Annotated in this window: 45 protein-coding genes; 14 read left to right on the plus strand and 31 right to left on the minus strand. The window is 71.0% G+C overall.

The window, feature by feature from the left end; translation table 11 throughout:
• Positions 1 to 202: LacI family DNA-binding transcriptional regulator (locus AB0H87_RS03590; RefSeq protein ID WP_360138953.1), on the minus strand; the 202-nt coding region annotated here is incomplete at its 3' end.
• Positions 203 to 374: 172 nt separating this feature from the next.
• Here AB0H87_RS03590 and AB0H87_RS03595 point away from each other — a divergent pair.
• From AB0H87_RS03595 to AB0H87_RS03605, 3 genes are read left to right on the plus strand one after another with little or no spacing between them, the layout of a single operon-like run.
• On the plus strand, positions 375 to 1,688 hold the full coding sequence (locus tag AB0H87_RS03595) for an ABC transporter substrate-binding protein (RefSeq protein WP_360138956.1): 1,314 nt from the start codon (positions 375 to 377) through the stop codon (positions 1,686 to 1,688).
• A complete protein-coding gene (locus AB0H87_RS03600) occupies positions 1,685 to 2,596 on the plus strand; it encodes a sugar ABC transporter permease (RefSeq protein ID WP_360138959.1) in 912 nt (303 codons plus the stop codon). Before AB0H87_RS03595 ends, AB0H87_RS03600 begins: the two co-directional genes overlap by 4 nt.
• Positions 2,593 to 3,558: a carbohydrate ABC transporter permease gene (locus tag AB0H87_RS03605; RefSeq protein WP_360138962.1), complete on the plus strand. Its 966-nt coding sequence runs from the start codon at positions 2,593 to 2,595 to the stop codon at positions 3,556 to 3,558. The genes AB0H87_RS03600 and AB0H87_RS03605 overlap by 4 nt, the downstream gene beginning before the upstream one ends.
• Here the strand turns inward: AB0H87_RS03605 and AB0H87_RS03610 are convergent.
• Both AB0H87_RS03610 and AB0H87_RS03615 read right to left on the minus strand, forming a co-directional pair.
• A complete protein-coding gene (locus AB0H87_RS03610) occupies positions 3,555 to 5,198 on the minus strand; it encodes an acyltransferase family protein (protein ID WP_360138965.1) in 1,644 nt (547 codons plus the stop codon). The two genes, AB0H87_RS03605 and AB0H87_RS03610, sit on opposite strands and share 4 nt — an antisense overlap.
• A gap of 32 nt (positions 5,199 to 5,230) precedes the next feature.
• Positions 5,231 to 5,986, minus strand: a complete 756-nt coding sequence (locus AB0H87_RS03615; RefSeq protein ID WP_360138968.1) for an NAD(P)H-binding protein — start codon at positions 5,984 to 5,986, stop codon at positions 5,231 to 5,233.
• A gap of 65 nt (positions 5,987 to 6,051) precedes the next feature.
• Between AB0H87_RS03615 and uppS the strand changes: the two genes are divergently transcribed.
• Together uppS and ligA are read left to right on the plus strand one after the other, a co-directional pair.
• On the plus strand, positions 6,052 to 6,813 hold the full coding sequence (gene uppS / locus AB0H87_RS03620) for a polyprenyl diphosphate synthase (RefSeq protein ID WP_360138971.1): 762 nt from the start codon (positions 6,052 to 6,054) through the stop codon (positions 6,811 to 6,813).
• Between the two features lie 120 nt (positions 6,814 to 6,933).
• A complete protein-coding gene (gene ligA / locus AB0H87_RS03625) occupies positions 6,934 to 9,054 on the plus strand; it encodes an NAD-dependent DNA ligase LigA (protein ID WP_360138974.1) in 2,121 nt (706 codons plus the stop codon).
• Positions 9,055 to 9,650: 596 nt separating this feature from the next.
• Here ligA and AB0H87_RS03630 read toward each other — a convergent pair.
• Complete coding sequence (locus AB0H87_RS03630; protein WP_360138977.1) at positions 9,651 to 10,259, minus strand: short chain dehydrogenase; 609 nt, start codon at positions 10,257 to 10,259, stop codon at positions 9,651 to 9,653.
• A gap of 109 nt (positions 10,260 to 10,368) precedes the next feature.
• On the opposite strand from AB0H87_RS03630, the gene AB0H87_RS03635 reads away from it, so the two are divergent.
• Both AB0H87_RS03635 and AB0H87_RS03640 read left to right on the plus strand, forming a co-directional pair.
• Positions 10,369 to 10,962, plus strand: a complete 594-nt coding sequence (locus AB0H87_RS03635; protein ID WP_360138980.1) for a hypothetical protein — start codon at positions 10,369 to 10,371, stop codon at positions 10,960 to 10,962.
• 329 nt (positions 10,963 to 11,291) lie between these two features.
• On the plus strand, positions 11,292 to 14,099 hold the full coding sequence (locus tag AB0H87_RS03640) for an EAL domain-containing protein (RefSeq protein ID WP_360138983.1): 2,808 nt from the start codon (positions 11,292 to 11,294) through the stop codon (positions 14,097 to 14,099).
• 1,117 nt (positions 14,100 to 15,216) lie between these two features.
• On the opposite strand, the gene AB0H87_RS03645 is transcribed toward AB0H87_RS03640, so the two are convergent.
• From AB0H87_RS03645 to AB0H87_RS03705, 13 genes are all read right to left on the minus strand, one after another.
• Positions 15,217 to 15,762 carry a hypothetical protein gene (locus AB0H87_RS03645; protein ID WP_360138987.1) on the minus strand — a complete coding sequence of 182 codons (546 nt, stop codon included), beginning with the start codon at positions 15,760 to 15,762 and terminating at the stop codon, positions 15,217 to 15,219.
• A gap of 83 nt (positions 15,763 to 15,845) precedes the next feature.
• Positions 15,846 to 17,432 (minus strand): multicopper oxidase family protein, encoded by a 1,587-nt coding sequence (locus tag AB0H87_RS03650; protein ID WP_360138990.1) that lies wholly within the window; start codon positions 17,430 to 17,432, stop codon positions 15,846 to 15,848.
• On the minus strand, positions 17,429 to 17,878 hold the full coding sequence (locus tag AB0H87_RS03655) for a hypothetical protein (protein ID WP_360138993.1): 450 nt from the start codon (positions 17,876 to 17,878) through the stop codon (positions 17,429 to 17,431). The genes AB0H87_RS03650 and AB0H87_RS03655 overlap by 4 nt, the downstream gene beginning before the upstream one ends.
• 120 nt (positions 17,879 to 17,998) lie before the next feature.
• Positions 17,999 to 18,670: a FadR/GntR family transcriptional regulator gene (locus tag AB0H87_RS03660; RefSeq protein WP_360138996.1), complete on the minus strand. Its 672-nt coding sequence runs from the start codon at positions 18,668 to 18,670 to the stop codon at positions 17,999 to 18,001.
• A 12-nt stretch (positions 18,671 to 18,682) separates the two neighbouring features.
• The gene (locus tag AB0H87_RS03665; protein WP_360138999.1) at positions 18,683 to 19,705 is read right to left on the minus strand and encodes an ABC transporter permease; all 1,023 of its coding nucleotides are present in this window, start codon (positions 19,703 to 19,705) and stop codon (positions 18,683 to 18,685) included.
• Positions 19,702 to 21,537, minus strand: a complete 1,836-nt coding sequence (locus AB0H87_RS03670) for a sugar ABC transporter ATP-binding protein (RefSeq protein WP_360139002.1) — start codon at positions 21,535 to 21,537, stop codon at positions 19,702 to 19,704. The genes AB0H87_RS03665 and AB0H87_RS03670 overlap by 4 nt, the downstream gene beginning before the upstream one ends.
• Complete coding sequence (locus AB0H87_RS03675) at positions 21,537 to 22,604, minus strand: sugar ABC transporter substrate-binding protein (RefSeq protein ID WP_360139005.1); 1,068 nt, start codon at positions 22,602 to 22,604, stop codon at positions 21,537 to 21,539. The genes AB0H87_RS03670 and AB0H87_RS03675 overlap by 1 nt, the downstream gene beginning before the upstream one ends.
• Before the next feature lie 50 nt (positions 22,605 to 22,654).
• Positions 22,655 to 23,962: an L-fuconate dehydratase gene (locus AB0H87_RS03680; protein ID WP_360139008.1), complete on the minus strand. Its 1,308-nt coding sequence runs from the start codon at positions 23,960 to 23,962 to the stop codon at positions 22,655 to 22,657.
• A 181-nt stretch (positions 23,963 to 24,143) separates the two neighbouring features.
• Complete coding sequence (locus tag AB0H87_RS03685; RefSeq protein WP_360139011.1) at positions 24,144 to 26,975, minus strand: PQQ-dependent sugar dehydrogenase; 2,832 nt, start codon at positions 26,973 to 26,975, stop codon at positions 24,144 to 24,146.
• A 62-nt stretch (positions 26,976 to 27,037) separates the two neighbouring features.
• Positions 27,038 to 29,143, minus strand: coding sequence for a ThuA domain-containing protein (locus tag AB0H87_RS03690; protein ID WP_360139014.1), 2,106 nt, complete (start codon positions 29,141 to 29,143; stop codon positions 27,038 to 27,040).
• 80 nt (positions 29,144 to 29,223) lie between these two features.
• On the minus strand, positions 29,224 to 32,097 hold the full coding sequence (locus AB0H87_RS03695) for a ricin-type beta-trefoil lectin domain protein (protein WP_360139017.1): 2,874 nt from the start codon (positions 32,095 to 32,097) through the stop codon (positions 29,224 to 29,226).
• A gap of 100 nt (positions 32,098 to 32,197) precedes the next feature.
• The gene (locus tag AB0H87_RS03700; RefSeq protein WP_360139020.1) at positions 32,198 to 33,352 is read right to left on the minus strand and encodes a ThuA domain-containing protein; all 1,155 of its coding nucleotides are present in this window, start codon (positions 33,350 to 33,352) and stop codon (positions 32,198 to 32,200) included.
• Positions 33,353 to 33,436: 84 nt separating this feature from the next.
• Positions 33,437 to 36,577, minus strand: coding sequence for a carbohydrate-binding protein (locus tag AB0H87_RS03705; RefSeq protein ID WP_360139023.1), 3,141 nt, complete (start codon positions 36,575 to 36,577; stop codon positions 33,437 to 33,439).
• Positions 36,578 to 36,810: 233 nt separating this feature from the next.
• Here AB0H87_RS03705 and AB0H87_RS03710 point away from each other — a divergent pair, with 233 nt between their 5' ends.
• Positions 36,811 to 38,124, plus strand: coding sequence for an NAD(P)/FAD-dependent oxidoreductase (locus AB0H87_RS03710; protein WP_360139026.1), 1,314 nt, complete (start codon positions 36,811 to 36,813; stop codon positions 38,122 to 38,124).
• Between the two features lie 19 nt (positions 38,125 to 38,143).
• On the opposite strand, the gene AB0H87_RS03715 is transcribed toward AB0H87_RS03710, so the two are convergent.
• Positions 38,144 to 40,015, minus strand: a complete 1,872-nt coding sequence (locus AB0H87_RS03715) for a propionyl-CoA synthetase (RefSeq protein ID WP_360139029.1) — start codon at positions 40,013 to 40,015, stop codon at positions 38,144 to 38,146.
• Between the two features lie 118 nt (positions 40,016 to 40,133).
• Here AB0H87_RS03715 and AB0H87_RS03720 point away from each other — a divergent pair, with 118 nt between their 5' ends.
• Positions 40,134 to 41,057, plus strand: coding sequence for a sulfite exporter TauE/SafE family protein (locus AB0H87_RS03720; protein WP_360139032.1), 924 nt, complete (start codon positions 40,134 to 40,136; stop codon positions 41,055 to 41,057).
• Between the two features lie 39 nt (positions 41,058 to 41,096).
• Here the strand turns inward: AB0H87_RS03720 and AB0H87_RS03725 are convergent, their stop codons facing one another.
• From AB0H87_RS03725 to AB0H87_RS03740, 4 genes are all read right to left on the minus strand, one after another.
• The gene (locus AB0H87_RS03725; protein WP_360139035.1) at positions 41,097 to 42,287 is read right to left on the minus strand and encodes an endonuclease/exonuclease/phosphatase family protein; all 1,191 of its coding nucleotides are present in this window, start codon (positions 42,285 to 42,287) and stop codon (positions 41,097 to 41,099) included.
• 67 nt (positions 42,288 to 42,354) lie between these two features.
• On the minus strand, positions 42,355 to 42,867 hold the full coding sequence (locus AB0H87_RS03730; RefSeq protein WP_360139038.1) for a DinB family protein: 513 nt from the start codon (positions 42,865 to 42,867) through the stop codon (positions 42,355 to 42,357).
• 16 nt (positions 42,868 to 42,883) lie between these two features.
• Positions 42,884 to 43,609: an isocitrate lyase/phosphoenolpyruvate mutase family protein gene (locus tag AB0H87_RS03735; protein ID WP_360139041.1), complete on the minus strand. Its 726-nt coding sequence runs from the start codon at positions 43,607 to 43,609 to the stop codon at positions 42,884 to 42,886.
• Positions 43,606 to 44,055: a carboxymuconolactone decarboxylase family protein gene (locus tag AB0H87_RS03740; protein WP_360139044.1), complete on the minus strand. Its 450-nt coding sequence runs from the start codon at positions 44,053 to 44,055 to the stop codon at positions 43,606 to 43,608. The genes AB0H87_RS03735 and AB0H87_RS03740 overlap by 4 nt, the downstream gene beginning before the upstream one ends.
• 47 nt (positions 44,056 to 44,102) lie before the next feature.
• On the opposite strand from AB0H87_RS03740, the gene AB0H87_RS03745 reads away from it, so the two are divergent.
• Positions 44,103 to 45,467 (plus strand): PLP-dependent aminotransferase family protein, encoded by a 1,365-nt coding sequence (locus AB0H87_RS03745; RefSeq protein ID WP_360139047.1) that lies wholly within the window; start codon positions 44,103 to 44,105, stop codon positions 45,465 to 45,467.
• Here AB0H87_RS03745 and AB0H87_RS03750 read toward each other — a convergent pair.
• The 3 genes from AB0H87_RS03750 to AB0H87_RS03760 all read right to left on the minus strand — a co-directional run bounded on the left by AB0H87_RS03750 (position 45,464) and on the right by AB0H87_RS03760 (position 47,392).
• A complete protein-coding gene (locus AB0H87_RS03750) occupies positions 45,464 to 46,252 on the minus strand; it encodes an SMP-30/gluconolactonase/LRE family protein (RefSeq protein WP_360139050.1) in 789 nt (262 codons plus the stop codon). The genes AB0H87_RS03745 and AB0H87_RS03750 overlap by 4 nt on opposite strands.
• Positions 46,253 to 46,361: 109 nt before the next feature.
• Entirely contained in the window at positions 46,362 to 46,889 is a 528-nt protein-coding gene (locus AB0H87_RS03755) for a GNAT family N-acetyltransferase (protein ID WP_360139053.1), read from the minus strand.
• Positions 46,886 to 47,392, minus strand: coding sequence for a helix-turn-helix domain-containing protein (locus AB0H87_RS03760; protein ID WP_360139056.1), 507 nt, complete (start codon positions 47,390 to 47,392; stop codon positions 46,886 to 46,888). Before AB0H87_RS03760 ends, AB0H87_RS03755 begins: the two co-directional genes overlap by 4 nt.
• A gap of 57 nt (positions 47,393 to 47,449) precedes the next feature.
• Between AB0H87_RS03760 and def the strand changes: the two genes are divergently transcribed.
• Complete coding sequence (gene def, locus AB0H87_RS03765; RefSeq protein ID WP_360139059.1) at positions 47,450 to 47,998, plus strand: peptide deformylase; 549 nt, start codon at positions 47,450 to 47,452, stop codon at positions 47,996 to 47,998.
• Here def and AB0H87_RS03770 read toward each other — a convergent pair.
• Positions 47,964 to 48,719 carry a 2-phosphosulfolactate phosphatase gene (locus AB0H87_RS03770; protein WP_360139063.1) on the minus strand — a complete coding sequence of 252 codons (756 nt, stop codon included), beginning with the start codon at positions 48,717 to 48,719 and terminating at the stop codon, positions 47,964 to 47,966. The two genes, def and AB0H87_RS03770, sit on opposite strands and share 35 nt — an antisense overlap.
• Positions 48,720 to 48,767: 48 nt before the next feature.
• Here AB0H87_RS03770 and AB0H87_RS03775 point away from each other — a divergent pair, with 48 nt between their 5' ends.
• Positions 48,768 to 49,301 carry a GNAT family protein gene (locus AB0H87_RS03775; RefSeq protein WP_360139066.1) on the plus strand — a complete coding sequence of 178 codons (534 nt, stop codon included), beginning with the start codon at positions 48,768 to 48,770 and terminating at the stop codon, positions 49,299 to 49,301.
• Positions 49,302 to 49,332: 31 nt separating this feature from the next.
• On the plus strand, positions 49,333 to 49,878 hold the full coding sequence (locus AB0H87_RS03780) for a dihydrofolate reductase family protein (RefSeq protein WP_360139069.1): 546 nt from the start codon (positions 49,333 to 49,335) through the stop codon (positions 49,876 to 49,878).
• A gap of 7 nt (positions 49,879 to 49,885) precedes the next feature.
• Here AB0H87_RS03780 and AB0H87_RS03785 read toward each other — a convergent pair whose 3' ends face one another.
• On the minus strand, positions 49,886 to 50,854 hold the full coding sequence (locus AB0H87_RS03785) for a 2-dehydropantoate 2-reductase (RefSeq protein ID WP_360139072.1): 969 nt from the start codon (positions 50,852 to 50,854) through the stop codon (positions 49,886 to 49,888).
• Positions 50,855 to 50,901: 47 nt separating this feature from the next.
• On the opposite strand from AB0H87_RS03785, the gene AB0H87_RS03790 reads away from it, so the two are divergent.
• Positions 50,902 to 51,252: a DoxX family protein gene (locus AB0H87_RS03790; RefSeq protein WP_360139075.1), complete on the plus strand. Its 351-nt coding sequence runs from the start codon at positions 50,902 to 50,904 to the stop codon at positions 51,250 to 51,252.
• Here AB0H87_RS03790 and AB0H87_RS03795 read toward each other — a convergent pair.
• From AB0H87_RS03795 to AB0H87_RS03810, 4 genes are all read right to left on the minus strand, one after another.
• Positions 51,243 to 51,575, minus strand: coding sequence for a hypothetical protein (locus AB0H87_RS03795; protein ID WP_360139078.1), 333 nt, complete (start codon positions 51,573 to 51,575; stop codon positions 51,243 to 51,245). The two genes, AB0H87_RS03790 and AB0H87_RS03795, sit on opposite strands and share 10 nt — an antisense overlap.
• Positions 51,576 to 51,636: 61 nt before the next feature.
• Positions 51,637 to 52,767, minus strand: coding sequence for a metallophosphoesterase (locus AB0H87_RS03800; RefSeq protein WP_360139087.1), 1,131 nt, complete (start codon positions 52,765 to 52,767; stop codon positions 51,637 to 51,639).
• Positions 52,768 to 52,870: 103 nt separating this feature from the next.
• Positions 52,871 to 53,626 (minus strand): Rieske 2Fe-2S domain-containing protein, encoded by a 756-nt coding sequence (locus AB0H87_RS03805; protein ID WP_360139081.1) that lies wholly within the window; start codon positions 53,624 to 53,626, stop codon positions 52,871 to 52,873.
• A 40-nt stretch (positions 53,627 to 53,666) separates the two neighbouring features.
• Positions 53,667 to 55,565, minus strand: coding sequence for an ABC transporter ATP-binding protein (locus AB0H87_RS03810; protein ID WP_360139084.1), 1,899 nt, complete (start codon positions 55,563 to 55,565; stop codon positions 53,667 to 53,669).
• Positions 55,566 to 55,948 lie beyond the last annotated feature (383 nt).

The raw sequence follows: 55,948 nt of genomic DNA on the forward strand, positions 1-55,948 counted from the left end.
GGCTGCGGGCGACGTTGTTGGGCCGGTAGCCGAGCTGGCGGATGGCCTCGCGGACGGTCTCCTGGGTGGCCTCGGCGACCCAGCGCTTGCCGGAGAGCACATGGGACACCGTGGTGGGGCTGACTCCGGCCAGCTTGGCCACCTGCACCAGCGTCACCCGGCCGTCGTCGGACGGGCCGGCGGCGCGCGGCGGCTCGGACATGCCTGCAGACGGTAGCAAAGCGATTTCCCTCCGAGCGGCCGACGAACGGATCGTTGCGTCCGATCTCTTGACAACGACTGATCGGACGATGACCCTAGCCACCAGTATGCCAAACGATTTGCATGCGGGTTACGCCTGTGATTCGTCGATAAAGACTTAGGGAGCTGATCCGATGACGCATCGCCTGTCCCGTAGGTCCCTGGCAACGGTGGTGGCGACGACGACCGCGGCACTCTTGCTGGCCGCGTGCTCGACCGGCGGCGACTCGTCGACCGACAAGGGGGCCGGCGAAGGGCCGGTTCCGGAGCCCACCTCCCCCGTGACCATCTCCTTCGCGTCCTGGGTCGGCGCGGAGCCCGACATGAAGACCCTGGTCGACAAGTTCCAGAAAGAGCACCCGAACATCAAGGTCGAGCTGCAGAACGTACCGGCCGAGGAGGCCAACGAGAAGCTCACCGCCCAGGTCGCCGGCGGCAATCCCCCCGACGTGGCGTTCATCGACGCGAGCACGACCGCCCAGTTCGCCTCCCGCAAGGCGCTGGTGAACCTCGACAACTACATCTCGCGCAGCGACGTCGTGAAGGCCGACGCGTACGTGCCGGCGTTCAAGACCTTCGTGACGTACGAGAACGGCATGTACGGCCTGCCGTTCGACGGTGAGTCGACGGCGCTGTTCTACCGCACGGACCTCTTCCAGGCGGCCGGGATCTCCGCACCACCGACGACCTGGCCCGAGTACGAGGACGCCGCGCGCAAGCTGACCGACCCGGCGAAGCGCACCTACGGCCAGCCGCTCTTCGCGCCCGAGGCCGCGTACTACTGGTACCCGTGGCTGTGGCAGGCCGGCGGGAAGCTGCTCTCGGAGGACGGCAAGTCGGTGCTGTTCAACTCGCCGGAGGCCAAGACCGCGGCGGACTTCTACGTGAAGCTGGCCCAGTACGCACCGAAGGACTACCTCAACTCGAACTCGTACGACGGTCGCCAGGCGTTCGCCAACGGGCAGGTCGGCATGTACGTCGCCGGATCCTGGTTCGCGGGCACCCTCGGCGACGAGTTCCCGCAGATCGACGGCAAGTGGTCGGTGGCACCGCTACCCAAGGGCTCGGCGGGCTGCGGCACGACGATCGCCGGCGACGCGCTGGTGCTGTTCAGCCAGGGCAAGAAGACCGACGCCGCGTGGAAGTTCATCGAGTTCCTGAGCCAGCCCGACAACGTCGCCCAGTGGACCTACAAGTCCAAGGCCGGCACCACCCTGCCCCCGATCAACAGCCTGCTCGAGTCGCCCGACCTCGTGGCCACGAAGCCGATCCTCAAGGGCTTCGCCGAGGCGATGCCGTGCGGTGTCAGCCAGGTCGTCGCCAACCCGGACTGGCCCAAGATCGAGGAAGCGCTCAACGAGGAGCTGGGCAAGGCGATCTACGGCGAGCAGACCGCGGCACAGGCACTGGACAACGCGGCCGCCGAAGCTGAAAAGATCATCAGGTGAGTGGGCGGGGGCGGGGCGCCCGGCGTGGCGTCCTGCGGGTGATGTGGCGGGAGCGGTCCGCGTACGGGTTCCTCGCCCCCGGCCTCATCCTGTTCTCGATCTTCACCGTATTCGCGCTGCTGTTCGCGTTCTACCTGACGTTCCGCGAGTGGAACATCCTCGAGCCCGAGAAGCCGTTCGTCGGGCTGCAGAACTACCAGGACATGGTGCAGGACGAGGACTTCCGGCGTTCAATCATCAACACGGCGTACTTCACCGGCGCCTCCGTGCCGCTGGGGATGGCCCTCGGCCTGGCCGTCGCGCTGCTGCTCAACCAGCCGATCCGCGGCCGGGGCCTGCTGCGCACGCTCTACTTCCTGCCGAACATCACGCCGTTCGTGGTCGCGGCGATCATCTGGAAGTGGCTCTACAACGGCGACTACGGCCTGTTCAACTTCTACCTGCTGAAGACGCACCTGATCACGCAGCCGCTGGTCTGGCTCTCCGACAAGAACCTGGCGATGCCGGCCGTGGTGCTGATGAGCGTGTGGGCGAGCGTCGGCTTCTCGATGGTGGTCTACCTCGCGGCGCTGCAGGCGATCCCGAACGACCTCTACGAGGCGGCCCGGATCGACGGCGCCGGCGCCTGGGCCCGCCTGCGCTATGTGACGCTGCCGATGCTGGCACCGTCCACTTTGTTCCTCATGGTGATGGGCATCATCGGCTCGTTCCAGGTGTTCACCCAGATCTACATCATGACCAGCGGCGGGCCGCTCAACCGCACCACGACGATGGTCTATTACATCTACGAGGCCGCCTTCAAGTTCTACGAGATGGGGTACGCGAGCACGCTGGCGTACGCGCTGTTCCTGCTGTTGTTGGTGTTCACCGCGCTCCAGCTGCGCCTCTACCGGAGGGCTGACCTGTGACGGCCGTCGTCGACCGACCCGCGCCCCCATCGCCGCCCACCCTCGCGCCGAAGCCCCGGGGGCCGGTGTGGCGGCGGCGCGCGTTCCTCGGCTTCTGCTACCTGGTGCTGGTGCCCGGCGCGATCCTCTTCGTGGCACCGTTCGCGTGGCTGGTGTCGGCCTCGTTCCAGCACGTCGGCGACATCTTCTCGTGGCCGCCGCAGTGGATCCCGAAGAACCCGACGCTCGACGGCTACAAGGGCTTCTTCGGGATCGGCAAGGCGGGCGAGCTCGCGGAGGGCAGCGAGGGCGCGTGGCGGTGGTTCCTCAACAGCGCCTTCGTGGCCGGGTCGGTGACGACGCTGCAGCTGTTCTTCAACTCGCTGGCGGCGTACACCTTCGCCAAGCGCCGCTTCCCCGGCCGCAACATCATCTTCATGGTCTTCCTCGCGACGATGATGGTGCCGCCGCAGGTGACGCTGATCCCGAACTACCTGGTGCTCAAGCACGTGCCGTTCTTCGGCGGCAACGACATCATGGGCCAGGGCGGCCACGGCTGGCTGGACTCGTACTACGGCCTGATCCTGCCCGGCGCGGTGAGCGCGTTCGGCATCTTCCTGCTGCGGCAGTACATGCTCGCGATTCCCGACGAGCTCCTGGACGCGGCCCGCATCGACGGCGCCGGGGAGTTCAAGGTGTTCTGGAAGGTCGTGCTGCCGTTGTGCGGTCCGGCCCTGGCGGCCACGGCGATCTTCACCTTCACGTACGCCTGGGAGGACTTCCTCTGGCCCTTGATCGTGGTCTCCAGCTCGGACCACTACACGGCGCCGCTGGGGTTGGCGCTGTTCGTGGTCAAGAACCGCACGTCGTGGAACCTGCTGATGGCCGGCTCGGTGGTGGCCACCCTCCCGATGGTGGTGATGTTCCTGATCTTCCAGCGGCGGTTCATCCAGGGGATCTCGATGACGGGGCTGAAGGGCTAGGTCCGCATGCCGAACAGGTAGCGGGTGATCCTGGTGCGGCGGACCAGGAACTCGTAGGCGGCGATGGTCAACGCCAGCGAGGGTACGACGACGGCCAGGTATTTGACAGGGATCGGCGCGTCCCACCGGACGACGCCGTAGGCGACGGCGACGACGATGGGCTGGTGCAGGACGTAGAGCGGCAGCGCGGCAACCGCCAGGTAGTGGTACGCGCTGCGTAGTGGGCTGCTCCGCTCGTCTTTGGGTTCGGGTTCGGGTTCGGGTTCGGTCGCGGTCTCGGCCCTGAGCCCAGGTTCGCGCTTGCGTTCGGGATCGATCTCAACGTCGGACCGGGAGCCGGGCACGGACCCGGAGCCGGGTCCGGAGCCGGGCACGGGCCCGGAGCCGGACACAGACCCGGAGCCGGACACAGACCCGGAGCCGTCCACAGACCCGGAGCCGGACACAGACCCAGGGACGGCCACAGACCCCGAGCCGGCCACAGACCCAGGCACGGCCACAGACCCCGAGCCGGCCACAGACCCAGGCACGGCCACAGACCCCGAGCCGGCCACAGACCCGGAGCCAGGGACGGCCACGGAGCCGGACACGGACACGGAGCCAGGGACGGCCACGGAGCCGGACACGGACCCGGAGCCAGGGACGGCCACGGACCCAGACTCGGCCGGAGAGGCGAGTTCCTCCGCAGGCACGAGTTCGGGTTTGACGTTGCGGCGGTCGAGCAGGCCGAGGATCGCCACGACGATGCACCAGCCGGCGAAGCCGAACAGCGCCCTGGCGACGACGGCGTGCGCCGTCATCGCGGTGAACGGGTCGTCGCCCGCCGTCAGCAGCACCGGCCCGGTCACCGCGAACACCGCGCCACCGACGACGGCCGCCAGCACGCCGTCGCGGCGCATCGCCACCCGGAACCGCTCGTCAGCGGCCAGCACGAAACCACACAGGAAGAACAGCAGGTAGGCCCACCGGCTCCAGCCGGCGAACGCCTCCTCCATGCCGACCCAGGCGCAGATCGCGGACGTGGCCAGGGCCGGCAGCAGCACCACCCCGCGCCGGCCCACCGCGCCGGCTAGTCGGTCCTTGACCCCGCTGGCCCGCGGCATCCAGCGCACCGCCACTGCCAGAAGCAGCGAGAACGTCAGCAGCAGGACGACGAACCAGAGATGCCCGGTCTCGAAGTAGTCGCCGCCCACCACGAACGGGAAATCGCCGAGATCCGGCCGGACCGTGTAGAACTTCGGCAGGAAGGCCGCATAGCTCTCGTGATAGCCGGGGTCGGCGGCCTTGATCCGCAGCCAGACCGGCACTGGCAGGAACGTGAGGATGGCGAACAGCAGCGGCACGCCGAGCCGCTGCAGCCGTTCCCGGGTGAAGCCGCCAGGCCCGCGTCGGGCCATCGAGTGCCACGAGCCGAAGCCGGCGATCAGGAACAAGGCCGGCATCGCCCACACCACGGCGAAGCCCGCGATGACGGTGGTGACGCCGGTCGTCTCCGGGTTCTTGACGTAGAAGTCGTCGTTCGCGTCGAACACCAGCGAGGCATGGAAGAACACCAGACCGACCACCACGAGCGTACGGATCGCGTCCAGCTCGGGTCGTCTGTCTACTGTGGTCTTCCGTGCGGTGTCGTCGACGGTCACGCGGTCCAGGATGGCACCGCCGGCCCGGTCCGTCAGCCCCGTTTCGACTGGGTGGCGAGCCAGGTCTCGAACGTCGTCGGCGCGATCCGCGCATCGTCACCGGGCAGCCGCACGTCGCCGGCCATCTCCACGCCGAGCGGGCTGTCCCGCCAGCTCGCGATGAGCCGGACCTCGTCGCCGCGGGCGGTGAGCGTACGCCGGGCCATGTCGACCAGATCGTGCGTCTCCGGCCCGGCAATCTCGATCGTCCGGCCCACCGGCTTGCGCACCGCGACCTCGGCCAGCAGGTCGGCCACGTCGGCGACCGCGACCGGCTGCACCAGCAGCGGCGGCACCACGGCGCCCGCGTCGGTGCGGGTCCAGCCGACCACCTGCGCGGCGAAGTCGAAGAACTCGGTCGCGGCGACGATCGTCCACGGGATCGCGCCGTCGGTGACCAGGGCCTCCTGCACCCGCTTGCCGGCGTAGTGCGCGTTGCCCTCGACCCGGTCGACGCCCACGATCGACAGCAGCACGTGATGGCCGACGCCCGCGCGCTGCTCGGCGATGAGCAGGTTCTCGGTCTCGGCCGCGAAGAACTGCTCGGCCGCCGCCCGCTCGGCCGACTCGAAGCTGACCACGTCGATCACGGCGGCGACGCCCTCCAGCGCGGCGTCGAGCCCGGCGCCGGTGGTGACGTCGACCCCCGTACGCCGCGAAACGACGACCGGTTCGTGGCCCTTCGCCCGCAACGCGTCGACCGTGTGCCGCCCGACCAGACCTGTGCCGCCGATGACTGCGACTCGCATGCGCGTACCCCCTTGTCAGCTGTTGATTTTCCTCCGTGCCCGGGTCGTTCGTGGTTTGATCGGGCATGATCACGTCGCTCGCACAGCGGATCTACGAGAAGCGGCTGCGCCGCGCGCTGGCCGTCGTCCAGCGGCACGTCGCGATCGTCACGGACGGCAACCGGCGATGGGCGCGCCAGATGGGGTACGCGGACGCGCGCACCGGCCACCGCCACGGCGCCGCGCACCTCGAGCGGGTGCTGGGCTGGTGCGACGAGGTCGGGATCTCGTGCGTGACGGTGTACGCCGCCTCCGCCGACAACCTCCGCAAGCGCGCCGCGGGCGAGGTGGGCCACCTGTTGCGGCTGATCGAGGAGGCGTGCCGGGAGCGGCTGGCGCGGCCGTCGAGCCCGTGGTCCGTGCGGACGGCGGGACGGATCGACATGCTGCCGGATTCGACCCGGTTGGCGCTGAAAGAGGTCGGTGAGGCGACGCTGGACCGGCCGTCGACGCTCACGGTAGCCCTCGGGTACGACGGTCGCGAAGAGGTGGTCGAGGCCGTGCGGCGGCGGCTGGCGGAGGCGGCCGCACTGGGCGAGTCGGCGTCGTCGCTGGCGGAGCGGTTCGCGCCGGACGACATCGATGTGCACCTTTATACGAGCGGTCTGCCGGACCCGGACCTGGTCATCCGCACGAGCGGCGAGCAGCGGATGTCCGGTTTCCTGCTGTGGCAATCGGCGTTCTCCGAGCTGTACTTCTGTGACGTCTACTGGCCGGGCTTCCGCAAGGTCGATTTCTTGAGGGCACTTCGGGCGTACGCCGGCCGCATGGGCGCGGCCACCGATTGACGGGCTCCCCTGCGTGCCCGCCCGCGCGAGACACCCCCGCCGCGCCGCCCGTCCCCTGGATTTGTCGTACCGGGCCGCTAGGGTCGTGGTGTTCGTCCGATGCTGTTCATGGGGGCCATCATGTCCACGACCGTCGATCCCGCGCACGCCGCGGCCTTCGACTCGCGCGCCGACTACACAGAGGCGGTCGAGCGGGTCCGGGCGGCCGCCAGCGACTACTACTCGGGTTCCACCCTGGCCATGGACGACGCCACCTACGACGCGCTGATGGCCCGCATCGCGGCCACGGAGGCCGCGCGTCCGGAGTGGACGGTCGAGGAGTCGCCGACGGAGACGGTCGGCGCGGGCGGCGGCGTGGTGGGCGACGTCCCGCACACCACCCCGATGCTCAGCCTCGACAACGTCTTCGACGCCGAGGGGCTGCACAAGTGGGCGGCGCGGCTCGACCGCATCCTCGGGCGGCCGGCGGCGGGCTACACGGTCGAGCCCAAGATCGACGGGTTGGCGATCTCGGCCCGCTACGCCGACGGCGAGCTGACCCAGGTGATCACCCGCGGTGACGGCCGCGCCGGCGAAGACGTCACGGGCCAGGCGCGGCGCGCGGTGGGCCTACCCCATCGGCTGTCGGAGCCGGTCACGCTCGAGATCCGCGGCGAGGTCTTCATGACGGAGGCCGACTTCGAGCTGGCCAACGAGCTACGCACGGGCCACGGCGAGCCGCCGTTCGCCCATCCGCGCAGCGCCGCGGCCGGCACGCTACGCGCGGTCGACCGCGCCTACTCGGCGCCGCTGTCGTTCTTCGCATATGCCGTGCACGGCCTCGACCCGACGGCGCACCTGTCCCATTCGGGCGCGATGTCCTACGTGGCGTCCCTGGGCGTCTCCACCACGGCCGGCTCGGGCGCCGGCATGCCGTTGTGCGCCACGATCGACGAGGTGGTCGCGGCGATCGAGGCCCTCAACGACAAGCGCCTGACCCTGGGCTTCGGCGTCGACGGCGCGGTGGTCAAGGCCGACAGCGACGCCGACCGCACCGACGCGGGCTCGTCGAGCCGGGCGCCGCGCTGGGGCATCGCCTACAAGTTCCCGGCCGACACGCGCACGACGACACTGCTGAGCATCGAGGTCCAGGTCGGCCGCACCGGCGTGATCACTCCGGTCGCGGTCCTGGAGCCGGTCCAGATCAGCGGCGTCACGGTCACGTCGGCGACGCTGCACAACTTCGACGACCTGACCCGCCGCAACGTCCGCGCTGGCGACACGGTCTTCGTCCGCCGCGCGGGCGACGTGATCCCGGAGGTCACGGGCGCGAAACTCGACGAACGCCCGGAAAGCTCGGAGCCCTTCACTCCGCCGACGGAGTGCCCTCGCTGCGGCGGCGAGATCGACCGCTCCCAGAAGCGCTGGCGCTGCACCCGCGGCCGCGCCTGCGGCGCGCACGAGTCGCTGGCCTACTACACGGCCCGCACGTCGATGGACATCGAGGGCCTAGGCGACAAAATCATCGACCTCCTGGTCCGCGCGGGCCTGGTCACGGACCCGGCGGACCTCTACGACCTCGACGTGGCGACGCTGAAACCGTTGGACCGGATGGGCGACGTCTCGGCGGGCAAGCTGGTGGCCAACATCCAGGCGTCGAAGGCCCAGCCCCTGTCGCGGGTCCTCACGGGCCTGGGCCTACGCATGACGGGCCGCTCGATGTCCCGCCGCCTGGCCCGGCACTTCACCACGATGGACGCCCTGCTCTCGGCCACGATCGAAGATTTGCAGACGGTGGAGGGCGTGGGCCCGGAGCGAGCGTTGACGATCGCCGCGGAACTGGTCGAGCTCCGCCCGATCATCGACAAACTGACCACCCGCGGCGTCAACATGACGGAGCCGGTCGACCCGACCGCCCCGACGACCTCGGACCCGGAGGTCGCCGCCGCCGCGCTGCCCCTACGCCGCCCCGACGGCACCCCGATGACGGTGGTGGTCACGGGCGCGGTCCCAGGCCTGACCCGCGACGAGGGCAACGAGGCAGTGGAACGCCTGGGCGGCAAGTCATCGGGCTCGGTCTCGAAACGCACGGACCTGGTAGTCGTCGGCGAGGGCGCGGGCTCAAAGGCCACAAAGGCCGAGGACATAGGCATCCCGATCCTGCCGGCGGAGCGTTTCGCGGACCTGTTGGCGGCCCACACCTCCGGCGACACCGCGCGCGCGGCGGCGCTGTTGGAGGAGGCCCTGCCAACGCCGGCTTAAGGCCGCGTTTCCGACCACCCGCCACCGGGCGGCGGGTCGGCTCGGCGCACCCCGCCGGTGGCGAGTCGACCCCGGCGCACGCCACCGGCCGCCGGTTCGGCCCCGACGCACGCGCCACCCATCGCGGTTCGCCCTCGGCACGCACGCCCCGGGCCGCCGATTCGGCCTCGGCGAACGCGCCACCAGCCGCGGTTCCGCCTCGCGGCACGCGCCACCGCAGTTCCGCCTCGACGCACGCGCCGCCGGTCGCAGTTCGCCCTCGGCGCACCCCGCCGGCCGCCCGCTGCGGGGCGGTGATCGGCCTCGGAGCACGCCCCGCCGGTCGCAGGTCGGCCTCGGCGAACGCAGCGCCAGTCGCGGGTCAACCTCGGCGCACGCGACGCCGGTGGCCAGCTCGAGGAGTGATCCGACTGGACGTTGTCGCCCCGTGTGTCACGCGGCCTGACCAAACGCTTGACTCGCGTCGAGACTTGGGCGTTGGCCTCCTTGCCAGCCGCGCTGGCTGCGGTTGCCGGCCTAGACCCCCGTGGCGTCGGCACGCAGTCGCCGCCACACCTGCACTTGCGGCAAAAGGCTGCGCCCAGGCGCTGCGGCTCTCACGACGCGGTCTTGTGGAGTTTGATGATGCGCCCGGTGATCGGGTTGGCGATCGCGCGCAGGTAAGCCAGCCCCACCTCCGCCCCCGTCACCGGCGGGAAGCCCGGAAAGAACGGGAAGTACTGCGGCGACTCCGCCAGCACGGTCGGGCTGACGCAGTTGATGCGCAGGCCGCGCGGCAGTTCGGTGGCCGCGGCTTTCACGAAGCCCTCGACCATGTGGTTCACGGTGGACCCGAGCGTGCTGTTCTGGGTGTACTCGTCAGCCAACACACCAGAGACCAGCGTGAACGAGCCGCCGTCAGCGATGTGCGGCAGGGCCGCGCGTACCAGGTTGATCTGGCCCATGCCCTTCCCCGCGATCGAGTCGGCCCACTGTCGATCGGTGGCTGCCGCCAGCGGCCCCCCGAACACCGGGCCCGCCGCGCTGGCCACGGCGTCGAACGGGGCGAGCCGGGCGAAAAGCGCGTCCAGGCTCGCCTTGTCGGTGATGTCGGCCTGGTGCGTCCCGGAGGTCCGCCCGACGGTCACCACCTCGTGCCCGTGCGCATCCAAGGTCTCCTGCACCGCGGCCCCGATCGCCCCGCTGCCGACCACGATCACCTTCACGCCTGACCTCCCCAATAGCCCCGAGCGGACATCCCCGAAAACTACCGACGCCAGGCGGCCGGCCCGGAATGCGGGTGACCGCGGATCACGTGCCTGCGATGATCAGCTCATGGACCTGCGACCGTTGCCGCGTTGTCCGGAGTGTGGGTGGCGGCGGCCCGGGCGGGCGCCGTCCTGCCCGACCTGTCTGCGCTGGCTCGACGACGACATCCAGGCAGCCTGGCGCGCGGCCTTGCGCGAGTACGAGGTCGCCGACGACGACCTGCCCGCGTTCGCGGCCACCATCGCCGCGGACCCGCGCGGGGTCGGCTGGCGCGTGCTCGACGGCGCGCTCGACCACACCACCTGCCCGTCGTGCGGCGACCGGCTCGGGTCCGGGCCCGTCGGCTGCGGCGAGTGCGACACCGCGCACGACTGGCGCTGGCTCGCCGCCGAACCGGACCGCCAGGGCGTGCCGCCGGGCAACGAGCACGCGATCCGCGTCGCCACCGCCGTGGCGCGCGTGCCGCACCGGTTCCCCCCGCACATGGTCCCCCGCTACGCCGTGACCTTGCCGCTGCTGATCGCCGGTGGGCTCCCCGCCGGGAGCGACGCCCGCGCCGCCGACCGCTGGCTCGACAACGGCGGGACGCTCGAGGCGTTGGATGCCGCGGCCAGTACCACGGAAATCGCCGAAATGGTCCGCATTCCGATCCCCGGTTAACCTGCACAATGGGCAAAGAGCAGGGCCGATTACATTCCGTACCCAGGAATTGGCGTTTGACGAACTGAGTCCCATCGTCCACAGCGTCACCGTCGACCGGCTTCGCAACGCCGACCACGTCGACCACAGGCCGGCGGCCGCGTGAGCGCGGGAACCGTCCTGATTGGCGCATCCCAGTAGGACCATCGTGGATTTCGTTCCAGCCAAAGGACTTCCCAAAACGAATCCGGCCGACAAACGCGAAGAACAGTCACTTACTGCCGATCGCTCCTGCTACAGTCGTGGTTCGCTGGGAAACGTCGCCGGAAGTCCGCGCAGGGGGCGATGAAATGCCACGTGCGGTCTCGGCCGGCGCGCAGCCGCTGGCCTCCGCAATTCCGGCCGGGCTTTTCGTCCTGGCCGGTCTGCTCGCCGCAATCGCATATATCGTCGTCGGCAACGCCGTGGTCACCGGCGCCGTCTTCACCGCCGTCGGCGTGGGTGCCGCCGCCGCTCTGGTCGTCGGGCCCCGCATCAACCACGCCCGCCCGAGTTGGCCGTGGTACCTGCTGGCCGCCGCGTCCGTGCTGTTCGCCGTCGGCGCCATAGTCCGGCCCTGGTCCGCTGAGCAGGACGGGGCCGTCCAACTGACCAGCGATGCCTTCACAGTGCCCGGATACGTCCTGATGTTCGTGGCGCTGGTCGGCTTCCTCCGGATGAAGCACGGGCCCAAGCGCCACGCCGTCATCGACGGCATGCTGATCGGGCTCGGCGCGGGTCTGATCTTCGCGCTGATGTTCTCCCTCCCGGCCGCCGACATCGCCAACCGCTCCGCCGCCGTCTCCACCGTGGCCGGGCTCTACCCGATCTTCGACCTCGTCCTGGTCCTCCTGGTCGCCAACGTCGCGTTCACCACCTCGATCCGCGGCCCCAGCTACCTCATGCTCATCGGGTCGATGGTCCTGTTGCTCGCGGGCGACATCGGCTACGCCATCATCGGCGTCAACGGCACCCTCAGCGGCAACCGCTGGATCGATCTGCCCTTCCTGTTCGGTTTCGTGCTGATCGGCGCGTGCGCCCTCCACCCGTCCATGCGCGGCATCGGCCGCCGTACGCCGCTGCCTGTCCAGGCCTGGTCCTGGCGCCGCCTGTTGCTGATCATCCCGGCGCTCGCGGTGCCGTTCGTGCTGACCGCCGCGATTCCCGACCAGAGCACGCTCGACAGGGTCGTCATCGCCGTCGGTGGTGGGCTGATGGTCGCGTTGCTGCTGTTAAGGGCGGTTTCCGCGGTTCAGGCGTACGCGGCGGCGCAGCGCGAGTACGAGTACCAGGCCACCCACGACCACCTGACCGCCCTGCCCAACCGCGCGCTGCTCGTCGACCATGTGGGCCAGGTACTCGCCGCCCGGCCGGACCAGGACCGTCCACTGTGGTTGTTCTTCCTCGACCTCGACGGGTTCAAGCTGGTCAACGACTCGTGGGGGCACTACGCCGGCGACCGCGTGATCGTCGAGGTGGCCCGCCGCCTGCGCCGCACGGTGCCGGCCGGTGCCGCGGTCGCGCGGGTGGGCGGCGACGAGTTCGTGATCGCGCACTCCTCCACCGCCGACGAGGCGATCGCGCTCGCCGAGCGCATCCTGGCCAGCCTCACCCTGCCGCTCAAGGCCACGGCGTCCGACGTCGTGGTGTCCGGTTCGATCGGCATCGCCGGCTCGACCTGCGCGGGCGCGCCCAAGACAGAGACCGAGGCTGACGACGTACGCGACGCGCACGCCGCGGGTTCCGCGCTCGTCACCGCCGAGGGCCTGCTGCGCGACGCGGACACCGCGATGTACCAGGCGAAGGCCGAAGGGCGCGGCCGCTGGGTGCTGTTCGACACCACGATGCATGATCGGGTACGCGACCGGATCGACATCGAGCTGGCGCTGCGGCACGCGCTCGCGCACGATCAGCTGCGGCTCGCGTACCAGCCGATCGTCCGTCTGGGCGGCGCCCGCCTGACCGGCGTCGAGGCGTTGATCCGCTGGGAGCACCCGGTCAAGGGCACGATCGCGCCGACCAAGTTCATCCCGGTGGCCGAGGAGACCGGGCTGATCACGGACCTGGGCCGCTGGGTGATGCGCGAGGCCCTGCGCCAGCTCGCCGAGTGGCGCAAGGACGACGTGGTCGCCGACGACTTCTGGCTGTCGATCAACGTCTCGCCGCGCCAGCTGCGCGACCCGCGCCTGCCGGGCGAGCTGGCCGAGGCCCTCGTCGAACACGGCCTGGACGGCGCGTCGGTGATGCTGGAGATCACCGAGTCGGTCATGGTCGACGGCTCGCAGGTCACGGACCAGGTGATGGCCGAGCTGCGCGGCCTGGGCGTGCGCCTGGTGGTCGACGACTTCGGCACGGGCTTCTCGGCGCTGGGCTACCTCCGCCGCCACCCGGTCACGGGCGTGAAGATCGACCGCTCCTTCGTCGGCGGCCTGGGCACGAACCCGGAAGACGAGGAAATCGTCCGCGCGGTGGTCGCGATGAGCTCGGCCCTGGGCCTGACGGTGGTAGCAGAAGGCGTCCAGACGCAGGCGCAGCGGGACGTCCTACAGGCGCTGGGCGTGGTGTACGGCCAGGGCTGGCTATGGGGCCGCCCCCAGGACCCGGAAACCTTCGCCCGCCTACGCCGCCCCGCCACCATCGGCCGCGGCGCCGACCTGGCCCGCACCCCGCGCACAACACCGGACCGCCCGACGTCGTTCCCACGCCTGGGCCCGGCGCCGGCGAGCCCGGACCCGGAGTCGGTGCGGCGGCTGCTCGCCCCGATCCCACCGGATCTGCCGGCCACCCCGACGGCCGCGACCCAGAACGGCGCCGACCATCCAGCCGACGAACCGTCGAACGGCAACGGCTCGCGCCGACCTGCCGCGCGCGGCGACGGCCCGCACTCAGCTTCTGACGAGGACGCGGCCCGCGGTCCCGAGAGCGCGGAGCCGACACAGTCGGTGCCGCGGATGCCGGTCAAGAACCGCCGGCGGTCGGCCGGTGACCTGCAGACCGCCGGTCCAACGGACGAGGTTCCCCCAACCGCCGACGCGGTCGAGGTCTCACGCCGCATGTCTTCGACACCGGCGGACTCCACGGCCGCAGCCCGCCCACGAATCGAACCCAACGAAGGCTGACAACAGCGACCCGGCGTCGACGAGCCTTCGCGTACGCGGGACGAGCCCCCGATCGACGACAGAAACGGCGTAAGTGCACGGAGTCGCCCGCGCCGTCGGACTGAAGCTTTTGGGCCGAGGGCGTCATTTAGCCCGCCAAGACCGCTGTCGCTCGGCTCGCCGCCTCCTCGGTCGGTCTGCCGTCCCAGCGGCGTCGCCGGGGCGGCGACCTCCTGCAGGGCAACGCTTCGGCAGCCTGCCGGCCGACCGCATTGACCGGTGATCGCGCGGCCGCGCAGAGCAGTCATCGCGGCACGGCGCGGCCCCGGCAATCGCGGAGCGCGAAGCGCCCGCCGCCGGTGCTTGCAAGCCTTGCCGGTGAACCGGATACCGATCGACGCGGCGACGCCCGGCAAGGCGGTCGTCGCGTGACTACCCGGAGAGTGCCGTGATCGCGGCACCGCGCAGGTAGCAGGTCGTCCCGAACCGCAGGGAGCGGTCATCGGCACCGCAAGAAGGTCACCACCGCACGACCGTGCCGGCTGCCGGTCATCCCGGACGCACGGAGCGCTCATCGCGGCACCACGCAGGCAGCAGGTCGTCCCGGACCGCAGGGAGCGGTCATCGGCACCGCGAGAAGCGGTCACCACCGCACGACCGTGCCGGCTGCCGGTCGTCCCGGACGCGGAGCGCTCATCGCGGTACCGGGCACAGCGGTCGTCGCGGCATCGCGGGAACGGTCACCGCACGACCGTGCCGGCCGCCGGTCGTCCCGCACCCCACGGGGCGGTCATCGCGAAAGCGCGCACAGCGGTCATCGCGGCATCGCGGAACCCGTCACCGCACGACCGTGCCGGCCCCCGGTCGTCCCGCACCCCACGAGGCGCTCATCGCGAAAGCGCGCACAGCGGTCATCGCGGCATCGCGGAACCCGTCACCGCACGACCGTGCCGGCCCCCGGTCGTCCCGGACCGCGCGGAGCAGGCATCGCGGACCGCGCACAGCGGTCATCGCGGCATCGCGGAACCCGTCACCGCACGAGACCGTGCAGGCCCCCGGTCGTCCCGGACCGCGCGGAGCAGGCATCGCGGACCGCGCACAGCGGTCATCGCGCGACCGCGGAGAGCACGCCGTGTGGTTAGGACGCGGTGGGGAGTTCCCAGGACCAGAAGGCTTGCGTGTCCAGGCGGGTCGGGACCACTTCCGGGGTCAGGGCCGTCAGCGTCCGGGTGATCGCGGCATCCAGTTGGCGTGACTCGTTGCGGGCGCAGAGGTCCAGGGCCGCGACCCCCGCGTTCGCGCGGACCACCCGCCACATGCGTTCGATCATCGCCTCGAAGACCCCCGACCGCCGCTCAGGGGCCGCAATGGCGATGAAGCCCAGGTACCAGATGCGGCGGTCCTTGTAGTGGTCCGGCCAGCGGTTGGCGAAGTACTCCGGCGAGATCAGGGGCATCGCGGTCAGGTCGTTGGTTAACGTCGACAGGCCCGCGAGGTCGCCCGTCGGGGACACGGCCACGTACTTCTCCACGCGGTCGTCCGACATGATGTCGTCGAACTCCGTGCGGTAGAGGACGTGGCGTTGGACCGCCGCCTGGCGAAGTTCCGCGAAGGCGTCCGTGTAGAGGTGCCAGGCCTCCTCGCGTCGGGTGCCGGTCAGGACCTTTTCCACGTCGACGTGCATACCGCCTGCTCTCGATCAACGATCGACAGGCAACGCTACCCAACGTGAGGAATTGTGCAAGGTCGAAGTCGGTGTCTGATTGCTCACTCGGGTTCGTTGTCGGCGTTTCCGCCGATCACGTACGGGGTCGTGTAGCCCTCGTACGCCAGGTGCGCGACCATCCCGTCCGCCGCGTGCGGCAGGTTGTGGCAGTGGTCCATCCAGATGCCCGGATTGTCCGCGCGGAAGGCGATCACATACGTCTCGCCCTCGTCGACGTCGAGCGAGTCCGTCCACCATGGACTCCCGGTCGACGCCACCCCGTCGCGGGACAGCACCAGCGCCACGTGCCCGTGCAGGTGCATCGGGTGCACCTCACCCGAGTCGTTCTTGATCGTCATCCGGACGATGTCGCCCTCGCGGACCATGAACATCGGCACGTCGGGATAGAGGTGGCCGTTCATCGTCCAGAACAGCCCCGGCCGCCCGTCGACGAAGCCCGGCCACCGGTCGATCGTCAGCGCGAAGTCGCGGTCGAAGTGGCTCGTGTCGAGCGACACCGGCGCCGGCGTGCCGTAGGACAGCAGGTCGACCAGCGCGGTGGGCGCGGCAGCGGCCGGCGCCGCGGCACCCTCCGGACCGAGCACGAGCGACGAGCCGGCACCCAGGTCGACCCGGACCGCGCCACCACCGGCCGGCGGCGTCACCTCGAGATCCGCCCGCCCACCCGCGGCAACGGAGAGCCCGCGATCGGAGACCAACCCCGGCTCGTGCAGATCGTGACCGTCGACCGCGAGCACCCGGTAGGGCGCGCCCGCCACCGACACCCGCAGCGGCCCGCTGTCGGTGTTGACCACCCGCACGCGTGTGGCCACCCCCGTCGGCGCCGTGGAGCGCCGCTCCCCCGTCGCACCCTGCACGGTCCGCCGGCCGTCGAACGTGTGCACCTGCGCCACCACGTCCGCCGGAGAAGCGGCACCCGGCGGCAGCACGACCAGCGCACCGAACAGGCCGCCTTTCACCTGTTCGTGCGACACCTGGTGGGAGTGGTACCAGTAGGTCCCCGCCTCCTCCACCCGGAACCGGTAGGTGTGCCGCCCGCCGACGGGCACCGCGTCCTGGGTAACCCCGGCCACGCCGTCCTCGGCGTTGGGCACCCGCACACCGTGCCAGTGCAACGCCACGCCGTCGGGCACCGACTCGTTGACCAGGTCAACCTGCACGAGGTCACCGACCGTGGCCCGGATCTCCGGCCCCGGCGACGACCCGTTGAGCGTGTAACCCGCGACCGACTCCCCGCTGGCCAGCGTGAACGACTGCTTCCGGGCGGTCAGGGAGACCGCGACCGCGGGCGTTCCGGACGGCCCGGTCAAGGTTGCGACCGAGACGCCACCGTCATGGTGATGCCCGCCCACCGGCACCGCACCGCCGCCGTAGTCGGCGTAACCCATCGACATCACAGAGTAGGAGGACGGCAACCGGCTGGCGTACCAGAGATAACCGAGCGTCCCGACCAGCACCAGCGACAGCGCGATCGCACCCCACCGCAACGCCTGCCGGACCCAGCGCCGTCGCACCGGCCCGGCGGCCTCCGCACCGCCGGACGGTGGCGCCGCCACCGTGGCCTGGGCAGCCTCGTCCGCCCCGGCCGAGCTGGTGGAGCGCTCGGCCGGGTCGTCAAGCGCCGTCATGCGCCCGCGCGAACCCCGGCGTCACCGGCCGTCGCGGCGACAGGGGTGTCGGAACGGGATGCGCGGCTGCCGGCCATCCCGGCGACACCCGCGATCGCGAACGCGTTGAGCGCGTGGAGGATGCCCACGACGGGCGCGCTGAACGAGGCGAAGGCCAGCGCGATCTGTAGGACCACCAGGCCGACCACGGCCCAGGCCAGAGCCACGCCGCCGCGCACCTTGGCGAAGAACGAGATGATGCCGAACAGCAGCGCCAGCACCGGGATGATCATCATGCCGACCACCGAGTGGATGGCCGCGCCGGCGTTGGCCTCGGTGTCCTCGGTGAACGGGACACCGTCACCGGCCTTGTTGATGATGTCGAACGCGCTCCAGGCGATGACCAGGACCTGCACCACCACACCGAGCGCGATCAACCGGGACAGCCACACATAGAGCGAGCGCATCAGCGAAACCCCGTCCGGGAGAGTCTGGGTTGGACGCGATGACTCTATGACCGGGGTACGACGGTTTCGTACTCGGCCGGGAGTATCCGACACTACGCCGACGGACGTACGCGGGACGGATCAGAGCGCCTGGCGCAGCCACTCCTCCACGCCCGCGATGTGCACGGTCGCCCACGACCGGGCCAGTTCCGGCTCGCGCCCCGCGATCGCGTCCACGATCGCCTGGTGCTGCTCACGCGTCTTGTCGACGGCGCCCTCCTGGGTGAGCCCGCGCCAGATCCGCGCCCGCGTCGTCGGCCCGGACAGCCCGTCGATCAGCGAGCAGAGCGCCGCGTTGCCCGAACCCGCCGCGATCGCGCGGTGGAACTCCAGGTCGTTGGCGACCAGCGCCTCCACCGACGGCGACGGCCCGAGCTCGTCGAGCACCCGCTGCAGCTTGGCGATCTCGTCGTCGTTCATCCGCCGGGAGGCGAGCGCGGTCGCCGCCGGTTCCAGGATCCGCCGCACCTCGAGGAACTGCAGCACGGTGTCGTCGCGGTGGAAGTCGACCACGAAGCTCAGCGACTCGAGCAGCAGGTCGGGCGAGAGGCTGGTGACGTACGTGCCGTCGCCCTGGCGCACGTCGAGCACCTTGATGATGGACAGCGCCTTGACGGCCTCGCGCAGCGAGTTGCGGGACAGCCCGAGCCGCTCCGCGAGGTCGGCCTCCTTGGGGAGACGGTCTCCGGGGCCCAGTGCCCCGGAGACGATCATCTCCTTGATCTTGTCGATCGCTTCGTCGGTCAACGCCACGGCGCCGCCACCTCAGTCCTGTGCCTTGCCCGTGGTCACCCGGGCCAGCATCAGCGCGACCAGGATGATCAGGCCGTAGATGGCCTGGATCCACTGCGCCGACACGCCGGCCAGCGTGAGGATGTTGTTGATCAGGCCGAGCACGACGACGCCGCAGAGCGCGCCGAACAGCGTGCCCTTGCCGCCCTCCATGCTCACGCCGCCGATCACCGCCGCGGCGAACACCGTGAAGATCATGCCCGAGCCCTGCGCCGACGCGACCGAGCCGAGCCGCCCGGTCATCAGCAGGCCCGCGAGCGCCGCCAGCAGGCCGCCGACGATGAAGACCACGAAGATGACGCGGTCGGCCCGGATGCCGGCGGCGCGCGCGGCGTCCCGGTTGCCGCCGATGGCGTACACCGCGCGCCCGTGTCTGAACCAACCGAGGACCGCGATCCCGATCGCGAACAGGATGCCGCAGATCCAGATCGAGGCGGGCAGGCCGAGCCAGACGGCGTTGCCGAGGTAGAGCACCGACATCGGCAGCTCGAACAGGTTCTGGCCGCCGGTGATGCCGATCTGCAGGCCGCGCAGCACGATCAGCATGCCGAGCGTGACGATGAACGCCGAGAGGCCGAAGCGCAGGATCAGCATGCCGTTGAACGCGCCGATCAGCACGCCGACGAGCAGGCAGATCGGGATCGCGAGCGCGGAGGACCACTCGGTGCCGAGCCCGTTGCTGGCCGCCGGGATGACCAGCGCGACGGCAAGCGCCGGCGCGAGACCCACGGTCGACTCCAGCGACAGGTCGAACCGGCCGCCGATCAGGATGATCGCCTCGGCCAGCACGAGCAGCGACAGCTCGGTCTGCTGCTGCAGCACGTTGATGATGTTGGCGCTGCTCAGGAACACCGGGTCGATCAAGGCGCCGACCAGAACCAACACGATTATCGCGGGTACGAGCGCCAGGTCCCGCATCCGCGCCAGCGCCGGCCCACGCAGCCGACGCCGGGCAGGCGCGTCCGCGACGGGTGGTGCGGTGGTGGTGCCGCTCATGACTCCGCTCCTTCTGAAGAAACACCCTCGCCGGCTGATGAACCACGGTCGCCGCGAGGCACGACGCCGCCGCTGCCGGACCCAACCGCGCCGCCGGTAGGCGAAGCGCCCCCGCCGGCTGATGAACCACCATCGCCGCGAGCCGCGACGCCACCGCTCCCGGACCCGCCCGCACCGCCGGGAGGCGAGACGTCGCCGCCGACTGATGAACGTTGGTCACCACCGGCCGCGCCGCCACCGCCGGTGGACGAGGTGGCCTCGTCGGCTGGTGCGGCCCCGTCCTTGCCGGACGCTGACCGCCCGTCGTCGGACGAGACGCCTTCCACTGCCGCGACGACGTCCCCGTCGTCCCAGCCGCGGGGCAGCTCGGCCGTGATCCGGCCGTGGAACATGACGATGACCCGGTCGCAGTGGCGCAGGTCGTCGAGCTCGTCCGAGACCATCAGCACCCCGGTCCCTTGGTCCGCGGCCGACCGCACCGCGCCCAGCAGCGACTCCTTCGAGCGCACGTCCACACCCGCCGTCGGGTTGATCAGCACCAGGACCGACGGGTCGGTGGACAGCGCCCGGGCCAGCACGACCTTCTGCGCGTTGCCGCCCGACAGGCTCGAGACCGGCGCCGCCGGGCTCTCCGTGCGGATGTCGTATCGGGCGACCATCTCCGTGGCCACCGCGGTCCGTCGCCGCGGCACCACGACGCCCGCCGGACCGAGCCGGGAGGCGATCGGCAGCGTCGCGTTCTCCGCCACCGACAGCAGCGGCACGAGCCCCTCGCGGTGCCGGTCCTCCGGCACGAGCCCGATCCCCGCGGCCAACGCCGCCGGCACGCCAGACCCGACCACCGAAGAACCCACCGAGACCGTGCCACTGTCGGCGCGACGCAATCCGCCGACAGTCTCGGCCAGCGACACCTTCCCACTGCTCCCGGACCCGGTCACCCCGACGATCTCGCCAGCACGCACGGACAGGTCGATCCCGGTGTACGCGCCGGCGAGCGTCAGTGCGGACAGCGCCAGCACCGACGGAGCGGACGCGGGCACCGTCCGGGGTGCGACGGACGTCAGCCCGACCGCCTCGCCCGTCATCGCCGACACCAGAGCCGAGTGCCCGACGGAGGACACCGGCTCGGTCAGCACCCACCGGGCGTCGCGGAGGACGGTGACGGTGTCGCAGACCTCGTACACCTCGCGCAGGTGGTGCGAGATGAACAGCATCGTCACGCCCGACGCGGACAGGGACCGCATGCGGACGAACAACCGCTCGATCGCCGTCGCGTCGAGCCGCGCGGTGGGCTCGTCGAGGATGATGAAGCGGGTGCCCAGGGACAGCGCCCGGGCGATCTCGACGAGCTGCCGCTGCTCCACGTTGAGGTCGCCGGCCTGCGCGGCCGGATCGACCGCGACACCGTATTCCTCGAGCAATGCCGCGGCCCGCCGCCGCAGCCCGCCCCACCGGATCGGCCCGCGCGCCGTCTGCCGGTTGAGGAACAGGTTCTCCGCGACGGACAGCGTCGGAATGATGGTCGACCGCTGGTAGACGCAGGCGACCCGGCGCCGCCAACCGTCCCGGTCGGACGGTGCCGGCGCCGGCTCGCCGCCGAAGGACACGGTGCCCTCGTCGGCCCGCGCCAGCCCGGTGAGCACCGAGACCAGCGTCGACTTGCCGGCGCCGTTGCGACCCACCAGGGCGTGCGTCTCACCGGGCCGGACCGCCACGCTCACGCCGGACAGCGCGGTCGTCGCGCCGAAGCGCTTCGTTATCTCGCGAGCCGAGACGGCCGGGGGCGGGGCGGCAGCCCCACCCCCGGCCGCGTCGGTCAGTACGTCGGTCATCACTTCCCGATCTGGTTGCCCCACAACGACGCGTCGTCGACGTTGTCCTTCGTCACGAGCGGCGCCGGCAGCTGGTCTTCGAGCACGCCGTTGCCGACGTCGATGATGGTGCTGTCATGGTCGGTCGGTCCAGGGGTGAACGTCTTTCCCTCGACCGCGGCCTTCGCGTAGTGCAGCGCGTACTTGGCGTAGAGGTCCGCCGGCTGCGAGACGGTGGCGTCGATCTCGCCCTTGCGGATCGCGTCGAACTCCTGCGGGATGCCGTCGTTGGAGACGATGAAGATGTGCTTCGGGTCAGTCGGCGGCACCAGCAGGTTCTTGGACTTCAGCAGCTGCAGGGTCGGCGCCAGGAACACGCCGCCGGCCTGCATGTAGATGCCCTTGATGTCGGGGTGCTGGGCGAGCCGGGTCTGCAGGGCGGCGGACGCCTTGGCGCCCTCCCACTCGGTCGGCTCCTCGAAGATGGTGATGCCGGGGAACTTCGACTTCATGCATTCCGCGAAGGCCTCGGAGCGGTCGCGGCCGTTGACGGACGACAGCGAGCCCTGGAACTCGATGACCTTGCCCTTGCCGCCGAGCTTCTCGCCGAGGAACTCGCACGCCTTCTGGCCGTAGGCGCGGTTGTCGGCCCGCACGACCATGAAGACCTTGCCCTTGTCGGGCCGGGTGTCCACGGAGACGACCGGGATCTTCTTGCTCTCCAGCATGGTGAGCGTGGTGGCGATCGCGCCCGTGTCCTGCGGCGCCATCACGATCGCCTTGGCGCCCTGCGCGGTGAGCGCCTGCGCGTTGGCGACCAGCTTCGCGATGTCGTTCTGCGAGTTGGTCGGCGTCATCAGGTTGATGTCGCCTTCCTTCGCGAACTGCGGGATGTACTTCGCGTACGAGTTCCAGAAGTCGGAGTCGGCCCGGGGCAGGTCGACGGCGATCGGCGGCTTGGCGTCGCCACCGGTGCCGGTGGCGCTGCCACCGGACGATGCGGAGTCGGACGAGTTGCAACCGGCGGTCGCCGCGGCGAACGCGGCGACGACCGCCACGCTGACGACGGCGCGTCTCTTCAGGATCATCGCTGTCCTCTGTGGTGGGAAGAGGGATGGGTAGGGGGTGGAGCGGACGTTCAGCCGGTGCGCGACCAGGCCGGCCCGTCGGGGAAGGCGAACCGGGCCCGGCTTTCGGGGCGCATCGTCGAACTGAAGCCGGGCGCCGCAGGTGCGAGGTAACGTCCGGCGTGGATCTGCACAGGGTCGAGGAAATGCTCGTGGAGATGGTCCACGTACTCGATGACGCGGTTGTCCATGGAGCGCGACACCGCGACGTAGTCGAAGAGCGAGAGGTGCTGCACCAGCTCGCACAGGCCGACGCCGCCCGCGTGCGGGCAGACCGGCACGCCGAACTTGGCCGCCAGCAACAGGATCGCGATGTTCTCGTTGACGCCCGCGACCCGGGCGGCGTCGAGCTGCACATAGGACACCGCGCCGAGCTGGAGCAGCTGTTTGAAGACCACGCGGTTCTGCACGTGCTCGCCGGTCGCGACCGGCACGGGTGCGATGCCCCGGGCGATCGCCGCGTGCCCGACCACGTCGTCCGGGCTGGTCGGCTCCTCCACCCACCAGACGTCGTACGCCGCCAGCTCACGGACCCACGAGATGGCGTCGCCGACGTCCCAGCGCTGGTTGGCGTCGACCGCGATCCGGATGTCCGGCCCGCACACCTCGCGGGCGATCCGCAGCCGGCGGACGTCGTCGGACAGGTCCGCGCCGACCTTCAGCTTGATCTGCGTGAAGCCCGCGTCGAGCGCCTCCTGGCACAGCCGGCGCAGCTTCGCGTCGTCGTAGCCCAACCAGCCGGGCGAGGTGGCGTACGCCGGGTAGCCGTGCGCCAGCAGCTCCGCGACCCGCTCCTCGCGACCGGCGGCGCCGGGCTGGAGCAGCTCGAGCGCGTCGCCCGGGGTGAGCGCGTCGGTGAGGTAGCGGAAGTCGACGAGCGAGACCAGCTCCTCGGGCGGCATCGAGGCGAGGAGCTGCCAGAGCGGCAGGCCCGCCTGCTTGGCCTTGAGGTCCCAGAGCGCGTTGACCACGGCCGAGATGGCCATGTGCATGACGCCCTTCTCCGGGCCGAGCCAGCGCAGCTGCGAGTCGTGCACCAGCTCGCGCCAGAACGCGCCGAGGTCGTCGAGGACGTTCTTGACCAGGCGGCCGGCGAGGTAGGGGCGCAGGGCGGCGATCGCGGCCGTCTGCACCTCGTTGCCCCGCCCGATGGTGAACGCGAACCCGTGTCCCTCGTGCCCGTCGAGCTCGTCGGTGCGCAGCACGACGTAGGCGGCCGAGTAGTCCGGGTCCGGGTTCATCGCGTCGGAGCCGTCCAGCTCGCGCGAGGTCGGGAACCGCACGTCGTAGGTGTCCAGCGACACGAAGCGGGCGGTCATCGACGATCCTCACGCGATTTCATAGATCCGATGTTTACCAGGTGGTCGGATGTATGGCAAGACCTTCGATCTCTACATGGAAGAATCGCCCCGTTGCCGAGGCGATTCATCCAATGACTGACCCCTTGCTCTGCATCCATATACGAATCGATCCGTATATGGATGCAGAGCAAACGTGGCCTCAGACCAGGTCGAACTTCTCCCACGCCCCGATGGCCGCCCGGTTGGCGATCAGCGAGGCCGCGCCCGCGTTCTCCGCGACCACGTACATGTTGTTGACGGTCGCCCGGAGGCTCTCGCTGCCGTCCGCGTTCCGGACGAGGGCGAACGTCTCCCACGGACCCACCGCCGCCCGGTTGGCGACCAGCGGGTTCGCGCCCGCGTTCTCAGCGCACACGTACATGTTGTTGGCCCGCGACCGCAGCGCGACGTTGCCGCCACCGAGGTCGACCACGTCGAACCGCTCGGTGGTGCCCGCCGTCGCCTTGTTGGCGATCAGCGGAGTCGTACTGTTCGCGGCGCTGACGAACTGGTTGTTGGCCAGCGCGCGCAGCGTCGACCCACCGGTCGGGGGCGTCCCGGTCGAGTTGAAGGTGAACGCGTCGAGGTCGAACAGGTTGCCCGCCCCGCCCTTGAAGACGAAGAAGAGCTGCGTCGACCCGGCCGGCAGGTTCGTCAGGTTGGCCGTCACGTTGGCGTAGGTCTCCCAGCCGCCGGTCGGGCTGACCGTCAGCGTGCCGTGCAGCGGGCCGGTCTGCGAGCCGCTGCGCACCTCGATCGTGCCGCCGACGGTGCCGGAGGCGACCCGGGCGGTGATGCTCGACGCGTTCGACAGGTTGTAGGGGCGGAACGAGATCCAGTCGTTGTTGTCGATGTAGCCGGCGGTCGCGCCGCCCTCCGCCGCCGCGTGGTTGGCGATCTGCACGCCGCCCGACTGCGCCGCGAAGTGCTCACCCTGGCGGTGCCGCGGCTGCAGGACCTTCTGGCTAGTCGTGGTCAGCCCGCCGTTGTCGGTGTAGGACGCGACGAAGATGCCGAAGATGTTGGCCGCCGCGTCGTGCTCGCCGTCGGTGGGCACGGTGAGCGTGCCGGAGCAGCCGGTCTTCGAGGTGATCTGGTGCGAGTGGTTGTCGTGGCCGAGGAAGTAGGTCACCGACACCCGGGAGCAGTTGATGGTGCCGTCCTCGGGATCCGAGACGCTCACCGTGTACGGGATGGTGTCACCGAAGTTGAACAGCGTCCCATCGGCCGGGGCGCTGAGGTTGACGGTCGGCGCTGAGTTGCCGACCGTGACGACGAGGCTCGCCGTCCCGGACAACCCGGTCGGGTCGGTGACCCGCAGCGTCGGCGTGTAGGTGCCGTTCGTGTTGTAGGTCTTCGTCGGGTTCGCCGCGGTCGAGGTGGTGCCGTCGCCGAAGGTCCAGAGGTACGACAGGGCGCCGCCCTCCGGGTCCGCCGAGCCCGCCGAGGAGAAGGTGATGCTCAGCGGCGCCGGCCCGGAGGTGCGGTTGGCCGAGGCGACCGCGACCGGGCTGCGGTTGCCGCCGCCGATGTACTCGATCCGGTACAGCGCCTGGTTGTTGGAGCCCGTGCCGTAGTCGAGCACGTAGAGCGCGCCGTCCGGACCGAAGGCCATGTCCATGACCTGCGTGCCGTCCCACGGGAAGTCGGAGATCTCGCCGTACGTCCCGTTGCTGTTGACGGCGATCGCCTTGATCCACTGACGGCCGTACTCACCGGCGAAGTACCGGCCGTCGAGCGACTGCGGGAACTTCACGGCGGAGTTCAGCGACGCGTTGTAGCGGTAGACCGGGCCACCCATCGGCGACTCCGAGCCGCCACCGAACTCCGGCGGCGTCGAGTCGAAGCCGTAGCGGATCCAGGCGGGCTTCGCGGCCGGCAACGCCTGCAGGCCGGTGTTGCGGAACGAGTTGTTCGTCGGCCCGCCCGCGCAGTTGTACTTGGCCTGCGACGGCCCGCTCGGGAAGGTGTACTCGTTGTACGTCTCCGTGTTCGAGTTGCTGCCCGTGCAGTACGGCCAGCCGTAGAACCCCGGCCCGGTGATCCGGTTGAACTCGACCTGCCCGCCCGGCCCGCGGTTGGGGTCGGCGGCGCCCGCGTCCGGGCCGTAGTCGCCGAGGTAGACGATGCCGGTCGGCTTGTCGACGCTCATCCGGAACGGGTTCCGGAAGCCCATCGCGTAGATCTCCGGCCGGGTGTTGGCGGTGCCCGGCGCGAACATGTTGCCGGCCGGGATGGTGTAGCCGCCCGCCGCGGTCGGCTTGATCCGCAGCACCTTGCCGCGCAGGTCGTTGGTGTTCGCCGACGAGCGCTGCGCGTCGAACTGCGGGTTGCGGTTCGTCCGCTCGTCGATCGGGGTGTACGCGTTGCTCTCGAACGGGTTCGTGTCGTCGCCGGTGGTCAGGTAGAGGTTGCCGGCGGAGTCGAAGTCGATGTCGCCGCCGACGTGGCAGCACTGGCCGCGGTCGTTGTCGACGGTCAGCGTGACGACCTGGCTGCCCATGTTGAGCGTGTTGTCGGCGTTGAGGGTGAACCGGGACAGGTTCAGGTGGCCCTTCCACGCGTTGAAGTCCGCGGCCGTGCCGGTGGTCGGCGCGTCACCGCCCGGCGTCGACAGCGGCGGCGAGTAGTAGAGCCAGACGTAGCGGTTCGTCGCGAAGTTCGGGTCGACCGCGACGCCCTGCAGGCCCTCCTCGTCGTGCGTGTAGACCGGGATGGTGCCGGCCACCTTGGTGTTGCCGGCCGGGTCGGTGACCCGGACCGTGCCGTTGCGGGCCGTGTGGATGACCGTGCGGTCCGGGAGCACGGCCAGCGACATGGCCTCGCCGATCTCGGCGGAGCCGACGGCGAGCTGCACGGCCTGGTAGTCCGCGGGCGGGATGGGCGCCGCGGCGGCGGGCGTCGCGGCGGTGGTCACCGCCAGCGTCGAACTGGCGGCGCCGAGCAGGCCGACGGCGAGGAACCGCGACCAGCGCCGAGGGGATGGGCGCATACCTTGTCCTTTCTGAGCCGCCGAAGGCGCCTGGACCTCCGGTCGGCGCAAAGCATTGAGGGTTAGGAGCCGTAGACCTCGAACTCCCAGAGGGAGTAGCCGTACTGGGTCAGTGCGCGCTGCGTGCCGTTGACGCGGACGTAGCGGGCGGTGGGTGGGGTGGTGAGGGTGACGTCGTCGACCCCGCCGTCACCGGTCGTGGTCGAGAACGCCGTCGTCCAGGTCGACCCGTTCGGCGACGTCTGGATCTGGTACGCCCGCGCGAAGGCGGCCTCCCACTGGAGCCGGACGCGGTTGACGGTCCGCGCCGAGCCCAGGTCGACGGAGATCCACTGCGGGTCGCTGTAGGCGGAACCCCAACGGGTCCCGGTGTTGCCGTCGACCGCGTTCGGCCCGACGTGCGCGCTGCCCGACTCCACACTGGACACGGTCACCGGCTGGTTCCGGGAAAGAAGACCAGCGCCGGCGGGCGTCCCGTACACGTTGAGATCCCACAGCGAATAGCCCCACTGGGTGCCGCGCTGGGTGCCGTTCATCCGCACGTAGCGCCCCGACCCGGACAGCGTGATGTCGTCGACCCCGCCGTCCCCGGTCGTGGTCGAGTAGACGGTCGTCCAGCTCGACCCGTTCGGCGACGTCTGGATCTGGTACGCCCGCCCGTAAGCGGTCTCCCAGTTGAGCCGCACCCGCGAGAGGTCGTACGACTGCCCCAGATCCACCGTGATCGACTGCGGGTCGGTGTAGAGGCTCCCCCACCTCGTCGACGGGTTGCCGTCGACCGCGTACGCCGCGAGGTTGCCGCCCTCCACACTGGACACGGTCACCGGCTTGCCCTGCGCGAGGTCGGTGGCCGGCGGGTTGCCGCCCTCGGCCTTGATACGGATGTTGCGGTAGTTGATGTCGGCGCCGGCACCGTCGTTCTGCACGCCGATGTAGCCGTTGGCGATGGCCCGCGTGCTCTGGTAGTCGTTGATCTTGACTCCGTTGAGCCAGACCTCCACCCGCTGCCCGTGCACGCAGATCTCGTAGGTGTTCCACGATCCCGGCGGGTTGAGCGCGGCGTCGCGCAGCGCGGAGTTCGGTCCGGAGAAGCTGTAGACGCTGCCGGTGGTCCGGGACGGATCGGCGTCGGTGGCGTCGATCTGGATCTCGTGCCCCTGGTTGACCGGGTTCCACGGATCACCCAGCGGGTCGGGGAAGCCGATGAACACGCCGCCGTTGTCGTCGCCCGGCATCATCCAGTCGAGCTTCAGCGAGTAGTTGCTGAACGTCCGCACCGGATACCAGAGCAGCCCCATGCCGCCGACCGAGCTCAGCGTCCCGTTGGCCAGCGTGAAGCTGCCCGGCCCGGCCTGCCGCCAGTTGTTCAGGCTGGCCTGCGTGCCGTCGAACAGCGCCGTCCAGCCCGTCTCCGGCCGGCAGTCGGCGGGCCGGTTGTTGGCCGCGATCTGGATGCCGCCCAGCAGCATCCGGGTGAAGTTCGCGTCGGTGTACGCCTCTTCGACGTGCCCGAGACCCGTGTACCAGGACCGGCCGGAGCCGACGTTCTTGCACCAGGTGATCGGGTGGTCGCCGCCCATCGAGCCGCCGGAGTACGACGACTCGTCGAGGCTGGCCAGCACCTTGGCCGTGGACCGCGGGTTGGTCCGGTAGTTGTACCACTCGTCGAGTCGGGACCAGGTCGCCGGCAGGTGCGCGGTCGACGCGTTGCCCCGGTCCTCGACCCGGATCGTCGCCGTCTGGTTGGCCGGGTGCGAGGAGAACCAGGCGCCGACCAGCTCGCCGTAGAACGGCCAGTCGTATTCGGTGTCGGCCGCCGCGTGCACGCCGACGAACCCGCCGCCACCCGTGACGTACGACTGGAAAGCGGTCTGCTGTGCCGCGTTGAGCACGTCGCCGGTGGTGGAGAGGAAGACGACGGCCTGGTACTGCGCGAGGTTGGCGGTGGTGAACTGGTTGGCGTCCTCGGTGGCGGTCACGGAGAAGCCGTTCTGGGACCCGAGCTGCTGGATCGCCGCGATGCCGTTGGGAATGGACGAGTGCCGGAAGCCGGCCGTCTTGGAGAACACGAGGATCTTGGTCAGCGGGGCCGCGGAGGCGGGCGCCACCATCGCGAGACCCGCGACGAGCGCGGCCGCCACGGCAGCGGCCAGGGCGCGGATGCGCATGAGAGCTCCTAGTCGGGTGGGGGCGTGGGACCCGGCCGTCGGCGCGACCGGGCCCCACGCGGCTGTGGTGCGATCCGGCCCTAGGGCAAGGTCCAGTTCTGGGCTCCGGTGCCGTTGCAGTCGTAGATCTGGAGCTGGGTGCCGTTGGTGGTGTTCGAACCCGGGACGTCCAGGCACTTGTTGGCCTGCGGGTTGCGCAGGCTGCCGTTGGCGCCGGTGACCCACTGCTGGGCGCCGGTGCCGTTGCAGGTCCAGAGGTGGATCTTGGTGCCGTTCGCCGTCCCGCTCGCCTGCACGTCCATGCACTTGCCGAGCGAGCGGATCGTGCCGTCGGTGCCGACCGTCCACGTCTGGTTCGGCGCGCCGTTGCAGTCCCAGACCTGGATCCGGGTGCCGTCGGCGGTGCCGCTGGCGTTCACGTCGGCGCACTTGCCGAGCGCCTTGATCGCGCCGGTCCGGGGACCACCGCCGCCACCCGGTGTCGAGACGCCCGGGCCGATGAACGTGTAGCTGTCGAGGTCGAGGAAGGCCCCGCTGCCACCGGTGAACACGATGTAGAGGTCGTGGGTGTTGTCGTCGGGCTTGCTCACCGGGACCGTGATGTCCGTGTACGTGTCCCAGCTGCCCGTGCCCGGCACGGCGAACCGGGCGACCTCAGGACCGGTCGTCGAGTCGTACCGGAAGGAGATCGTGCCGCCGGCGCCGCCGGACGAGACCCGCGCGCGGACCTGGTTGATGCCCTTGAGGCTGACCGCGTGGTGCCGCACGTACTCGCCGTTCTGGATGTCACCGAGCCGCTTGCCGCCCTCGGCGCCCGACGCGTTGATCACCTGCGGGCCGTTGAGCGTCACGTAGTGCTCGGCCTGCCACTGCTTGGGCCAGAGCGTGATCTCCTTCTCGCCGGTCAGCGGCACGGTCCCGGTCGCGCCCCGGTCGGTGTAGCTGGACCGCAGGACGAAGAACAGCGTCGAGTCCGGACCGGCGTGCACCGGGCCGGTGTTGACGGTGAACCCGCAGCCGGTGCCCTGGCCCTCCTCGTGCGCGTGCTCCTGATGGCCGAGGGCCGCCCGGATCACCACGCCGGCGCACGGGATCGTGCCGTCCTGCGGGTCGGTGGCCGTCGCGGTGGAGGTGACGTTCTCGTCCCACGAGATCATGCCGCCGGCCGGCAGCCCGTTGAGCGTGACCGTGGGCCGGTTGTTGCCGACCACGATCGGCAGCAGCGTGGTGCCGCTGCGGCCGGTGCCGTCGTTGACGGTCAGCCGGGCCCGCTTGTCACCGACGGTCGTGTACGTGTAGGTCGGGTTGGCGGCGGTCGAGTCGACGGTGCCGTTGTTGTCGAAGTCCCACTGGAAGGTCAGCGGGTTGCCGTCCGGGTCGCTGCTGCCCGCGCTGGAGAACGTGACCTGCAGGGGCGCGAGCCCGTTGTCGCGGTTCGCCGAGGCGACGGCGGTCGGCGCGCGGCCGCCGGCGACATAATTGATCTTGTAGAGGCCTGCGGCGACATCGCCGGAGAAGTAGCCGTTGCCGTACTCGAGCAGGTAGAGCGAGCCGTCGGGGCCGAACTCCATGTCGATCGGGTGCACGAGCTGCATGCCGCCCAGCACCGGCTCGATCACCGTCGGGTTGCCGGTGACCGGGTTGCCGTTGTCGAACTGGACCTCCTTGATCCAGTTGCGGCAGTACTCGGAGATCAGCCACTTGTTGTCGTAGTACTGCGGCCACTTCACGTCCGAGGCCAGGTTCGGGTCGTAGTGGTAGACCTCGGTGTGGTTCGGCGATCCGCAGCCGCCCGGGTTGTCCAGCGCGGGCCACTCGCGGCTGCCGCCGTGCTGCTCCCAGACCAGCGCCGGCTTGGTCGGCGGCAGCTGCTGCAGGCCGGTGTTGCGCGGCGAGTTGTTGACCGGGCCGGTCGAGCCGCCGCACGGGAACCAGCCGCGCGGCGCGTTGGCGGCGAAGTCCCAGTCGTTGTAGGCGACGTTCGGGCCGCCGCAGTAGGGCCAGCCGTAGTTGCCGGGCGCCGTGGCCCGGTTGAACTCGTCGTACGCCGCCGGGCCGCGGTTGGCGATCGTCGCACCCGCGTCGGGGCCGACCTCGCCCCAGTACAGGGTGTTGTTGGCCTTCTTGTCGACCCAGATCCGGTACGGGTTGCGCGTGCCCATGACGTAGATCTCGGGACGCGTCCCGGCCGTCCCCTGCGCGAACAGGTTGCCGCTCGGGATCGTGTACGTGCCGTTCGCCTGCGGCTTGATCCGGTTGATCTTCCCGCGCAGGTCGTTGGTGTTGCCGGACGTGCGCTGCGCGTCGTACTGCGCGTCCCGGTTCGTGCGCTCGTCGATCGGCGCCATGCCGGCGGAGTCACCGCCGGAGTTGGTGTTGTCGCCGACCGCGAAGTAGAGGTTGCCGGCCGTGTCCCAGGTCATCGAGCCCGCGCTGTGGCAGCACAGCCGCCGCTCGGTCGGCCACTCGATGATCATGTCCTCGGACGCCGGGTCGATCACGTTGGTGGTGGCGTTGAAGGTGAATCGGGAGATCCGGTTGACCAGCGTCGACTGGGCGGGCGAGTAGAAGAGATAGAGCCAGCCGTTCGTGGCGAAGCCGGGGTCGAGCGTGATGCCGATCAGCCCGTCCTCGAACCGGGCGTCGAGCGCCAGCGTCAGGGCGACCGTGGTGGTCCGGGTGGCCGGGTTGTAGAGGCGGACCTGGCCGCCGCCGGACGAGGTGCCGCGGTTGATGTAGAAGACCTTCTGGTCCGCGGCGACCGCGAGCTCGATCGGCTCGCCCATCGAGGTGCCGCCGTCGAGCTTGACCTTCTCGAACAGGCTGGTCGCGGGTGGGGCGGCAGCCGCCGGGGTGGGTGTGACGGTCAGCACCGTCAGGCTGGCCGCCGTGAGCAGGGCGGCGCCGAGCGCGCTCAACAGGCGCGGTCTGCGGCGCAGGGACGTACGTCGCATGTGGATGCTCCCGTGGTGGGTAGGGGTGCGGAGCAGCCGCGGACCGCGGCCCGCACGGCCGGCCGAGCGCCGTGCGGGACCGTGGGTCCGTGGAGAGGGACTAGTTGGTCAGGGCGAACTTCTCCCAGGGGCCGATCGACGTGCGGTTGGCGATCAGGGCCGCGGCACCGGCGTTCTCCGCCACGACGTAGCGGCCGTTGGCCTGGGCGCGGAAGCTGACCGTGCCGTCCGAGTTGTTGATCCGCGCGAACGTCTCCCAGCCACCGACGGCGGCCCGGTTGGCGATCAGCGGGTTGGCGCCGGCGTTCTCCGCGCAGACGTACATGCCGTTGGCCTTCGAGCGGAGTGCGACGTTGCCGCCACCGAGGTCGACCACGTCGAAGCGTTGCGCGGTGGTGGACGCCGCGGTGGCGTTCGCGATGAGGTTGCCCGAGCCGGCCGTGACGAACCTGTTGTTCGCCAGCGCCCGCACCGCCGTGCCGGTCACCGGCGGCGTCGTCGCCGGCGTGCAGGTGGCGTTCACCGCGCCACCGGCCCACTGGATCCCGCCGAGCAGCATCCGGGTGAAGTTCGACTCGGTGTACGACGCCTCGGTGTGCCCGAGCCCGGTGTAGAACGACCGGCCGCCGCCGTAGTTCTGGCACCAGGTGATGGGGTGGTCGCCCATCGAGCCGCCGCTGTAGGTGGCCTCGTCGAGCCGCACCAGCACGCGTACGTTCGCCCGCGGGTTGGTCCGGTAGTTGTACCACTCGTCCGACCGGGTCCAGTTGGCCGGCAGGTGGGCGGACGCCGGGTTCGTGCTGTCCTCGACCCGCAGCGTCGCCTGCTGGATCGCGGGGTGCGACTGGAAGTACGCGCCGACGAGCCCGCCGTACCAGGCCCAGTCGTACTCGGTGTCCGCGGCGGCGTGCACGCCGACGTAGCCCTTGCCGCTCGCGATGTAGGACTGGAAAGCGGTTTGCTGCGTCGCGTTCAGGACGTCGCCCGTGGTCGAGAGGAACACGACGACCTGGTACTGCGCCAGGTTCGCGGTGGTGAACTGGTTGGCGTCCTCGGTGGCCGTCACCGTGAAGCCGTTCTGCGACCCGAGCTGCTGGATCGCCGCGATGCCGTTGGGAATGGACGAGTGCCGGAAACCGGCCGTCTTCGAGAACACCAGGACCCTGGTCACCGGCGCCGCCGAGGCGGGTGCCGCGTAGAGCGCGGCCACCAGCACGACGGCGAGCCCGGCCAGGGCCGCCAACAGTCGTCTCAACACTGCTCCTCCGTTGATGGGGTTGGGGGACGGGACGGAGGTGTGGGGCCAGGGTGTGCCATTCCCCTGGCCCCGCCCGGTGGGTCAGCTCGCGACGAGCGTGAACTTCTCCCACGGTCCGATGGCGTCGCGGTTGGCGATGAGGTTGCCCGCACCGCCGTTCTCCGCGACGACGTACTTGTTGTTGACGGTGGCCCGCAGGCTGATCGTGCCGTCGGAGTTGTTGACCCGGGCGAACGTCTCCCAGGACCCCGCCGACGCGCGGTTGGCGATCAACGCCTGCGCGCCGGCGCCCTCCGCGCACACGAACATGTTGTTGACCCGGGCCCGCAACGCGACGTTGCCGCCGCCGAGGTCGACGAGGTCGAAGCGCTCCCCGGCGCCCACCGTCGCCGCCGAGGCGATCAGGGGTGCGGAGCCGGCGGTCACGTACAGGTTGTTGGCCGTGGCCCGCAGCGCCGTGCCGCCCGTGGGTGGGTTGCCGCCACCGGTCAGGATCCGCAGCGCGTCGACCATGCCCACCGAGGTGGTCTTGTTGACGATCCGGATCGTGTGCTGGCCGTTGGTCAGGCCGGTCTTGCTGTAGACCACCTGTTGCGCCTGCCGTGCGCCGCTCACGTTGAGGTTGACGTTGGTCTGGAAGACGTTGTCGATGTAGACGTCGACGTTGCCCATGTCGCTGAACCGTTCCGAGAGGTACTCCACGCCCGTGCCGGTGAACGTGTAGGACGCCTCCGCGCCGACGGTGTTGCTGTGGTGGGTGTCGTCGTTGTAGTCGCCGTAGCCGCGCGCGGTGGTGTGGTACCAGTTCGCGCCGTAGGTCAGGTCGGTGTCGTTGACCAGACCGCCCTGCCCCGCCGGCCCGAGGCCGAGCGTGGACGCGGTGCCGGACAGCGACTTCACGCCCTGGTTGGCCGAGCCGGTCAGCGTGGTCGACGCGTACGAGGTCAGCGGCTTGGCCACCCGCTCGACCACGTAACTGGTGTTGGCCGCGGTCGCCCAGCTCACCTCGGCCGCCGAGACCGTGGTGATGACGGCGTTGTCACTGGTGCGGCGCACCCGGATCTGCTGGGTCCCCCACGGGTTGACCACCCGCGCCTGCTTGCCGTGCAGGCTGCGGACGCCGACATACTTGGTCTCCTGCGCCTCGCGCTCCGCGCTGACCAGGAAGCCGTCCTTGGCCAGCAGCGTGAACCTGCCGACGAAGCCGGAGTCCGACGGGATCGCGGGGAACACCCGGATCTTGTCGTTGTACGACTGCATCAGCGCCTCGTTCATCGCCGCGAGGTGGATGCCGATGTACTCGTACACACCGTTGGTGTTGTTCGTCATGCCGTTGGGGTAGTTCTGGTACTTCTGCAGCATCGTCTTCATGCCGGACTGCGCCTGCGGGCCGAGGCCGAGCCGGGCGGCGTGCACGTGGTCGTTGGCCCAGACGTTGCCGTAGGGGTGCGGCCGGACGTTGAAGGTGTTGATGGCGGTCTGCGTGTCGGGATAGCCGATCCCGGTCTGGTCGTAGGGCCAGACGAGCTCCAGCGCCACGTTCTCGCCGTTGCGGGTCGGTGACGTCGGCGGGTCATGCGGCAGGTAGGCGCCGTTCGAGATCTGGTACGGCGCGAGGTTGTTGACGACGTCCTGCCAGCCGGCCCGCAGTCCACTGTCGAGCCCGAGCTGGGTGGACACCTGGATCGTCAGCGGGAACAGCAGCCGCACCGCGGCCAGGTCGGTCAGCGCGTTCTTCACGTCCCAGTAGGTCTCGTGCGCGTTGGAGCTGGCCATGTAGTACTGCGCGCCGTTGCGGGACAGCCGGTTCTGGTAGAACCGTACGGACTCACGCATGTACGGGTACGCGACGTCGCGCAGGTAGGCCGTGTCGTTGGTGTACCGGTAGTAGAGGTACATGTTGTACGCGGCCTCGGTGCCCGTGGAGTAGATGTCGTTGACGAAGTCGCTGTTGATGGTGCCGCGGGCGTTGCCGTCCCAGCCCATCGTCTCCGGCACCCAGAGCGAGTCGGTGCCGTACCGCGTCTGCGTGTAGGACCTCAGCGCGTTGTAGTTGCGCGAGTAGAGGTTGTTGAACGTTCTCATCAGCTCCGGATGGTTCGAGCTGTAGAACGAGTTGTAGACGTCGCGCTGGTTCCAGTACCAGTAGCCGTTGGACCACTTGGAGTTGTCCTGGGTCGCGCGGAAGTTGCCGTTGATGAAGTGCAGCGGGTAGTTGCCGTAGCCACCGGCCGCGATCATGTAGGTGAACAGGTAGTAGGCGTTCTCCAGGTAGTCGTTGTCGGCGCTGCCGCCGTACTGCACGAACGACTTCGCCCAGAAGCTGTGCCACCAGTTCTTGTACGCGTTGAGCGTGCTGGTGTAGCCGGCCGACTTGACCGCCGCGAGCTGGTTGCGCGCCTGCTGCACCGAGTTCTGCCCGGGCGAGTTGACGCGGCTGGCCGCCGTGAACCAGATGGTGTAGCTCGACGTCGGGGTGATGTTCAGTCGCACCCGGGTGCCGTTGACCGTCTGGGCGGTGTAGTTGGCGCCCTCGACGGTGGCCGCGAACGTGTAGCCGAAGTTCTGCGGGTCCGCCTGGCCGCGGGACAGGCCGACGGCGGCCGAGTCGGCGAACGTGCTGACCGTCCGCCAGGTGGTCAGGTTCGGCACGTCCGCGATGTTCTGCACGGTGTTCATGTCCCACAGCGACAGGTCGAGCCCGACGCTCGACACGCCGGGCCGGGAGTCCTCGACGTGGATGCCCATCACCTCGGAGTTGGGCGCGCCGAAAACCGTCACCGTGCGGTTGCTGTCGTACTTCGTGGTCAGCGTCCCGTCGTAGAGGGACAGCCGCTGCTGGAACGTGCTGTAGCCGGTGTCCAGCTGCGGCGAGGTGAAGAGGTTGAGGTTGCCGGCCGCGTACGTGGACTGCTGCGCGAGGTCCACACCGGACACCTGAGCGGTCAGGCCGTTCTGGTTCCACACCATCGCGCCCGTGCGGCCGTTGCCGACGGTCAGCCCGTGCAGCGGGTTGGTGTTGGGCCGGTTGTAGACGACGTCGTGCTTCGAGAGGTAGCTCCCGTAGTCGACGTTGAGGGCCCCGGTCCCGGCGTTGTAAGCGGCGTCCGTGGGCGCCGCGGCGGCCGGGGCCGACCCGAGCGCGACGAGCCCACCGGAGAGCAGGAGGAGGAGCACGCTGAGGCGCAGAGTTGGCCGCACGATCGGCGAACGCACCTTCATCCGACACGATCCCTTCTAGATCGTTCGTCTGGTGCCCATCCGCCGAAATGGGCATCGACCTTCATCTGTGACGTGTAGTTAACATTGGATGTCTCGGCTCGTCAATCCCCGAACTTCGATGCGTGTCCTACACGTTCTCCCCCTGCAGGTCGGGAGACATCGGAGGTATCGCGGTACCGAGGATTTAGGCACATAGCGTGTCGGACCCCCCAAGTGGCACTAACGTGGGTGGCATGGCACGTCCCAGGGTGGTCATCGTCGGAGGTGGGTTCGCCGGGTACCACGCAGCGCACAAACTGACCCGCCTGGCTCGCGGCCGGGCGGACATCACGCTGATCAACCCGACGGACTACCTGCTCTACGTCCCGCTGCTACCCGAGGTCGCGGTCGGGGTGCTGGAGCCGCCGCAGATCGCGGTCTCGCTCACCTCGTCGCTGCCCAGGGTCCGGCTGGTGCTCGGTGAGGCGCACTCCCTCGACCTGGCGGAGAACCGCGTCCACTACCGCAACCCGGAGGGCGGCGAGGGCCACGTCGCGTACGACCGCCTGGTCATCGCCCTGGGCAGCGTCAACAAGCTGCTGCCCATCCCCGGTGTCGCGGACCACGCCCACGGCTTCCGGGGCATCCCGGAGGCGCTGTTCCTGCACGACCACATGGTCCGCCAGATCGAGATGGCGCTGACCGAGGCCGATCCGGGCGAGTGCGCGGCCCGCTGCACGTTCGTGGTGGTGGGCGCCGGCTACACCGGCACCGAGGTGGCGGCGCACGGCGCCACGTTCACCGACATGGTGGCGAAACAGAAGAAGTCGCCGATCCAGCCCAAGTGGGTGCTGCTCGACCTGGCCAAGCGGGTGCTGCCGGAGCTCGACGAGGGGATGTCCAAGGACGCCGACCGGGTGCTCCGCGAGCGCGGCGTCGAGGTGCTGATGGGCACCTCGGTGCAGGAGGCGCTGTTCGACGGCGTACGGCTGACCGACGGCCGCTACATCCCCACCCGCACGCTGGTCTGGTGCGTGGGCGTGCGGCCCGACCCGGTCGTCGAGAACCTCGGCCTGCCCACGGACCACGGCCGCATAGTGGTCGACGAGTACCTCAACGTCCCCGGCCACCCGCGGGTCTACGCGATCGGCGACGCGGCCGCGGTGCCGGACCCGGAGAACCCGGGCCGCCCGACCCCGATGACCGCCCAGCACGCGGTCCGGCACGGCAAGCAGGTCGCGCGCAACATCGCCGCGGAGTACGGCACGGGCCGGCGCAAGCCGTACCGCCACCGCGACCTCGGCTTCGTGGTCGACCTAGGCGGTCTGGACGCGACCGCCAACCCGTTCGGCGTCCACCTGTCGGGCATCCCCGCCATGGTGGCGACCCGGGGCTACCACCTGCTGTCGCTGCCGCGCAACCGGATCCGCGTGGTCGGCGACTGGCTGCTGCACGCGTTCCTGCCGCGGCAGGCGGTGCAGCTGGGCCTGATCCGCGGGCCCGAGGTGCCGCTCGACAACGCCGCGCCGGAGCTGCCCGTGCGGCCGCCGATGCCCACCCGCCGCTAACGGCTCAGCTATTGATGGCTCAGTAGTCCGGCTCGAGCACCCGGCGGAGGGCCTCCAGCACCGCCGGGTCCTCGATGGTCGAGGGCACCGGCTCGTCGGCGCCGGCCGCGAGGCCACGCATGGTCTTGCGGAGGATCTTGCCGGACCGGGTCTTCGGCAGCGCCGCGACCACGTCGACCCGGCTCAGCGACGCGATGCCGCCGATCCGCTCACGGACGAGTGCCTTCAGCTCGGCGGCCAGGTCGTCGCCGGGCTCGGCGCCGGCCTTGAGCACCACGAGGGCCCGCGGCACCTGGCCTTTCAGCTCGTCGGCCACCCCGATCACGGCGCACTCCGCGACCGCCGGGTGCGCGGCGAGGACCTGCTCGATGGCGCCCGTGGACAGCCGGTGGCCGGCCACGTTGATCACGTCGTCGGTGCGGCCCATGACGAACAGGTAGCCGTCGTCGTCCACGTACCCGCCGTCGCCGGTCAGGTAGTGCCCCGGGTGGGCGCTCAGGTAGGAGGCGACGTAGCGCTCGTCGTCCTGCCAGAGCGTCGGCAGCGTGCCGGGCGGCAGCGGCAGCCTGATCACGATCTGGCCCTCGCGCGCGGGCTCGCCGTTGTCGTCGACGACGCGGACGTCGTAGCCCGGCATCGGCACCGTCGCTGAGCCCGGGCGCGGCGGGTGCGGCTCGAGGCCCATCGGGTTCGCCGCGACGGGCCAGCCGGTCTCGGTCTGCCACCAGTGGTCGATCACCGGGATGCCGAGCCGCTCGCGGGCCCAGGAGTAGGTCTCCGGGTCGAGCCGCTCGCCGGCCAGGAAGAGGTAGCGCAGCTTGCGCAGGTCGTAGCGGTCGAGGTGGGCGCCCGTCGGGTCGTCGCGGCGGATCGCCCGGAACGCGGTCGGCGCCGTGAACATGGTCTTGACCGCGTGCTCGGCCGCCACGCGCCAGAACGCGCCGGCGTCGGGCGTGCCGACCGGCTTGCCCTCGTAGAGCACCGAGGTGCAGCCGGCGAGCAGCGGCCCGTAGACGATGTAGGAGTGCCCGACCACCCATCCGATGTCTGAGGCGGTCCACATCGTGTCGCCCTGATGGGTGTCGTAGACGTGCTGCATGCTCCACCGCAGCGCCACCGCGTGGCCGCCGTTGTCACGGACCACGCCCTTCGGCCGGGCCGTGGTGCCCGAGGTGTAGAGGATGTAGAGCGGGTCGGTCGCCGCCACTGGCACGCAGTCGACCGGCTCGGCCTCGGCGAGCGCCGCGTGCCAGTCGAGGTCGCGCCCGGCCTGCGGAGTGGCCGGCGCTTCCGGGCGCTGCAGCAGCACCACGCTGTCGGGCCGGTGGTCGGCCATGGTCAGCGCCTGGTCGACGATCGGCAGGTATTCGACGATCCGCTTGACCTCGATGCCGCAGGACGCGGTGACCAGCACTTTCGGCGTGGCGTGGTCGATCCGGGCGGCCAGTTCGCGCGGTGCGAAGCCGCCGAACACCACCGAGTGCACGGCGCCGAGCCGGGCGCAGGCCAGCATGGCCACGACCGCCTCCGGCACCATCGGCATGTAGATCACCACGCGGTCGCCGGCCCCGACACCGAGATGCCGGAGTACGCCGGCGAAGCGCGCCGTCTGGTCCTGCAGCTCGCGGTAGGTCAGGGTGCGCCGGGTGTCGGTGACGGGGCTGTCGTACTCGATCGCGGCCTGCTCGCCCCGCCCGGCCCGGACGTGCCGGTCGACGGCGTTGAAGCAGGTGTTCAGCACCCCGTCGGGGAACCAGCGGTAGAACGGCGGCGCGCTGTCGTCGAGCACGGTGCGGGGCGGCCGGAACCACTCGATCTCGCGGGCGGCGGCGCCCCAGAACTCGGTGGGGTCGGTCAGGCTCGTCCGGTACGCGTCGGCGTAGGCACCCATCCACCCATGATGGCCGCTGTGACGCCTGCTGTCTTTCCTGTCTTGTGGGACGTGCCTTGCTACTTAGCCGACCGTTTACATATTCTCTACCGACAAACTAGGGAAAGGCGGTGGCACGGTGCGCAAGCTGGTTCTCCTGGCGCTGGTAGGGCTCGGCGCCCAGCTCGTCGACGGCAGCCTGGGCATGGCCTACGGCGTCACGTCGACGACCCTCCTCCTCGCCATCGGCACCAACCCGGCGGCGGCCTCGGCCACCGTGCACCTGGCCGAGATCGGCACCACCCTGGTCTCCGGCGCCTCCCACTGGCGGTTCGGCAACGTCGACTGGAAGGTGGTCGCCAAGATCGGCATACCTGGCGCCATCGGCGCCTTCGCCGGCGCGACCTTCCTGTCGAGTCTGTCCACCGAGACCGCCGCGCCCGTGATGTCGCTGATCCTGCTCGCGCTCGGGCTCTACATCCTGACCCGGTTCACCGCCTCGGGGCTGCCCAAGGCCAACCTCGGCAAGCCGCTGCGCAAGCGGTTCCTCACCCCGCTCGGCCTGGTGGCCGGCTTCGTCGACTCGACCGGTGGCGGCGGCTGGGGCCCGGTCGGCACGCCGGCGATCCTGGCCAGCGGGCGGCTCGAGCCCCGCAAGACGATCGGCTCGATCGACACGAGCGAGTTCCTCGTCGCGATCGCGGCCAGCGTCGGCTTCTTCGTCGGCATCGGCTCCGAGCAGATCAACTTCGGCTGGGTCGCCGCGCTGCTGGCGGGCGGCGTGATCGCGGCGCCGATCGCGGCCTGGCTGGTCCGGCTCGTGCCGCCGCGGGTGCTCGGCTCCGCGGTCGGCGGCGTGATCATCCTGACCAACACGCGGACGCTGCTGCGCAGCGACTGGATCGACGCGCCGGACGGCGTTCGCTACTCGGTGTACGCGGTCATCTGGGTGGTCTGGGCCGCCGCGGTCGCCTGGTCGGTCCGGGCGCACCTGGCCGCCAACCGCGCCGAGGCCGCGGCCGCCGCCGTCGAGGAGCCGGCGGTCGAGCCGGCCCGCGTCTGAGCCCGGGGCCCCAGGCCGGGGCCCCGTCCCGCTCGTCGCTCAGAGGTCCAGGTCGACCCAGACCGCACCGTGGTCCGAGGCGCCGTGGCGGCCGGCGGTGATCTCGTCGTACACCGTCCAGAACTTGGGCTTCGTCTTGTTGCTGGGCGTGCCCCAGAGGCCCCTGCGGAAGACGCCGCCGTCGACCACACGGTCGGCCAGCGGGGGCGAGAGCAGGATGTAGTCGAGGCGGTTCTTCAGCGAGCACGACTGGAAGCTGCCGGGCCGCTCGTGGTCGTCGTCCTTGTCGCCCCAGAGCTGCGCGAAGTTCTCGTGCCCGTACGCGTCGACCAGCGGGGAGTCCGGCCCGATCAGCGCCTCCAGGGTCGGGTGCCGGTCGCCGTCCGGGCCCTTGTTGAGGTCGCCGAGCACCGCGACGAACTCGGCACCCTCGGCCCGCAGGCCGTCGTAGATCGCGCGCACCTCCTGCGACTGCCGCGTGCGCAGCGGGTCCGGGTCGCCGCTGCTGAACGACTGGCTCTTGAGGTGGTTGAGCAGCAGGAACAGGTCCTCGCCGCCGGGCAGCCGGAGCTGGTAGACCGGGCAGTCCCGGCTGAACAGGCGCTTGCCCTTGCGCTTGGGATCCGGCACGTCGACGTTGCTGCGTACCCAGCGGACCTTGACCTTGTCGGTGCAGAACAGGCCCACGTCGATGCCGCGGGGGTCGTTGCCGTCGACCAGCATGCAGTGCGCGAAGCGGCCGCCGAGCAGCTCGTCGTTGAACCGGGCCAGCGCGGGCCGGTTCTCCGCCTCGACCACGCAGAGCATGTCGGGCGCCAGATCCTGGATCACCTTGGCGGTCATCCGGGTCGACGTCTCGTCGACCGGCTCGACGGTCAGCTCGACCCAGCCGAGCCAGTCGCCGCGCCCGTTGGCGACCACCCGCGGCGGCGCGTTGGCCGGCGCCGCGAGGAAGTCGCCCCGGTTCTCGCGCAGCAGCGCCCAGGCGTTGTCGAACTGATTGGGGTTCAGGCGCAGGCCCTGGTCGGTCTCGACGAGCACCCGCAGCGTGGTCAGCGCCGTGATCATGTCGGCCTTGTCCTGGTCGGAGTAGACCGGGTCGGCCGCGATGCGGTTGAAGGTCTCGAACGCGGACAGGGCCGGTTGGCCCTGCTCGCGGTCCTCGGTGTCGAGCGCTTTGGCGCGCGCGAACAGGTTCTCGACGTTGAACGTCGCCAGCCGGAGGGTCACGCACCGGACGGTACGGCCGCCCGGGCCGATCTGTTGTCGCGCGCCCGACGCGCCCCCCGAATGGGTCCTATTCGCCGACCGTGCCGTCGATCAGCTCGCGCGCGACGTCCATCTGGCCGGCGTGCCGGGCGTACTCCTGCAGCACGTGCGTCAGGATCCAGCCCAGCGTCGGGCAGTCGGACTCGGTGGCGAACCGCCCGCCGGCCGCCGCGTGGTCGCCGAACTCAGCCCGCGACGCGATCTCCCTGGTCCGGGCGCCGGCCAGGTCCATCGCGGCCAGCAGCGCGTCGACCGTCTCCTCCGGACCGACCTGCCAGCGGCCCTCGTCGTCCTGGTCGCCCCACGGGTGCGGCACCGGCTCGGCGGCGAAGCCCCAGCGGACCCAGCGCTCCTCCATGTAGACGAGGTGCTTGAGCAGCTGCAACGGCGTCCACCCGGACGGCAGCCGGCTGCGGCTGAGCTCCTCGGGCGCGAGCCCGGCCACCTTGCGGCCGACGACCACCCGGTACCAGTCGAGGAAGTCCAGGAGCAGGATCTTCGGGTCGGCCAGGTCATGCCGGGGCTCGCGCACGTCGGTCACCAGGCCACCGTAACGCTCATTCCTGGTACGGCGAGGCCCCTGCGGCGATCGCGGCGAGCATCCGCCCGTGCCGGGTGGCCAGGGCCTCGTGGATGCCGCTGCCGAAGCTGATCCGGGCCGTTCCCAGCTCGGCCAGCTCCGCGAGCGACGGTGTGGCCGGGGTGAAGAGGACGTTGATCGGGCCGATGCCGGCCAGGGCCCCGATGTCGGCGGCGACGGCGGCGCCGATGGGGTAGGCGCAGTCCGCTCCGGCCGCCAGGTAGCGGCGCGTGCGGTCCTCGGCCTGGTCCTTCGCTCCCCTGACGTAGGCGTCCACCCGGGCGTTGATCACCACGTCGGCGCCGGCGGCCGCGCGGACCGCGGCCAGGAAGTCGGCCTGTCTGTCCACATCGATCAGTTTCTTGGTACGCGGGTCGGAGTCCTCCAGGTTGCAGCCGACCGCGCCCGTGGCCAGCAGGCGCTCGACGAACTGCGCCGGCGGCAGCCCGTACCCCCGTTCGAGGTCGGCGGTGACCGGCACGTCGACCGCGCGGGCGATCCGGGCGACCGCGTCGAGCATCTCCTCGACGGGCGTGGCCTCGCCGTCGGCGTAGCCGAGGCTGAGCGCGACGGCGGCGCTGCTGGTCGCCACGGCCGGGAAGCCGGCCGCCTGGACCGCCCGGGCGGAGGCGGCGTCCCAGGCGTTGGCCAGGATGACGGGGTTTCCGGGCCGGTGGAGGGCGCGGAGCTGGGCGGCGGTCACGACAGCGGCCAGGCGTGGGTGGTGACGGCGACCCGGTTCCAGGCGTTGATCACGGTGATCGACCAGACCAGCTCGGCCAGCTCGGTGTCGTCGAACTCTGCCTGCGCTTGCGCGAAGACGGCGTCCGGGACCGGTCCGTCGGTGAGGCGGGTCATCGCCTCGGTGAGCGCCAGGGCGGCGCGCTCGCGGTCGGTGAAGAACGGCGTCTGCGACCAGACCGGGAGCGCGTAGAGGCGGCGCTCGGTCTCGCCCGCGGCGCGGGCGTCGGCGTTGTGGGTGTCGACGCAGTAGGCGCAGCCGTTGAGCTGCGAGGCACGGGCCCGGACGAGCTCCAGGAGCGGTGCTTCCAGGTTGGTCTTGCGGGAGGCGGCGTCGAAGTTGTTCATGGCGCGGTTCATGTGCGGCGCGAGCTTGTCGGCGGCGAGGCGGATCGTCGAGGTCGTCATGCCCACCACGTTAGGGGTCGAATGGACCCGCGCTAAGGTCCAATACCGTGGCGTTTGATTGGGCCGCTTTCGGCGTCGATCTTCATCTCGACCTCCCGCTGGGTGGGCGCCGGGCCGAGCTGGAGCAGGCCCTGCGTGCGGCCATCCGGGCCGGGCGGCTGGCCCCCGGGAGTCGGCTGCCGGCGACCCGCGCGCTCGCCGCGTCGCTGGGGGTCGCCCGCGGCACCGTCGCCGCGGCCTACGACCAGCTCGTCGCCGAGGGCTACCTGACCGCGCGGACCGGGTCCGGGACCACCGTGGCGCCGGTGCCGCCGCCCGTGTCGTTCGCGCCGTCGGCCGCCGAGCCGGCGCCGCCGCGGTTCGACCTGCGGCCGGGCGCTCCCGACGTGACCTTCTTCCCGACGGCGGCCTGGCTGCGGGCCGCCCGGCGGGCGCTCGGCCAGGCCCCGTCGGCGACCTACGACTACGGCGACCCGCGCGGGCATCCCGCGCTGCGGGCGGCGCTCGCGGAATACCTCGGCCGGGCCCGCGGCGTGCTGGCCCATCCGGACCGCATCGTGGTCACGTCCGGTTACGTGCAGGCGCTCTCGTTGCTGGCCGGGCTGCACCGGGTCGTGGCGATGGAGGATCCAGGGCTCGCGTTCCACCGGGCGGTGGTCCGGCGCGCCGGCGCCCGGGTCGTGCCGCTGCCGGTCGACGCCGCGGGCGCCCGCACGGACCTGCTGGAGTCCACGGTGGACGCCGTGGTGCTGACGCCGGCCAACCAGTTTCCGACCGGGGTCACGCTCGCGCCCGCGCGGCGGCACGCGGTGGCCGCCTGGGCGCGGGAGCACGGCGGGCTGGTGGTCGAGGACGACTACGACGGCGAGTTCCGCTACGACCGGCAGCCGGTGGGCGCGGTGCAGGGGATGGCGCCGGAACAGGTGGCGTACGTCGGCACGGCGGCCAAGACGCTGGCCCCGGCGCTGCGGCTGGGCTGGGTCGTGCTGCCGGCGCGGCTGGTCGAGCCGGTGGTGGAGGCCAAGCGGCACACGGACTTCCACACGGAGGTGCTCGGGCAGCTGACGCTGGCGGAGCTGATCACCGGGCACGGGTACGACCGGCACGTGCGGGCGGCCCGGTCGCGCTACCGGGCGCGACGCGACCTGCTGCTGTCACGGCTGCGCGGCGAGCCGGTGCGGGGCGTGGCGGCCGGGTTGCACGCGCTGGTCCCGCTGCCGGCGGGCGGGCCGCGGGAGGCGGACCTGCTGGCGGTCGCCGCGCGGCACGGGCTCGCGGTCGGCGATCTCGGCAGCCACTGGCACGAGGCTTCCGACGACCATCCACAAGGGCTGATCATCGGGTACGGCACGCCGAGCGAGAGCCGTTACCCGGCCGCGCTCGACGTGCTCGCCCGTGTGCTGCGGTCCTAGACCGTGGCGGCGTAGACCACGCCCTCCCCCGCGCCGTTCCCGCCCCAGTTGTTGGCGGTGATGTAGAGGGTGTCCTCGTGGACGGCGCACGAGAAGCAGCCGCGGTCGGCGTCCACCGTCCGCAGGATCGCACCGCCCTCGGCGACGCGGACGCAGCGCTGGTTCGGGACGTCGGCGAACCAGACGGCGCCCTCCGCGTCGACGCAGATGCCGTCGGGCGCGGACTCCTCGACCGCGGCGAACTCCCGCCGGTGGCTCAGCCCGCCGTCGGGCGCGATGTCGAAGGCGGTGAGCCGTCCCGCGTACGACTCGGCGACGATCAGCGTGTCCCCGCGGACGGCCATCCCGTTGGGGAACGCCAGTCCGCCCGCGACCTCCCGGGGCTGATCCGACCCGGGCGTGAGCACGCAGATCCGGCCCGGCCGGAACTCGCCACCGGGGAAGTCGAACCCGATGTCATTGACGAACACGTTGCCCCGCGGGTCGACGACGATCTCGTTCCACCGTCCGGCGCCGAGCACCGCGTGCTGCTTGAGCGTGCCGTCGTCGTCGACCTGCATGAGCAGGCCCTTCTGCCCGGAGACGGCGAGCAGCCGGCCGCCGGGCAGCCAGTCGATGCAGACCGGCATGTCACCCAGCTCGGCCACCACCGTGGTGGCGCCGGTGTCGGGATCGGCGCGGACGACCCGGCCGGTGCCCCAGTCGCAGAACCACACCTGCCCGTCACGCCACCGGGGCGACTCACCCATCGCGATACCGGACACCAACGCACGAAGCTCGGACATCTCATCCTCCTGAATTCACGGTCCTACTGGTACGTGGGATCCGGCGCCGGTTTCTCGACATGCCGGCGGAGAATTCTCGGAGGGGGCCGGGCGGCGCCCGCCGCGAGGGCTACCAGACGTCGCCGTCGCGCCAGTCGCAGGTCAGTGCCGCCGACAGGTCCAGTGGCATGACGCCCGGCAGGACGTAGACGGCGCCCGCCTCCTCGGGTGTCTCGCGGATGCCGTCAGGGGTCAGCGCGGCCAGCGGGCCCGTCCAGCGCCGCCAGCCGCGGGCGCGGTAGAGCGGCTCGCCGTCCTCCGTGGTGCCGAGCGCGCCCAGGTCGTACGCCGTGTGGATGACCGACTCCAGGGCCGCCATCACGTCGCTGCCGTGGCCGCGGCGGCGGTGGGCCGCGCGGACGGCCACGCCCTCGACGTAGCCGCAGCGCAGGGCGCGGCCGTTGTGCAGCAAGCGGCGTTGGACGACGCTGCCGTGCCCGACCAGCGTGTCGCCCTCCCAGGCGAACGCGTGCATCCCGCCGAGCGAGTGCTCCCAGTCCGCGGCGCCGAACTCGCCTTCGAAGACCTCTTCGAGCAGGCGGTACGCGGCACCGAGCGCGTCCGGGCCCGCGGCGCTCGTGTGCGCCAGCTCGATCACGTGGCGTCCTCCTCGGACAGCAGCGGGAAGAGCCGGGCGACGACGCCGACCGGGCCGCTGTCGCGCGGTGCGCGGCGGCGGGCGTAGGGCGCGAGCACCGCGCGGATCTCCGCCGCGACCGTGGCCAGCTCGTCGGGCGTCAGGTGCAGCACCTCGCTGAACGCCTCGTCCCGCTGCCAGCGCTCGGGTGCCGTGGCGCGCCGGGCCAGCCAGCGGTGGTAGCCCTCGTCCTCCAGCTCGCGGGCCAGCGGGCCGAAGTCGGCCCGGTCCGGTGCCGCCGCCGGCCGCAGGCGCCACGGGCGGGCGCGGCCGTGCGCGCCGGCGACCGGCTCGACGTAGCCGTACCGCTGCAGCTGTCGCAAGTGGAACGAGCAGGCGCCGGAGCTCTCGCCGAGCCGCCTTGCCGCCTCGTTGGCGGTTACCGAGCCGGCGGTGGTGAGCAGCTCCAGCAGCGCCACCCGCAGCGGGTGCCGCAGTGCCATCTCAGTCTCTTGCCCGATCACGCATCGCATCGTACCCTGTTGTTTGCAAAGCTTTGCAAAGCGATCTCGGGAGGGTTCGTGACGGTCCGGCAGGTGCGGCTCTTCGGCGACCCGGTGTTGACCATGGCGGCCGACCCGGTGACCGACTTCGACAGGTCGCTGCGGACGCTGGTTCGCGACCTCACCGAGACGCTGCGCGACCAGCGGGGCTCGGGGCTCGCGGCGCCGCAGATCGGGGTGCCGCTGCGGGTGTTCGTGTTCGACGTGGACGGCGTACGCGGCCATCTGGTGAACCCGGCGCTGGAGTTCCCGTCCGACGAGGAGCAGGTCGGGCCGGAGGGCTGCCTGTCGATCCCGGGGCTCTACTACGACACGCGGCGGCGGCTGCACGCCGTCGGGCGGGGCCTCGACGACCACGGCCGGCCGGCACAGGTCGTCGGCACCGCCGAGGTGGCGCGCTGCCTGCAGCACGAGACCGACCACCTCGACGGCGTCATGTTCCTCGAGCGGCTCGACGCCGCGACCCGGCGGGCGGCGATGCGCGACATCCGGACCGCGGACTGGGCGGCAGCGGCGGGTCGACGGGTGAAGGTCAGTCCCCATCCGATCCGGGGGCTGCTGCGCTGAACGCGCCGTCGCGGAGCACCGGGACGATCGCCGAGGTGTTCGTCTCCAGGGCGATCGCCACGTCCTCGGCGAAGCCGATCGCCGCCAGCTCCCGGCCGCTCGCACTGTCCATGATGGTGCGTCGGAGGTCGCCGGCCGCGGCGCGGTAGGCGTGTGCGGCGGTGCGGGCCTCCGGGGACTGGGTTGCCGCCGCGTCGAGGGCGTCGATGATCGCGCCGGCGCCGAGGAGGTCCTCCAGCGCCGGGCGGAGGGTGCCGTCGGGCCACCGCTCCCCCGCGGCGATCACGGTCAGCGGGCGGTCGGGCGTACCCACGTCATGGTGGCGCAACCAGCGACCGACCGCTCGGGCGTTGCGCAGGCTGCCGGCGACGAGGTCGCAATGGTCCTTGATCGCGGCGGCGATGGCCGAGCCGTTCGGCGACGGCAGCACCAGGTCGGCCGGGGCCGGCGCGCGGCGCAGGGCGGCCGGCGAGAGCGACCACGGCTGGTCCGCGGTGACCGCGCTGCGGCCCACGGCGACCGGCACGCCGGCCGGGTTCGCGCCGTCCTGCCAGCCGCGCGGGTGCACCCGCGTGCCGGCATCGACCAGCACGGACACCGAGGTGGTGAAGGACAGGACATCGACCACGACGGCGTACGCGCTGCCCGGCGCGAGCCGGCGGGCCCCTTCGGGTCCCCAGTCGAACCGGACGCCGTACCCCCGCTGCAGCCATGCCTCCATGGTTTTCGAGGGTCACACGGACGGGCGCTCGGCCGGCAGGATGGCTGGATGGCAGTGACCGATCTCTCGATCCGGCTGCGGCCGGTGGCCGACGAGGACGACCTCGACATGTTCCGTCGCTTCTGCGTCGAGCCGGGGCTGATCGGGCTCGACTGGCGGGGCTTCCAGGACGTGCAGCGGGTTGCGAAGCGGTTCGCGGAGGACGGGTTCCTCGGCGAGCGGGACGGGCGGCTCGTGGTCGACGCGGGCGGCAAGCGGGTGGGGTTCGTGAGCTACACCGAGGGGGTGTACGCGGGGCGCGGGCCGTACTTCGAGATCGGCATCGCGCTGCTGCCGGAGTTCCGGGGACGCGGGATCGGGTGGCGGGCGCAGGCCATGCTGTGTGAGTACCTGTTCACGCACTCGCCGGTGCAGCGGATCCAGGCGGGCACGCACGCGGAGAACGTGGTCGAGCAGCGGTCGCTGGTCAAGGCCGGCTTCCAGCTCGAGGGCGTGGTGCGGGCGTGCGAGTTCCGCGACGGGGCCTGGCGGGACGGCCACCTGTTCAGCCGGCTGCGCACCGACCCGGCGCCTCCGCTCTGATTTTGTCGTACCCGCGTGGTCTCGTTGCGCCATGGCTACCCGCTACTACACCGCGACCACGATCGACGGCTTCATCGCCGACGCCGACAACTCGCTCGACTGGCTCTTCGAGGTCGCCGAGGGCGACGACCGCTTCGCCCCGTTCTTCGCGGGCATCGGCGCCTTCGCGATGGGCGCGACCACCTACGAGTGGGTCCTCGAGCACGAGAAGCTGCTGGAGAACCCCGCGAAATGGCACGAGTGGTATGCCGACCGTCCGGCCTGGGTGTTCACGCACCGTGACCTACCGCGGATCCCGGGCGCCAACCTGACCTTCGTGTCGGGCGACGTGCGCCCGGTCCACGCCGCGATGACCGAGGCGGCCGGCGACCGCGACATCTGGCTGGTCGGCGGCGGCGAGCTGGTCGGCACCTTCGCCGACGCGGGCCTGCTCGACGAGATCATCCTCGGCGTGGCCCCGGTGACGTTGGGCGCCGGCGCGCCGGTCCTACCCCGGCGGTTGCCGTCGTCGCGGCTGACCCTGTCCGCGATGGAGCAGGTGGGCCAGTTCGCCTACCTGACCTACCGCGTGTCCTGACGCGTGATCAGGCGAGCTTCGCGCGGAACTCGGAGGGGGTGATGGCGCCCGGGGCGATGTGGTCGCGGGCCGCTTGGTTGACGAGTTGGCGGGCCAGCTCGTTGGCCGGGGTCGGCACGCCGTGCAGGCGGCCGAGCAGCACGATCTCGCCGTTGAGATAGTCAGCCTCGACGGTGCCCGTGCCGCGGGCCAGGCTCTGCCAGCTGGAGCCGCCGCCGCGCGGGGTGCCCTCGACCGGCTGGATGTTCAGGAGGCCCTTGCGGCGCCGTGCGTCCTCCTCCGGCGTGGCCACGTCGATGCCGGCTACCCGCAGCACCTCGGTGGCCTCGGCGCGGAGCAGGGCGTCCAGGTCGTCTAGGCCGTCCGCGTCCGGGCCGCACAGGGCCTGCACGGCGTTGCCGAGGTTCTGCAGGAGCTTCGCGTACTTCCAGCGCATGATGTCCGCGCGCGGCTCCGCCGAGAAGCCGGCCGCGCGCAGGCCGGCCGCGAGCGCCTCGGCGGTGTCGTCGAGGCCGCCCGGGCAACGGCCGAGGTCGAGGCTGCCGGGCGTCGGTGCGCTGTGCGCGACGACGACGCCGGGTGCGAGGTGGGTGGCGGGCAGCACCACGTGCACGCCGTAGACGTTGGCGAACAGCCGCAGCGCGGCGCGCTCGTTGGCGACGCCGTTCTGGAGGCAGAGCACCGGCGTCGCGGCCGGCGCGGCGGCCGCGAGCGGGCGCAGCACGTCGGGGGTGTCCATGCCCTTGACCGCGAGCACGGCGACGTCGCCGGCCCGCCAGTCGTGCGCGGCCACGTCGGCCACCGCCGGCAGCCGCAGCGTCCGCCTGCCCTCGGGCGAGTGCATGGCGAGCCCGTCGCGGCGGATGGCGTCGAGGTGCGCGCCGCGCGCGACCAGCACGACGTCGTGCCCCGCCATGGCCAGCCGGCCGCCGACCACACCACCGACTGCGCCCGCCCCCACGATCACCCATCGCACGACCAGAACTTATGTCACGTTCGGGCGACCCGACCCGTCCTGTGACCATGACCATCCTCGCGGACCCGGTCTGGCCGGTCCTGGTGCTCGCGGCGATCCAGTACGTCGACGCCGCGATCTGCGTCCGCCCGATCGACGCGGTCCGCCGCTGCCTGGACGACGTCCACGCGCCGCGCGCGGTCCGCCGCCTGCTGACGCCGATCAAGCTGGCCGCCGGCAGCGGCCTCCTGCTGGGCCTGATCGTCCCGTACCTGGGCGTGGTGACCTGCGGGGCGCTGGTCGCGTACTTCGCGATCGCGGTCGCGATGCACATCCGCGCCCGCGACCTCCACCGCAACTTCCGCAACGCCACGGCCCTGGGCCTGCTCTCGGGCCTGGTAAGCCTCTGCTACGTGTGATTGCCGGCGGCCCCGGCCGCTGACTGGTCCAGCGCCACGCACTTCCAGACGAGGTTCTGCAGCGTAAGGGCGGCGTCCAGGATGCGTCGGCCCTGCTCACCCGGACAGGCGGCGGCGTTGGACTCGGTGGCCGGGAAGATGTCCACCAGGATGTTGGCGCCCACACGCGGGATGGACGGCTGGCCGGCCCACTCCCGCGCGCACAGCTCGAGGGCCGACTTGAGTTCCTCGAACGCGGCTTCGTCGAAGCCGTCGTGCGACCACAACGCGATGTCGAACCGCTTCCAGGCGGCGATCAGCGCCGCCAGGCCGGGACTTGTCACGGTTGCCTCCCCGTTGCCGCTGACATTGTTCCGCGGCTGGGCGGATCGGCCGCGTCCGGCCTCAGGAGGCTGTCTGACCCGAGCGCAGCGTGATCAGGGTGATCTCGCTCGGGGCGAAGACCCGGAACGGCGGACCCCAGAAGCCCGTGCCCCGGCTCGTGTAGAGCTGCGTCCGCTCACCGTGCCGGCTCAAGCCCTGCAGCGCCGGCTGGTCCGTGCGCACCAGGTAGTGGAACGGCCAGATCTGACCGCCGTGCGTATGGCCGGAGATCTGCAGGTCGATGCCGTGCGCCACCGCGCCGTCGATCTGGCGGGGCTGGTGTGCGAGCAGTAGGACCGGCAGGTCCGGATCGACGCCGGCCAGCGCCGCCGCGTGGTCCGTGTGGTGGCCCGCCTCGCCGGACAACGCGGCGGTGCGGTCGTCGACGCCCGCCACGACCAGGCTCGCGCCGTCCCGGGTGAGCACGATGTGCCGGTTGTGCAGGGCGTCCCAGCCGAGGTCGCGCATGTGGTCGAGCCAGCCCTGGCCCTCCGAGAAGTACTCATGGTTGCCGGTCACGTACGCCCGCCCGTACCGCGCCTTCACCTGGCCCAGCGGCGCCGCCTGCTCCAGGCGCTCCGCCACCGTGCCGTCGGCGATGTCGCCCGTGTGGCAGACCAGGTCGGCGTCGAGCGCGTTGACCACGTCGACCACGCCCGCCGACCAGCGCGCCCGGTTGATCGGGCCGTAGTGCGTGTCGGTCAGCAGCACCACCCGCAGGCCGTCGAGCCCGGCGCCCAGGCGGGCCAGGGTCACTTCGACCGCGCGTACGCGGGAGACCCGCATGGCTTCGTAGTGGCCCCACCCGAGCAGCACAGCCGCGGCGAGCACCGCGGCGCCGGCCGTGACCCTGGACCGGAGCGGATCGGAGACGCCGCCCAGGAACAGCGCCAGGCGCACGAACTGGCTCAGCACCGAGCAGGTGAACAGCACCCAGATGACGCCGAGCGTCGTGTCGCCGATGCGGGCCGCCCAGTCGCGGTGCCGGCGGCCGTGGCCGAGCACCATCAGGCGGGTGTACGCCAGGGCGCCGAAGAAGAAGACCGCGCTGCCCAGGCCGAGCACCCACGCCGGCCAGTCCTGCCCCGCGAAGACCAGCAGCCCGCACGGCACCCCGAAGAGCAGGAGCACCATGGTGGCGAGGGTGAGCACCGTCCGGCGCCGGCGACGGGGCCGGTCCGGCGGCGGCTCGGGTACCAACTCAGCTTCGGTCACGGGCAAAGCATGTCACGACCCTCAGGTCTCCCTTGTGGACCTAGGGCAGGTTCGCCTCGACGACGTCGTTCACCACGCGGGTGCGCAGCACCGGCTGGTCCGATCCGGCCGGACCGTGCATGACCAGGCCGTCGCGGAGCCGGAACACGCTGCCGTGCCACGGGCACTCGACGCACGCGTCGCCGTCGATGTCGACCACGCGGCCGTCGCCCAGCGGGCCGGTCTCGTGGCCGCAGCGCTCGAGCAGCACCGAGACGCTGTCGCCGTCGCGGTACACCAGCACCGGCACCTCGCCGATGCTGCGGGAGACGGGCATGCCATGTGGCAGCGCGCTGACGTCGGCCACCGGGTGCCAGCCGTCGCTGATCCGGTGCAGCTGGGTCGCGGCCTGGTTGACCTGGGCGCCCTGCGCATAAGCCAGATGACCGCCGAGGTACGCGCTGACGTTGATCACACCGAACGCCGCGAAGCCGAAGATCCGGCCGCGCTGGTGGTCGCCGCGCAGGCGGGCGACCAGGGACGCGCTGTAGAGCCCGAGCGAGATCACGTTCGCCGTCAGGTGGACGAGGCCGACCCGGCGCTGTTCCTTGTCGAGCTCCGACCAGTCGGTGGCGCCGGCGAGCACGGTCAGCGGTGCGCCCACCATGCCCGCCCCGACCATCGTGGTCGCCGGCAGCTCCTGGCCACGGATGAGGTCGAGGATCGCGGCGCTGGTGAACGAGCCCAGCGTGAACGAGGCCAGCGCGGGGTGGATCGGATGGCCGGTCGGCACGCCGTGCAGGAGGTCGCGCAGCATACGCGGCTTGAGTACCGCCTGCAGGCCACGCTGGAGTGGATCACTGATCCGGTCGAGTCCGGACGCTTGTTCGAGTCTGGTCAGCAGCTCCCTCATCTGCTCGGGTTTCCCCGGCCCCGGCGGCCCAAACGCCTGCCAGGCGGGCGTAGTGGCCGCCCAGGGAGATCAACTCGTCGTGCCGCCCACGCTCGACGATCCGGCCGTGGTCGAGCACCACGATCTGGTCGGCATGCCGCACGGTGGAAAGGCGATGGGCGATGGCGATGGTGGTACGCCCGCGGGACAGCTGGTCCAGCGCCGCCTGCACGGCCCGCTCGGTCTCGTTGTCGAGGGCGCTGGTCGCCTCGTCGAGCACGAGCACGGGCGGGTCGCGCAGGATCATCCGGGCGATCGCCAGCCGTTGCCGCTCGCCGCCGGAGAACCGGTGGCCGCGGGCGCCGACCACGGTGTCGTAGCCGTCGGGCAGCGCCGCCACCAGGTCGTGGATCCGGGCCGCGCGGCACGCCGCCTCGAGTTGCTCCGATGTGGCGTCCGGCGCGGCGAACAACAGGTTGGCCCGCACGGTGTCGTGGAAGAGATAGGTGTCCTGCGCGACCAGGCCGACCGCGCCGGAGACCGCGTCGAGGCGCAGGTCGCGCAGGTCGACGCCGTCGATCCGGACCGCGCCCCGGGCGGGGTCGACCAGCCGGGCGACCAGGTAGCCCAACGTGGTCTTGCCGGAACCGGTCTCGCCGACGAGCGCGGTGGTGGTGCCGGCCGGCACGTGCAGGTCGACGCCGTCGAGGGTCGGCTCCTGGTCGTACCGGAAGCTCACGTCCTCGAACCGCACGTCTCCGCGTACCACCGGGAGGTTTCGCGCGTCGGGCTTCTCCGCGATGTCGACGCGCTCGTCGAGCACCTCGAAGATCCGGCCGAACAGCGCCATCGACGTGGAAACCTGCAGGCCCAGCCCCTGCAGCGCGCTGGCCGGGCCGACCAGCCGGTTGAGCATGCTGGTGAACGCGACCGCGGTGCCGATCGAGATGACCACGGCGCCGTGCGCGAACGCGAGGCCGGCGACCCAGTAGACGATCGCCGGGACCATGGTCAGGCTCGCGCGGCGGGTCGAGAGCAGCCACTTGCCGCTCATCGCCGCGCGCATCTCGCTGTCGGCCAGCGCCTTCGACTCGGTGGCGAACCGCTCGGCCAGCGCGGCGCGCCGGCCCATCGTGGTGGCCAGCAGCATGCCGGCGACCGACAGTCCCTCCTCGACCAGCGCGGTCAGGTTGGCGAGCTGGCCCTGGCGGCGCCGGGCGATCCCCCGGCGCTGGCCGCCGAGGCGGATCGCGGCGAGCAGGAAGATCGGGACGACGGCCAGGCAGATCAACGCGAGCTTCCAGCTCATCACGAGCGCGGCCACCCCGACCGCGGCGGCGCTCGTCGCGTTCTGCACGGCGGAGGCGGCGGTGTTCGAGACGACGTTCTCGACGCCACCGACGTCGTTGGCGATCCGCGACTGCAGCTCACCCGGGCGGGTGCGGACGTAGTAGAGCAGCGACATCCGCTGCAGGTGCGTGAAGACCTGGACGCGCAGCTCGTGCATGACGCGCTGGCCGATCAGGTTGGCGAGCCAGGTGGTGACCACGCCGAGGCCGGCGCCGGCCAGCGCCGCCACGATCATGCCGGCGGCCAGGTAGGAGACCAGGGCCGCGTTCCGGTCTGGGAGGGCACGGTCGACGATGGCGCGGAGCAGGAACGGCGAGACGACGTTCACCGCGCCGAGCACACAGGCGGTGACCACGAGAGCGGCGACGGACCAGCGGTGGCGGTGAAAGAGAGCGACGACCCTACGCAGTGGCGGACGATCGACCGGCCCTTCGGGCACGGAGGCGCCCCGACCGGCAGTGCTGGGACGACCCCGCCGCGCCCGGTCGCGCGTATCCGCTGCTGGTCTGGTCATGGCTCGGTTCTGGTCATCGCTCGGCTCTGTTCGCGGTCGGCTCTGGTCATGGCTCGGCTGTGTTCGCGGTCCGGCTCTCTCATGGTTCGGTTCTGATCATGGCTCGGTTCTGCTCATGGCTCGGCTCTGCTCATAACTCGGCTCGGCTCGGCTCGGCTCGGCTCGGCTCTGCTCATAGCTCGGCTCTGGTCATGGCTCGGCTCTGGTCATGGCTCGGCTCTGGTCATGGCTCTGTCTCGCTCAGCTCCGCCCATCGCTCAGCTCCGCCCATCGCTCAGCTCCGCCCATCGCTCAGCTCCGCCCATCGCTCAGCTCCGCCCATCGCTCAGCTCCGCCCATCGCCAGCGCGGCGGCCAGCGGCATGGTCAGCACCCCGTTGCCCT

The organism is Asanoa sp. NPDC050611 (genome assembly GCF_040654855.1).
Lineage (GTDB): Bacteria > Actinomycetota > Actinomycetes > Mycobacteriales > Micromonosporaceae > Asanoa.

Excerpts from the sequence above, each read along its gene's own strand:
- AB0H87_RS03595 (WP_360138956.1), top strand. The coding sequence starts at position 375 with ATGACGCATCGCCTGTCCCGTAGGTCCCTGGCAACGGTGGTGGCGACG.
- AB0H87_RS03615 (WP_360138968.1), bottom strand. The coding sequence starts at position 5,986 with ATGCGAGTCGCAGTCATCGGCGGCACAGGTCTGGTCGGGCGGCACACG.
- uppS (WP_360138971.1), top strand. The coding sequence starts at position 6,052 with ATGATCACGTCGCTCGCACAGCGGATCTACGAGAAGCGGCTGCGCCGC.
- ligA (WP_360138974.1), top strand. The coding sequence starts at position 6,934 with ATGTCCACGACCGTCGATCCCGCGCACGCCGCGGCCTTCGACTCGCGC.
- AB0H87_RS03635 (WP_360138980.1), top strand. The coding sequence starts at position 10,369 with ATGGACCTGCGACCGTTGCCGCGTTGTCCGGAGTGTGGGTGGCGGCGG.
- AB0H87_RS03640 (WP_360138983.1), top strand. The coding sequence starts at position 11,292 with ATGCCACGTGCGGTCTCGGCCGGCGCGCAGCCGCTGGCCTCCGCAATT.
- AB0H87_RS03645 (WP_360138987.1), bottom strand. The coding sequence starts at position 15,762 with ATGCACGTCGACGTGGAAAAGGTCCTGACCGGCACCCGACGCGAGGAG.
- AB0H87_RS03650 (WP_360138990.1), bottom strand. The coding sequence starts at position 17,432 with ATGACGGCGCTTGACGACCCGGCCGAGCGCTCCACCAGCTCGGCCGGG.
- AB0H87_RS03655 (WP_360138993.1), bottom strand. The coding sequence starts at position 17,878 with ATGCGCTCGCTCTATGTGTGGCTGTCCCGGTTGATCGCGCTCGGTGTG.
- AB0H87_RS03665 (WP_360138999.1), bottom strand. The coding sequence starts at position 19,705 with ATGAGCGGCACCACCACCGCACCACCCGTCGCGGACGCGCCTGCCCGG.
- AB0H87_RS03670 (WP_360139002.1), bottom strand. The coding sequence starts at position 21,537 with ATGACCGACGTACTGACCGACGCGGCCGGGGGTGGGGCTGCCGCCCCG.
- AB0H87_RS03675 (WP_360139005.1), bottom strand. The coding sequence starts at position 22,604 with ATGATCCTGAAGAGACGCGCCGTCGTCAGCGTGGCGGTCGTCGCCGCG.
- AB0H87_RS03680 (WP_360139008.1), bottom strand. The coding sequence starts at position 23,962 with ATGACCGCCCGCTTCGTGTCGCTGGACACCTACGACGTGCGGTTCCCG.
- AB0H87_RS03685 (WP_360139011.1), bottom strand. The coding sequence starts at position 26,975 with ATGCGCCCATCCCCTCGGCGCTGGTCGCGGTTCCTCGCCGTCGGCCTG.
- AB0H87_RS03690 (WP_360139014.1), bottom strand. The coding sequence starts at position 29,143 with ATGCGCATCCGCGCCCTGGCCGCTGCCGTGGCGGCCGCGCTCGTCGCG.
- AB0H87_RS03695 (WP_360139017.1), bottom strand. The coding sequence starts at position 32,097 with ATGCGACGTACGTCCCTGCGCCGCAGACCGCGCCTGTTGAGCGCGCTC.
- AB0H87_RS03705 (WP_360139023.1), bottom strand. The coding sequence starts at position 36,577 with ATGAAGGTGCGTTCGCCGATCGTGCGGCCAACTCTGCGCCTCAGCGTG.
- AB0H87_RS03710 (WP_360139026.1), top strand. The coding sequence starts at position 36,811 with ATGGCACGTCCCAGGGTGGTCATCGTCGGAGGTGGGTTCGCCGGGTAC.
- AB0H87_RS03715 (WP_360139029.1), bottom strand. The coding sequence starts at position 40,015 with ATGGGTGCCTACGCCGACGCGTACCGGACGAGCCTGACCGACCCCACC.
- AB0H87_RS03740 (WP_360139044.1), bottom strand. The coding sequence starts at position 44,055 with ATGACGACCTCGACGATCCGCCTCGCCGCCGACAAGCTCGCGCCGCAC.
- AB0H87_RS03750 (WP_360139050.1), bottom strand. The coding sequence starts at position 46,252 with ATGTCCGAGCTTCGTGCGTTGGTGTCCGGTATCGCGATGGGTGAGTCG.
- AB0H87_RS03770 (WP_360139063.1), bottom strand. The coding sequence starts at position 48,719 with ATGGAGGCATGGCTGCAGCGGGGGTACGGCGTCCGGTTCGACTGGGGA.
- AB0H87_RS03775 (WP_360139066.1), top strand. The coding sequence starts at position 48,768 with ATGGCAGTGACCGATCTCTCGATCCGGCTGCGGCCGGTGGCCGACGAG.
- AB0H87_RS03780 (WP_360139069.1), top strand. The coding sequence starts at position 49,333 with ATGGCTACCCGCTACTACACCGCGACCACGATCGACGGCTTCATCGCC.
- AB0H87_RS03790 (WP_360139075.1), top strand. The coding sequence starts at position 50,902 with ATGACCATCCTCGCGGACCCGGTCTGGCCGGTCCTGGTGCTCGCGGCG.
- AB0H87_RS03805 (WP_360139081.1), bottom strand. The coding sequence starts at position 53,626 with ATGCTGCGCGACCTCCTGCACGGCGTGCCGACCGGCCATCCGATCCAC.
- AB0H87_RS03810 (WP_360139084.1), bottom strand. The coding sequence starts at position 55,565 with ATGACCAGACCAGCAGCGGATACGCGCGACCGGGCGCGGCGGGGTCGT.